We start from the raw sequence: 57,671 nt of genomic DNA on the forward strand, positions 1-57,671 counted from the left end.
AGTAACGATCCCAGTAATACTCCCGTGAATTTTTTTCTTATCTTGAATCGAAAAAATTAATGTAACTATATGTAAAACAAGCATGAAAATTAATGGGGTCCATGCTAAGCCAAGAATTAATGATCCTCCTAGTACGGGGATCCCCCAAAAAGCTTCCAAACCCCCTGTTATCCACTTAAATATGGTTGAAGTTCCCATTCTATTTTCCTCCTCTAGTTATTGATTTATTTCTTCTAGATCTTTTTGAATCTCTTGTATATTTTTTTGATAATTATTATTAATGTCTTTGATTAAATCAGAATAAGCTTCTTCTCCAATTTCTGTATAATTGTAGGTCCGTTTCGTCCGCTGAATAGCAAAGTAGCTATGCGATTCCTCGGTGATATATCCAGTACTTCTTAAATCATTAATAATGCCAAACACATTTCTTCTTTCACGTTGATTTACTTCTTTCCATTCATTATAAAAATCATCTGCAGCATTGCTTTGACTCGATTTGTGAAGTTCTATATCTTCTTTTGCCAACTGCTTCCATTGCTCCCATTGATGAATCATCTCTTCTGCACGGTCAAAAACTGCTTGCAAATCCTCTTCATTTACTGCAGAGGTATATTCACCTTGTCCCATTTCTGCTATTTCAAGTAATTTTTGTTGAGCGTCATCATCTACATTAAAGCCAATTACATTGATGAGAGGCTGAATTTCCGTATTCATTAATGATTTAGTAACAGAAACTGGATCGCCATCACATGTTTCAATCCCATCACTTACTACATAGATGATATTTGCATTGTTCTCCGCAGGAAAATTTTTGAAATCCTCACTAGCTCTTTGTAAGCTTCGCGCTTTAGGTGTCCAACCAGAAGGTTCATAGGGATCTAGAGCATCCTTAAATTCGTCTTTTTCAAATGGTTGTATATCATATACAAGCTCTGAACTAGAACAGGAAATTTCCTTATCTTTTTCCTTGCTACTTCCTTTATGTCCATATACACGTAAACCAACATTAGCAGAAGAAGGTAAATCAGCAGTGAATTCCAAAATAGAGTCTTTCGCAATATCTATCATTTTTCTATTGTTTATTTCATTACTCATACTACCACTTACATCCAGTAAAATAAGAACGTTAATCTGTTCTTGCATCCGATTTGTCCTATCATCTTCTAGTGCTGGATGATCAAATGGTTCTAATTCCTTTTCTTCAAAAATCCCTCTTGGATCTGGGTATTCCTCAGCTACTAAAGAGTAATATACTTTCCACCAGTCATCTAAATATGCTTCCTCGACATCTTCTTCTATCGGTGGAAGATGAGACTTAATAACCTCTTCCATCTCTTCCTAATCTTGTGCATAATCCTTACCAGCAAGCATTCCTTTTGGATATTCCATAATCTCTTCTATGTTTGATGGTGGTTCCATAGCGGTTTCTCTCATTTCCGTAAATTCTTCATAAACATCATCAGAGGAGCATGAAGAAACGATTAGTAATAGCAATAACAAATAAATATATACTGTACTTTTCATAATTGATTTCAAGTTATCGCATCCCCTGCTTTGAAGATTTAGATTTATCCCGCATATAACTGGCAGTAAGACCCCACTTAAGTAAAATTAAAGAGGTTAAGCGGGGGGTTAACTGCCAGTAATTGTTCGATTGGTTCATCTAACAATCCGTGTAGGATGAAGAAAACCCCACTGAATGAAAATCACTTTATCATAAATTAATTGTATACCCTGGTTCCCAGTTAATTAGGGAGATAAATTAGATTTGAATTCCTTCAGAACATTTTCAATATCATCCGTTAAATTTCCAATCACCCTTCACGCTTTTCGTACCCCTAAATACAAGTTGTTAAGAACTTAGTTTTCATCTACATTTTCACCTACATTTTCATCAAATTCCTGATTGATTTCCTCCATGATTTCTGAATAATTATTTTCTATTTCCTCTAACAAATATTCTTCTGATTCTTTTCCAAGCCCCCTTATAACATCCCAAAACTCTGATCTTTTGCTATCTAAACTTCGGAAATGTCCTCCTAAATATTCTTTATCTAAATCCAATAAAACACGGTTCATTATTGCATTTTCATCTCGATGATAATTGTTCCAATTTACTCTGAATTTACCAGCATCAAGTCTTTCAGCAATTCTTTGGTTTGTAGCTTCTCTTTTCGAATTAATTTTCCATGAGCGCCATTGTTTTAATAGTTCATTTGCTTGCTCAAAGGCTTCATTTAGTTGCTCTTCATTTCCAGCATCTGTATACAGTCCACCACCTGCTTCGGCAATTTCTCGCAAATGACTTTGACCATCCATATCGACATTAAATCCAATCACATTAATAATGGGTTGGATATCTGATTCCGTTAATTCTTCTGCTACACGTACAGGATCTCCACCGCAAGTCTCTGCCCCATCACTGACAACATAAACTAGATTCGTATTTTCATCGCCTGGAAATGCCTCAAAATCTTTTTTGGCTTCTTCTAAACTAAGGGCGATTGGCGTCCAGCCGGTTGGTTCAAATGGATCAATGATTTGACTGAATCTTGATGACTCTAACGGCTGTATATCGTACACTAATTCCGTCAATTCACAGGACTCTTCCTTTGTTTTCCCTGTCCGTTTTCCTTCATGTCCGTAAACCCGTAAGCCAACATTTGCTTCTTCTGGCAAAGTAGAAGTAAACTCTCGAATAGAATTTTTGGCGATGTCCATCATTGTACTTCCATCCATCATATTGGCCATGCTACCACTAACATCCAAAATGATGAGAACATTCATTTGATCTTTAAATTGAAAACGCTCATCCTCCATTTCAGGATGTCCGAACTGATTAAATTTAATGGAAGTAAGGATTTGATTAGGGTCCGGGTAACTCTCCGCAAATAAAAAACGATATGCTTTAAACCAATCATTGAGATAGGCTTCATCTGCATCTTCTGGAATAGGCGGGAGGGTTTCTTCAACGAATTCCACCATTTCATCAGTGGACATAATTGGTTCTTCCCCTTGTAACCTACCATTCCCCGCTAGCGGTCCAGTAGGATATTCTACAACCTCCTCCGCACTTGACGGCAGATCTGGTGCAGTTTCTATTAAATTAGCTAATGGGTCTTCAACAGGTTCTTCTTCAAGTTGTTCATCATTCAAGTGGGAATCATTACTATTTTCGTCATCTTTAACCTTCTCCATAACACTACTTTCATCATTCACTTCCTTGAGGTCTTCATTCTCAGGCAATTCATCATGTTCAATAAAGCTGCATCCAGACAAAGTAAAAATAATAATTATCCCTATTATTAAGGTAACTATCATTCCATGCTTCATTACTCAAACACTCCTAAAGTCATCTATTCCTTTGTGATAGCATAATAGTCTAACAAACATTAAGACATTACATTATGCTCATAAAACCTAATTAGATAACGATTAGATCAATATCCTCAATTAATTTATTGTAATCCTTTTTCACAGTTTCTAATAACTGGATATAAGACTCTTAATGATTTCTTCGCAAAATTTAAAACGCTCATTATTTTTTTACAAAAATACTCATAGACTCGAATAGATGTGTAACCATTTTTATTTGATTCGTTGTCAACAGAGGGATAATTAACTTATACAATAGCTTTAACTATATAATATATCATCCATTAAACACATATAATTGGTACACCAACTCATTAATAATGCCACACTCGTAATACCATCACCTTTCACGCTTTTCATAACCTCTAAATACAGGTTCTTAAGAAATTAGTTATCATCTACATTTTCATCAAATTCCTGATTGATTTCCTCCATGATTTCTGAATAATTATTTTCTATTTCCTCTAACAAGTATTCTTCTGATTCTTTTCCTAGGCCTTTTATAAGGTGCCATAGATCACTTCTTTTGTTATTCAAGTTATGGAAGTGTCCTCCTAGATATTTTTGATCTAACTCCAATAAAACTCGATGCATTATTATATCTTCATCACGAAGATAATTGTTCCAATTTACTCTGAATTTACCAGCATCAAGATTTTGAGCAATTCTTTGGTTTGTAGCTTCTCTTTTCGAATTAATTTTCCATGAGCGCCATTGTTTTAATAGTTCATTTGCTTGTTCAAACGCTTCATTAAGTTGATCCTCATTTCCAGCATCCGTATACAGTCCACCACCTGCTTCGGCAATTTCTCGCAAATGACTTTGACCATCCATATCGACATTAAATCCAATCACATTAATAATGGGTTGGATATCCGATTCCGTTAATTCTTCTGCTACACGTACAGGATCTCCACCGCAAGTCTCTGCCCCATCACTGACAACATAAACTAGATTTGTATTTTCAGCTCCTGGAAATGCCTCAAAATCTTTTTTGGCTTCTTCTAAACTAAGGGCGATTGGCGTCCAGCCGGTTGGTTCAAATGGATCAATGATTTGACTGAATCTTGAGGACTCTAACGGCTGTATATCGTACACTAATTCCGTCAATTCACAGGACTCTTCCTTTGTTTTCTCTGTCCGTTTTCCTTCATGTCCGTAAACCCGTAAGCCAACATTTGCTTCTTCTGGCAAAGTAGAAGTAAACTCTCGAATAGAATTTTTGGCGATGTCCATCATTGTACTTCCATCCATCATATTGGCCATGCTACCACTAACATCCAAAATGATGAGAACATTCATTTGATCTTTAAATTGAAAGCGCTCATCCTCCATTTCTGGATGTCCGTACTGATTAAATTTAATGGAAGTAAGGATTTGATTAGGATCTGGGTAACTCTCCGCAAATAAAAAACGATATGCTTTAAACCAATCATTGAGATAGGCTTCATCTGCATCTTCTGGAATGGGTGGGAGGGTCTCTTCAACGAATTCCACCATTTCATCAGTGGACATAATAGGTTCTTGCCCATTATGTCTTCCATTCCCCGCTAGTGGTCCGGTAGGATATTCTACAACTTCCTCAACATTTGTCGGCAGCTCTGGCGCAGTCTCTAGCAAATTAGCTAATAGGTCTTCAACTGGTTCCTCCTCAAATTCCTCTTCATTCAAGTAGGAATCATTACTATTTTCGTCATCTATAACCTTCTCTACAACACTACTTTCATCATCATTTACTTCCTTGAGGTCTTCATTCTCAGGTAATTCATCATGTTCAAAAAAGCTGCATCCAGACAAAGTAAAAATAATAATTATCCATGTCATTAAGGTAACTATCATTCCATGCTTCATTACTCAAACACTCCTAAAGTCATCTATTCCTTTTTGATAGTATAATAATATAACAAACTTAAGACATTACATTATCTTTAGCTGATCCGTAAATTACTTGTTGAGGCAATAAAGTTGAGGCAATAAAATTGAATACCCAGAACCTAATACTTGAAAATAATAAAAGAGGAGATAGGCAAAAGGCTCAAAATCATCGTACCATTTTCAACTATTATACATTTAACCTTGACTACTTATTTAGACCTTTATTCCCTAGTATTACTTTCAAATTCCTCATCAATTAATAACTGGATATAAGTTCCACCGCTGTTACCAGAACAAGAGTAATGCATTCACGTATTAGAATTGTTTGTATATTCAATCCTACATTCTTAATCTTTGAAAGTTAAATATTTAAATATATTATATTCGAAGACAATGAAAGGTTTTCAAAGCGGTTCCTATAGTACATTAATCAGTATTAATAGTACTAAATTTACATTAAAAAGATAAGTGATTAACCAAAAAATGGTAATTAATACCCAAGTAATATATTTTAATATAATTTCAAAGGATAACTGATTTAAAAGATAATTTCACGAACAATCTTTAAAATATAATTTAAAATGTTCGTTACTTTGAATTTTATATTATGTTTATTTGTTGGGTATTGTCGAATTAAGTAGTAATAGCATATTCATTTTCTGAATTCGTCCAGACATAGGATGATACCACTGAGAAATATATAGTATTTTTAACCCATTTGAATTAGTGGCTTTTCCACTGTAATTAAAATGTAAATTCCTCGCAGCCAACATGTAATGTAACAAGTCCGATTCAATTGTCCAATTACTTGTTCTGCACTTGAAATGATATCTAATCAATAGGTTATATGGTATAAAAAAACACGAGAATTTCTCGTGTTTTCAACTTCTTTATTCCTCTTGCTCCTCATTTAGTTCTGTTGGATCTGTAGGAGACTCTGTAGATTCATTTTGATTTCCAGATTTTATCTCCCCACAAATAATACGAGCTCCTGAATCACCACTAGGCTGGCTAACTCCATCATCCTGCCCTTCAGTTATAATTAGAGAAGTTCCTTCACCGGTTAAAATCGAATTCTTACCGTCTGTCAATGTTGCACCCGCCAGCATTAATTCCGCATCTACAAGACCACCTTCATCCGCCTCTACATTAGGCAGATCTCCTAGGTGTGCTCCTTCTGGATGCATTAAACCATGTTCATTGCCCTCAGGATCGAAATGGTTTCCTGCTGTCTTAAAATCAGGTGCATCACATTTTGGAAATTCATGCACATGTGCGCCATGATAACCTGGTTCTAGTCCCTCTAATTTAATTGTCACTTGAACTCCATCTGGTTGTTCTAATAATTTTGCTGTACCAACCATATCTCCATCCGTGTTATACATATCAATTGTTTTAGATGAAACTTCATCACTTTGACAGGATGCCAATAGAAACAAAAGGACGACTAATACATACCGCATGTTGATTACCCCTTTATCATAACTTCTGCCATTAGTATTCCTAAAAAAGTGAAGAGTAAACACGTAAAGTACAAATGCACAGCAACAAAGGTATGAAAATCACGCTCCTTTTACCAATTCAACCTTCTTACTAGCTCTTTAGATTCCCATTTCATCAGGAATAAAAAAAGAAGGCATCTCAAGTAGTATGCCCTCCATTTTGTTCCTATTCTTTATACTCATTTTTCAATTGTTTATACTCTTCTTCAAATCTGTTTTCTTCTTTTTTAGACTTCTTCGTTATCATATACATTGCAACCCCTGCAGCAGCAACAAAGACAATTAACGTAATGATTGCAGGAATGTATTCAGATTTATCTTCTGGAAAATATAAAAATTCCATCATTTGAACCACGTCCTTCTGCACCATAGTATAACAAATTGAGATGATTATAAATAGTAAAACCAATTGTTCGCTAATTTGTAATATATTTGGCAAAATAGAATGAAAGGAGTTGAATCATATTGGCAGATTTTTCAATTGGAGATTATGTACGTGCTACGTATAAATCTGGTGTTTACATTGGAGAGATTATGGAAGACCGAGGAGAAAATTTTCTAATCAAAGTACTGGCTGTTGAAAAGCACCCAATGCAAGGAGACTTACACCATCCAAAACAAGTAGAAGGAGTATTCTTTCATCAGCGAAAAGCACTTGCGAAAAACGAAAAAGCAAATGTATTAAAGAGTGCCGTATTTTCATTTGAAGCTGATGTACCACCATACAGAGAATCACTTCTCCAAGCAATAGATAAGCTCAAAGAACAGCTTCAGTCAAAAGAAACAGCTTTCAATAAAAAAGCACTAACTGTACTTGAAGCACTTGAAAATAATGATTACAAAAAAAGCTTTTACCAATAATGAAGGCTAGAGTATCAACCATACTCTAGCCTATCACAAAACCATTATTCACCCAAGTTTTCTTTAATTACTTCTGCTACACCAGCAATTGCTTCCTCTTCATCATTACCATTAGCAGAAACTTTAATTTCAGCACCCTTAGGAATACCTAAAGACATTACTCCCATAATGGATTTCAGATTAACTGTTTTATCATTATAAGAAAGCTCTACATCTGACTGAAATTGCCCTGCTTTATTTACTAGTAGTGTTGCTGGACGAGCATGTACGCCAGTGTCTGCAGTAATTGTAAATGTTTTTTCTTTCATGTTAATTCATCCTTCCAATCCTAATGTTTACTTGTACAAAACTTATTATGTACCATTTTTCGCAATTACCCTCAAATATCCATTCGTGAATAACTGAACTAACTCTATTATATACAATTTTTTTATACAAGGGAACCATTTTGATCTTTTTTGGTATCGTTTGTCTTTAAAATTACATTATGCTAATGTATTTTTGAAAGATAAATTAGGAGGAATAGAATATGAGTGTACATATAGGAGCAAAACAAGGTGAAATAGCCGATAAAATTCTATTACCAGGTGACCCCTTAAGAGCTAAGTTTATTGCCGATACATTTTTAGAAGATGTTACACAGTACAACCAAGTACGTGGAATGTATGGATATACAGGAACCTATAAAGGAGAGCGTGTTTCTGTACAAGGTACTGGAATGGGTGTGCCGTCAATTTCTATTTATGTAAATGAATTAATACAGAGCTACGACGTGAAGAAGCTAATCCGTGTTGGGACATGTGGTGCTATCCAAAAAGACGTTAAGGTCCGAGATGTTATATTAGCCCAAGGATCAACTACCGACTCTCAAGTAAACCGTATGGTCTTTAATGGTATTGACTACGCTCCATTAGCAGATTTTGAACTGTTAAAAAATGCTTATGATGTAGGTATTGAAAAAGGCATGAACCTTCGTGTTGGTAATGTATTCACGAGTGATACGTTCTACCGTGATAATGCAAAAGAGGTTAATGAATTATTAGCAAAATATAAAGTTCTTGCAGTTGAAATGGAAACGACGGCTTTATATACCTTGGCAGCAAAATTTGATCGCCAAGCATTATCCATCCTTACCGTCTCAGACCATATTTTAACTGGTGAAGAAACGTCAGCTGACGAACGCCAAACAACGTTTAATGAGATGATGGAAATCGCCTTAGACGCGGCAATTAAGTAAGAAAGAGAAACAGTTTTTCATTTTTGAAAAGCTGTTTTTTGTTAACTTATTGTCAACCAAAAATATTGAAGGTTGACAATAAGGTGATGCAGAGATATGATCAATAATAAGGGAAGGAGAGAGTTGAAATGAAACAATTACGAGCTATTGATTTAACGTATGGGGCAGTGTTTGTATGTCTAATGGCGATTGGAGCAAATATTACAGTCTGGTTTCCAATGCTAGCCATACCAATTGGTGGAGCATCCGTTCCATTATCTCTACAAACATTTTTCGCCATCCTAGCTGGATTAATGTTGGGGAAAAAACTAGGGAGTATCTCTATGATAACCTATATGCTAGTAGGGATGGCTGGAGTTCCAATCTTTGCAGGACTATCTGCAGGACCTATGGCAATCATTAGCCCTACAGGTGGATTTATTATTTCCTTTATCTTTGTCGCTTTTTTCGTCGGCTGGATTGCAGAAAAAGGAAATAAAAACTCTATTGTACTTTATACTTTTGCGGCGATTATAGGGCTTGTTTTTAACTATGGAATTGGTGTTACATACATGTACATTGCCATGAACACGTGGTTAGAACTAGAGATTTCCTATCTAGTGGCTTGGTCTGGTATGATTCCATTTTTAATTAAAGACGGTGCTTTAGCCTGTTTGGCAGCAATATTCATCATTAACCTTGCGAAGCGCGTAACTTTCAAGTGGCAAGCTACTTCTTAAGCTACACAATTATATTTCGGATTCGTATGCTTTTCTCTTTTCAGTATGATAAAATGACATCAATCATAACGAATTGATATAACAAATCATGAAAAGAAGGGAAGCATAAACAACATGGAATTATTTTTAAATTTCCCTTTATGGGCTGCTTTTTCGGGAATAATATTAGCTCAAGCAATTAAAGTGCCAATTACATTGATTGCTACAAAAGAATTCAAACCAAGCTTAGCATTTAGCACTGGAGGCATGCCTAGCAGTCATTCAGCTGCAGTAACAGCACTATCTACGGCTATTGGGATTACGGAAGGTGTCGCATCATCCATGTTTGCAATTTCGTGTATCTTTAGTGTAATTATTATGTTTGACGCATCCGGTGTACGGCGTCATGCAGGGGAACAAGCTGTTGTACTGAATAAACTACACAAAGACTTCCTGTATTTCGTAGAGGAAGCAAAAGATTGGAATAAAAAAGAAGAATACGAAAAACGCGAGGAATTAAAAGAACTATTAGGCCATCAACCAATCGAAGTATTCTTTGGGGGAATCTTTGGAATCATTATTGCTTTCTTACTTTATCCTTTATTTTCTTAGACCAACCAATTGGTCTAACAAAACGCATAATCTAATAAAACCGCATGAAATCCTATTTAGAGAAATTTGATTTCATGCGGTTCATTATTGTCAATTCAAACTAAAAGCTTATGTTCTTATATTACTTTAACTCTTGTTAATTTGTTCTCGAAATACTTGTAATGCTTCATTTTCATTTAACTCTGCTAACGTTTCTTCTGAAAGGGTTCCATCACCCATTTCAATAATATAGACGTCTACTTCTTTTTTACCCCATTCTGAATAAACATCTTCAACCGTCTCGTAATACAAGTCGATCTTATTCCCATTAATGGCTCCACCCTTGTCCGCTACAACGCCATAACCATAACCGGGAATAAACATAACAGTCCCTATAGGATATATGGACAAATCTGCAGCAATAGTAGAGTATAAGTCACGCTTTACCTTAACTCCTGAATAAGTAATTCCATAATGTGGGTGATCTGGCGTTTTTCCCGTAGACTCGACCCCAGCTGTGTAACCGGTAGCAACTACCGTAGCACTTGGGTATTGTTCATAGTCCACGGCCTCCTCAAGTGTCTGTGGCCCTTCAATTTCCTCACTAGATATATAAGTCTCTTGCTGTTTCAACTGATTTAATGATTTTTCCTGCAAGCCTACCTTTCTACCTTCAACAAATTGGTAATCTATGGTAGCGGATGCAGGTTGGGATACACCATACGTATTTGCTTCAAGCATGACTTGTACATCTGCAAAGCTAACATTTGATATACTAGATAGAGTAGTCAAAAATGCTGCAATAAACAGTATGCTCATACTTGTTCTTCGAATAATTTTACTGATTTTCAATAAAAACACCTCTCTGGATGTCATCATCTCCAATCTAGTTAAAATTTATTCATTATCAATTAAAAATAATGTATTTCAATAAAAGCTTCAGAGCATTAATAAAAGTTTATCTCTGCTTGCTAGGCCATCCAATCAGAGAACTAAAACATTTGATATCCATTTTTACGAAGATATTTAATAACAAAGCCAGATACAATCGTACCAATAAAACCAGCCGCTAAGATAACAATGTCAATCGCTGTTAAATTTACTACTCTTGTAAAAAGGGTCTGAAAGGCTTCACCAGTCTGAGTGAAATAATCGATTGTTGAAATATTATCCACAATAATTATAATGATAAATGGATAAATGAAAGTCATTACCCAAGTCCTTCGTAACAACATATTTAATATAAAAGCTAGACCAAAAAAGATCACAAAAAATAACAATATAGAAACGATAAGTTGTATCAACGTATATTCCCCTTTATTAGACGTAATTATTCATACAAAATCCATTCTATAAATAAATCATGAAAAAAGCAAAGACAATAAAGTTGCCTTTGCTTTTCTAACAATCCCATTTAAAGAAATGTTCATGAAGTTGTCAATTAATAGAAAAAGTTAAATTTCCCTTTTTTCAGCATTAGTCCGACTCCACCTAATTTTAGAAGATAACGATTATCACTCATTTTCTTCATAAAGGTAGCTTTCCAACCGAAAATTTTACGATCGTTCATAATCACACCTACAGCATCATTATGTCCTAGTGAAGCTAATGTACCAAGTGAATTGAACTCAAAGCTTTCTAAGTCAGTATGACCTTGTACTAATGCTTTTACATTATGTGCAACAGTAGCTGATTGTTGAATTGCAATTTGTGCAGTTGGTGGGAATGGACGTTCACCGTTCCAAATCAATGCGCAATCCCCGATAACAAAGACATCATCATACTCAGGTGCACGCATATCTTTACGTACTTCAACTTTACCTCGGTTATTTTCAAAGCCTGATTTTTCTACAATAGAGTTAGCACGAACACCAGCAGCCCATACAGTAGTCAAAGTAGGAATTTCAACCTGCTTTCCATCTTTCTCATATACAATGCTCTCAGGTTTCGCTTCTTTTAATAATGCACCCGTAATAAACTCTACACCACGTGCTTCCAAAGAATTCATTGCATACTCAACGAGTTCCGGATCAAAACCAGGTAATACAGTAGGTGCTCCTTCTACATTAATGATACGCACTTGTGCCTTATCAATATCATACTCCTCACATAACTCAGGAATACGATTTGCTAATTCACCAACAAATTCGATACCGGTAAATCCACCGCCACCTACTACGATATTCAATCGTGCAGGATTTTTCTCTTCTTCATTATGATACATTGCAAAATTATGTTCCAAATGCTCTCTTATTAGACGTGAACTATTAATATCATTGATCATAAATGCATTTTCTTCTAGTCCTGGTATTCCAAATGTTGCTGGTTCAAACCCTAGTCCTACAACTAAAATATCATAGTCTAGCTCACTGTTTTCTAGTTTAACCTTCTTCTCATCTGGTTTTATTTCAACCACTGTATCTTGTACAAAGTTCACTTTACTCATATTAACGACATCTTTAAGCGGAATACGTGTTTGATCATGATGTATTGTCCCGGCAGCTGTCTCATGCAACCAAGTTGTTTGATAATGATAGTCATTCTTGTTTACTAACGTAATATTAGCTTCGTTTACCCCAAGTGACTTCTGTAGTTTAACAGTAGTCATAAGTCCACCATAACCTGCACCTAAAATTACTACGTTTGGATTCTTCACTCTCAATCACTTCCAATTATAATATTTATAAATCTATAATGACATATTACGGATTATCTATATGTGACATATTTCACGTACGAAAATATAAATAGATTAATATCTTGTTATGTACTTGTCACAAAATCGTAATATTATATCCACTGATAATATTAGCTCTTTTAACTATATTTTTCAACCCATTACCGTTTATTTTTATTTTTCAGATTACATTTCTATCTCAATACAACATGGAAGAAATATCATTCAATATATGATACGATGTTAGGGATACAAGTTGATATAGAGAAGTGGAGGTAATAATCGTGTCAGACAAAGTATATGATGTTACGATTATCGGCGCAGGTCCTGTCGGATTATTCACAGCATTTTATGGTGGAATGCGTCAAGCAAGCGTTAAAATAATTGAAAGCTTACCACATACTGGAGGGCAATTGAGCGCGCTTTATCCAGAGAAATATATATATGATATTGCAGGTTTTCCAAAAGTACGTGCACAGGAATTAGTCGAAAACTTAGAAGAACAAGCAAATTTATTTAATCCAACGATCGTATTGGATCAGGCTGTTGAAACGGTAGAACGACTTGAGGATAATTCCTTCAAGATTACATCTAATAAAGAAGTTCATTATACCAAAACCATTATCATCACAGCCGGAAATGGTGCATTTCAACCACGCCGCCTAAACGTAGGAAATTCTGAACAGTACGAAGGAATTAACTTACATTATTACGTAAAGGACATGAATCAATATAAAGGGAAAAAAGTAGTCCTCTTAGGTGGCGGAGACTCTGCAGTTGACTGGGCGCTCATGCTAGAACCAATTGCTGAGAAGGTTACCCTAGTACATCGAAGAGATAAATTCCGGGCACATGAACACAGTGTAGAACAGTTAAAAAAATCAAATGTAGAGGTATTAACTCCGTATGTACCAACTGATATTATTGCGAATGACCAAATAGAAAAAATTGTCTTGGAAGAAGTGAAAGGCGATAAAACGCTCGAGTTAGATATCGATACGATTATCTGTAACTATGGTTTTGTTTCTACATTAGGCCCTATCAAGGATTGGGGATTAGAAATCGAGAAAAACAGTATTGTTGTTAATTCCAAAATGGAAACAAATATTCCAGGAATTTATGCTGCTGGAGATATTTGTACATATGATGGAAAAGTAAAATTAATAGCAACTGGTTTCGGTGAAGGCCCAACAGCTATCAATAACGCAAAAAACTATATTGACCCGAAAGCACGAATACAACCTAAGCATTCCACAAGCATGTTTTAAAAATAAAGATTTAAGCTTGATTTCGTCTATCGCGAAGCCAAGCTTTATTTTTGTGCTGAACGCATTTGATCCCAGCGTAATGAGGATTTTAGTACAAAAAAAGCTAGAACACTTCTATGTATTCTAGCTTTACCATTAACACTTTTCTGGTGTTCCTTCATAATCTTTGGCTTTGAATGAAGATCCACATCCACAAGACACAATGGCATTTGGATTATCAATACTAAATCCGCCACCCATCATATTTTGTTTAAAATCAATGGTCGTCCCCTCAATAATAGGAATATCTTGTTTGAAAATAACGACAGGAATGTCATTAATCTCATCAACCATATCTAGTTCATCATTTATATCATAGTCAAAACCTAATGAGTAAGACAATCCACTACATCCGCCACCTTTTATTCCAAAACGTAGACGAACATTATCCGTTTCCTCTTTCATCATGTCCTGAATCTGATGACGAGCATTATCTGTGATTGTAATCGGCATCTTATTACCTCCCTTTAAAAATCACATGTCGATACAATTACTAGTATACAAACTGAAGAGATGCGTTTCAACTATATCGTTTATATATGAAACTGATAAACACCAGTTGCGATAATATCTGCCCCACCTGTCATCCACACCTGATCATTCTCATCCCACTTTATTTGTAGGTCACCACCCAGCAAATGGACCGTAATTGTTTCATTCTTCCGAGCATTATTATTTAATATAGACGCTACAGCTGCTGCACATGCTCCCGTTCCACAAGCCTGGGTCACACCTGAACCACGTTCCCAAACACGAAAGTTCAATTCGTTTTCAGAAAGTACTTCAATGAACTCTACATTTACACCTTCAGGGAACCTTTCATCTTTTTCAATGATCGGGCCAAGATCATATAAAGGTGCCTGTTCAATATCATCTACGAAATAAACAGCATGGGGATTCCCCATCGATACAGCTGTAACATGTAAATCTCTATCACCAATAGCAAACCTTTCATTTATAACGTGTTTATCATCATCACCAAGCATTGGAATTGCCGATCGATTTAATATAGGAGAACCCATATTAACCGTAATATCATTCACTTTCCCTTCCTCTACTAAAATCTCTGCTTCCACAATCCCTGCTTTTGTTTCTATTTTGAAATTAGGACGATCCACAATTCCATACTCATATGCATATTTTGCTGTACAACGTAGACCATTCCCACAACTCATACCTTCTGAACCATCTTTGTTAAAAATACGCATTCCAACCTCAGCAACTTCACTCGGGTGAATCAAGATCAATCCGTCAGAACCAATTCCCGTATTTACATTCGAAACCTCTTGAGCCAATGTAGCCAACTGGTCTTCTTCTATTTCAAATTGAAACAAATCAAGGTAAATGTAGCTATTTCCTAAACCATGCATTTTAATATAAGGTATTTCCATCCTTCGCATCCTCCAATTATTCAGACCGTAATTCAATATTATGATTATCTAATGCTTGATAGATCGTTTTTAATCGCGGAATACCTTCTGCAACCATCTCATTATCTACAAACACGATTGGATAAAACAAGTCTTCCTCAATAATCTTCTCCACAAACTGTTTATGCTTTTCTATTTCAGGAGGTTCATCTATATCTACATATTCGTAAGTGATGGAGTCATCAACATACTTTCTACCAATTGCTGCCTGTAACCATTCGTACGTGTCCTTAGAGCCTGGAGCGCCAACACAACTAGCACAAATTTGTTCCGCCCCATATACAGTAATTAAAACATTACCCTTCCCCATGTGAAAACCTCCATTATATTCAAACTTAATCGATAAGATACTTTTATTTTACAAAATCTTTGTATAAAGATAAAATATTTAGTGAAACTTTCGTTACATGTCAACATTTAGTCATAAATAGAGTGTATTAAAAGATAGATTTTTTTTATGAAACGCTTTATAATAAGAATTAGGAAAGGAGAAGATGGATAATGCAAGAACAGGTTCAGGAAGTATTAAATAAGCTACGCCCATTTTTACTGCGCGATGGTGGAGATGTGGAGTTAGTAGATGTTGATGAAAATGGCATTGTACTTCTTCGTCTCATGGGAGCATGTGGTAATTGCCCAAGTTCTACAATCACGCTAAAAGCTGGGATTGAACGTGCATTACGTACAGAAGTTCCAGGTGTAAAAGAAATCGAACAAGTATTTTAATTTTAATTTTAATTACTACCATAAACTTAGAAGCAGACATTCATGATGTCTGCTTTTTTATATGATCAAACTGGTGTTTTCGGTCCTTTTCCGAAAAAATACCCTTCTAAATTTTCTATACATAATTGTAGCATTCGTGTTCTTGTTTCCACACTTGCTGAACCAATATGTGGCAAACAAACAACATTATCTAGCTTAACAAGCGAATGATCACGTCGAATTGGCTCCGTAGAAAAAACATCTAGTCCTGCTGCTTTAATCTCTTTAGTATGTAAAGCATGCAGTAATGCGTCTTCATCTACCACTTTTCCTCGGGATGCATTAATAAATATTGCGGATGACTTCATTTTCGCAAAAGCTTCTTTGTTAAATAACTGATCTGTTTCTAGCGTATGTGGAACTAATGACACAACAAAGTCTGCATTCCTTAGCAAACTTTCGAAATCAGTATATTCCGCCTGCAGTTCTACTTCTGCATTTCTGTTCCGATTACGATTGTGATAAAGAATAGACATATCAAAACCTTTGGCACGTTTCGCAACTGCATGACCAATTCTTCCCATTCCAACTATTCCAATTGTTTTTCGATGAATGTCAGAACCTGCAAGTAAATAAGGAGACCAATTTGTCCATTGATCGTTACGAATGTAATCACTCGCTTCGACTAATCTTCTAGCTGTTGCCATTAATAATGCAAATGTTAGATCAGCAGTTGTTTCTGTTAAAACATCTGGAGTATTTGTTACAACAATCCCTTTTTCACGAGCTGCTAAAACATCAATATTGTCATAACCAACTGCCATATTTGAAATGATTTTAAGTCGCTTTGCTTGATCTAGGATTTCCTTGTCAATTTGTTCGGAAATTAAACAGAGAATTCCATCTGCGTTTCTCACTTCTTGTAATAAAACATTTCTTGGAACAGGTTGATCCTCATATTCCCACATACGAACGTCAAAATTGCTTGTGATCTTTTTTACTATCTGATCTGGCACTTTCCGAGTGATATATAAGATTGGTTTCGTCATTCTTACACCTTCCTTACCTATTTTAACCAGTGTAACACAGGAATCTCCAAAGATTGATAGTCGACCTGGAGCATTTCAAAAATGGACGCTAGTTTTTGTTCATACTTCTCCTGTCGATGAATCATCTCCTTTAATTCCTCTTCCTGTTGAGCAAAGTCTCTACTTGAAAATCCCTTTTCTAAACAATCGAATAGATGAACTGGAAAAAGCAAACGAGCATAGACTAATCTCCAGCTAAAAATCGAAACTGGACGAACAGATTGATAATCATGTACAAAATTCGCTATTTCTTTATGATCATCTTCTTCATTCCATAACAATTGATTTCTTATAAACTCTGATATATCGCGTGCTGGATGATCGTATACTAAATCATACATCCATATAATTGGGTCATGGAGATTATTCCGATACCGTTGAAATGAAAATGTACCTTGATCATGTAAATGATACCTTGTTTCTGATTCTGTTTCTTGCATATACTGAATAGCATTTTCACTAATACCGATAATATATGGGAGGATATCCATTACTAAACGGTAATACGAACTTGAGTAACTTTTTGATTCTTCATTGACTTTATTTTCAAATGCCATTAGTTTATTGATCCATAAATCTTTCCATTGACCATAGCTAGAGATTTCCTGTGGTTCGTACTGATAATTTGAACTAAGCTGATGAAATTCTGCTAGTTTTTTTCCGTAAGATGTGCTTATCTGTCCTTGTAACTGTTGGATTCGAAGTACCATATAATTTGTATTATCAATCGGACGAAACCATTCACCGTTTATCGTCGGAACGGGAAGTGCCACATGGTTGTAACCATTTTCAACTAAATAATATGTCAGTGCTGCCTGCTCCATATATAATGTTTCCTTGTTCGTTGCTGGAATGATAAAATAAAGATATTGATCGTCTCTATAGCCCTCAATACCCTTGTAATGAATACTATCTCGAACATGGATCGCGTAGTCTGATCTTAGAATATCCTTCATAAAAGTTCTCCTCCTTAGTAAGATGTGTATGTTTAAAATAGCTAGATTTTAACCGACAAATAAAATTTAAGGATAGGTGATTTCGATGGATAACGTAACGAAACAGAGTGAATTAGAAAGAAATGCTAGAAAATGGTTAAATGAAAGAGGCGTAACAATAGAAGATATCGCAGAATTGGTTTATTACCTACAATCCAAATACCATCAAGATTTAAAAATGGAGGATTGCTACCACAATGTTGATCAAGTATTACGTAAACGCGAAGTACAAAATGCGATTTTAACTGGAATTCAATTAGATCGACTTGCAGAAGAGAAGAAATTAGATGAACCGTTACAAAAAACGATTGAAGTAGATGAAAGCCTTTATGGTGTCGATGAGGTCATTGCTTTTTCCATTGTGAATGTATATGGATCCATTGGCTTTACTAACTATGGCTATATCGACAAGCAAAAGCCAGGTATTCTTAAAAAATTAAATGATAAATCCTCAGGTGAATGTCATACCTTTTTAGACGATATTGTAGGAGCTATTGCCGCTGCTGCATCTAGTAGGTTAGCTCATGCAACCGCTGACGATGAAATAGATGATTAAAATGAAAAACAGTTCACTGATCGTAGTGAACTGTTTTTTTATTAGAGAATGGTAAATTCCGTTAACTTTTGCACATCATAAGTTGGTTTTACTTCAAGGTTTGGTAAATCTTCATATGGTGTTAAACCAGTAAATACCATTAATGTATCAATTCCTGCGTTAATACCTGCCTGAATATCCGTATGATAATTATCACCAACAACTAACGTTTCTTTAATATCGGTTCCTAAAACATTTAGTGCTTCCTCCACTATGATGGATTCAGGTTTACCAACAAAAATAGGTTTCTTCCCAGTACTTACTGTAATGACAGAAGTTAAAGCACCGTTTCCAGGTAGTAAGCCTCTTTCAGTAGGTATTGCTATGTCACTATTTGTAGATACAAATTGAGCTCCCTCCCGGATTGCAATACAAGCTTGAGCCAATTTTTCATACGTTATCTCTCGGTCCATTCCAGTGACAACGAAATCACAATGTTGATCGGTTATCTGTAATCCCTCTCTTTTCAAAGCATCATGAAGACCTACTTCTCCAATCACATAACAGCTTGCATCTTGTTTTTGTTGCTTTAGGTACTTGGCTGTTGCCATGCTTGACGTAAACACATGTTCCGGTGTTGAATGGATTCCCATTTGATTTAATTTATCCGAAACCGCTTCGGGTGTTTTGGAAGAATTATTTGTTAAAAATAAATAAGGAATATTCTTCTCCCGTAGTCTATTTACGAAATCTGGTGCTTCTTTAATTACTTCATTGCCACGATACATGGTTCCATCTAAATCAATTAAATATCCTTTATATGGCTTCATTTGGTAATACCTCTTCCTTTATATATTAGAACAATTGCTTATACCATTATAACTTTATAATGTAATTAAAAGCATGAATCTTATTACAGTAAGTGTTGTATAGTAGATGGATTATGCGACGCAACTAAAAAATTGGCATTCAAAATATTAAGTTGATAGGAAAATTAAACTTCATTGAGAGAGTGCAAGATCCATCCATCATTGCGGCCAAATAGTAGAAGAACACTCCTCAGCGAAAACGAGGTGGATCCTCATTCCGCTAAATGGCCGATATCATTCATTTTGAGCATGGTTATGGTTCCTCATTCCTTTATTCACCAATATTTAGTGAAATTTACACTGATTTATGGCTAATAGAGGAATGAGGATCCTCATACACCTAGTTTGGTCGGTATTTTTGTCATTTAACGGAACCACGATCCTCATCAATGACGAAGTGGATCCTCATTCCTTTATAGACTCAGGCAATCCCTGAAAGCGGAGTATTCTGTCGTAGCTTTTTTTCATACCGCTAATAAGTGAAAAATTAGTAATGACCAACATAAAGTTACGTCGCATTATATACATACTGCGCAATATTAAAATAGGAACAAAAAATAAAGATGAGCAGGGTGCTCATCCCTTTGTAGGTCTTTTAATTGTCCACTTGCAAAAATTATCCCCATCAGTAATACAAGAATGCGGAATTACCTCACTCTTTTCAAATATCTCGTCAAACACGATTCTTTCATTGTCACATACCTTTTTATAACAAGAAGCTAGATTTGCTATTGGGCAATTATAATTTTTCATCTCATAATGACCATCTGCTGTTTTCTTTATTTCTACCATATACCCTTTCTCATCTTGAATTCTTGCTACCTCGGCAACACGTTCATCGAAGTTATCGGACTTCATTTCCATCTCAAAGTAGGCTTTTTCTCTTTCCATTCGTCTTTGTAAAACACTTTCCACGGCTTTTTGCCCTTGAACATCCTCCAGATCTTTCAGGAGTTCAACTGGTAGCTTCTCATATTGATTTGGAAATGTACGATGTCCCTCTTTTGTCAGTACATACGTGTAATATGGCCTTCCAATCTTTTGTTTATTTGTATTCTTTTTAATTAAACCTTGGTTCTCTAGTTCATGGATATGTCGCCGTACTGCTACTTCAGAAATCGTAAAATATTTCATGATTCCATCAATCGTTAATTCATGATCCTTTTTTAAAACATTTAACAACTTCTGTCTCGTTGTCGCCCTCTTCACATTCATCACCTTCATTGGTTATTTGAAAATGCATTCGCTACTCCAAGTTCAGTTTCTAAATAGGATCGAATATGTGAGCTAAATTCTGCTAGCATTTCCTTATTATCCATCAATTTCTCTTCAATTGTATCAAGCTCGACATCAGTATAATTCGTTACAAGAGTTTTTCGCAATCCAATAACTTCTTTGTAGCTACTTATTTCCGAAGCTGGCAATACACGCTCATCTACTAATATATCGATAATGTCCTCATAGCTCCCAGGGTCACGCATGATAAATCCGTCAATCATCATATTACCAACATCAATAATCGATTCAATTAGAACTTGTGCCATGCGCTCTAGTGCTAATTTTTCTACAAACGAACGATTCGGTTGCTTTTTTAATTCATCTAATATTTTTTCCATATATAATAGGATTTGCTCTATTTTATTTCGATCTACAAAGTACATATCTGTTTCACTCCAATTATACGATTAAATCTCCCTTAATTTTACCATATAATGATGCAGGAATGAACCACACACAAACATATGCGAACTAAAATTCCTTAAACAGAATGAAAAATTCTACTAAAATAAAAAGACCTTTAAAAGGCCTTTTATTAACTAATCTTGTTTAATTTTGGATAGCAGTCTCTATGTAATCCATTATTTTTTGTCGTTTATTTACGACAAAGTGATGTACGTTTCCATTGTTCAAAGTTACAATTAAAACATTTGGTATCAAACCTAATGATTTTGACTTTTCAACATTAGAAATTTGCTCCAACGGAAATTCCAAAGGTTCTTTTTGAATATTAATTGCGTGTGGTTTAAAATAAACACGTCGATTTGTAATTGTTATTTTTCCACCTACAGCTTCTTTCCCTCTTTTCAAATTTGCTGCTGCAGTTAACTGAATACTTTCATTCTCTACTAAATCAACCATTTAATTGCTCTCCTTCTCTCTAATCGTATGTAAATGATTTCTTCTCATCACTGGTAAAGCGAATCCAATTACAACCGCTGTTAATGGAAAACTTCCATCTAGAGCTAGCCATTCAAACACAGTTACGGGAACAAAAATTCCATAGATCACAATCATTAGAATGAAATAAAACCTGTGCCACTTCTTTTCTTTACTTGAAATTTGTAAAACCTCCTATCAATACTGCTTACTCTTCATCCATAAATTCAACGTCATACTCATCGGCTAATTCTGCCAATCTGTCTTCGGCTTTTTGGCTTTTTTCCATCGCTTCTGTGTATTTAGCATCAGATTCTTCTACAAGTTTATTAATCTGTTCTTTAGAAGCCATATCAACTGTTTTTTCCAAAGCCTCATATTGTAACTCTACTGAGGATGCAAATGCTTCAATTTGTTCCATTCGTAAATCATGAAATTCCTTCACTGCCTCTGTCTCAACCTCTTGTGAATTCATAAAATCTTTAATTTCATTTACAAGTGGCATAACTTCATTTTTTTGAATTTCCAATGCTTCTTCAGGTGTCTCTACATTCATCGATTTAAATACTGCTTGATCCACAAGTTCAGCCTTTTCATTAATAACATCTATGTAATTATTGTGATACTCTACTAGTTCATCAGTCTCGGGTGAACTACAGGCAACTAATGTCATTAGTATAAACAGACATAAAACAAATAACTTTTTCATTTGAAAACCTCCCAAATTTCTAAAATCACTCATCTTCCAACTCTATCGGTGTATTTCTATTCCATATATAATTAATAAAACCAATTTCCGGTCCAGCCGACTCCTGATAAATCTTTTCTTGGATTCCCTCCAATATTCCATTGTAAGAAGTAGACTCCATTTCATTCGCTGACTTAATAAAAATCCGATTATCTTGAATATCTAATTTTGCTCCTTCAAGCTCACCATTATTCTGCTCGATGGTAGCAATTGCTGCTTGAATAACAGCATTATCGATGCTCCCAACTAACAGGTCTTCAAGCGCCTCCTGAACTGGTCCGCCACTAGTTAATGCATTTTCTAAAACTTGATCCAATGCCTCTAAATCCAACTCATTTAATGTCCAATCAGGGAGCGAACCAATTAACCCATCTCTTCGTTCTGCAACCTTATCATCAAACTGGTCAAAAAACTCATAAATTTCTAGTTCCTCTAAATACTCATCATAGAGTTCATCATACTCTTCCATAGCTTCTTCATATGCTTCCATTAATTCATCGTAATTTTCTGCATCCTCATCTGGTGGAGTAGGTTCTGTTGGTTCAACGGGTTCAGTATAGCTAGTTCCCTCAATCATATCTCTAACTTCTTCATAAAATACACTTGTAGCTGTAAGGCTAGCCTGTGAAGAAGTCATATCAGATTTCTCCTTTGTTGCTAAAACAGAACCTAAGTTAGCCACAACCAGAAACAAAACCATGATGATACTTAGCATACCTAATACAAATAAAGCAACATTCCCATTCTCGCTATGAATTACATCATCCCTCACCTGTTTCATTCGATCACCCTACTGTATGTAGTCGCATGATAATCAATACTTGGTGTCGTGCCTCCGAAGAGATTTACCGGTAGAACGACTAAATTTATATTGGCAGCAATTTCTATTGTAAATTCCTTATCACTGCTGGATGGCTCAGTTACATAAGAACTAAATGATAAATGATCTCCAGTAGTATCAAGTATTTTCTGAGCTGCAGCACGTGCTTCATCCTTATCTTTCGTAATGGAATAAACCGAAGCATATTCGTTTACAGCAGATTGTGTGACAACAACTCCATGAATTCCTAAAATAAATTGCCAAAGTACAACTAATAATAGTAAAGCGACAGGAATTATACCTAAAAATTCTATGGTAGCACTACCTTGCTCATCTTTAGTAACTTTATTTAGCAAATTCATTATGGAGCTCCTCCATTTTTTCAAACTCTAGCACCTCTAAACTTTCTCTCCATTTAATCATGTAGGAGGTGATTAGCATAATCACGAAAGGAAAGATTAATAGATTTAAGACAATCTGTGTAATGATCTGTGCTGCTAAGGAATTGGTAATATTAAGTAACTGAAATGTTACGAATAACCCAATAAATATTTCAATAAATCCAGTAATAAATAGAATGAAAATGATCTTAATTATTTTCTTTTTACCTAAACGCGTTCCTTCTTTTACGGATTTCCATACGGACTTCCCATCAAATGTACTAATATATGGTACTGGAAAGAATATGGCTAACAGGATTATCCCGGGTAGTAAAAAGAGCATGAAACCTATTGTTGTCAGAACAGAAAGAATACAAGCAAATAAAAATATAGAAAAACCGTTCGCGAAGAAAAAATAAACAGAATTTTTCAAGCTATGTTCATGACCTTCGTGTTCATTATGAACAAAACGAATATAAGGAACCTGAGCATATAAAAATAATAAAATAGTTAAAAGGCCATAATAAATATCTGCAGCTGAATGGTTCGGCAAATACCGTGGTGTAATTGCGTAAATATAATTAGTGGCAAATGAATGGATAAGTAACAACGGTAAAGTTGTCACCAACATCAAAAGAAAAACTTTTTCAAACCTACCTGTAAATATTTCCCACGTATATTTAAATGGCTTTTCCATAATACTCTCCTTTGGCTACGGAAATCGTAGCTTCCCTTTTACTTCGTCGATTAACTTCTCTAAATCTCCCGCGAAATTTTTCCAACTCTTCATCGATGAAGTAACCCCTTTTCGACGTTTCATTATGTAAATCCATAGCTTCATAATAAGAATTAACCAAATTTTCCTGTAAATCTATTACATTAGATACAACTTTAAGTGCTCGTTCATAAATGACTTGATGTTCCTGACTAAATACATTTGCACCTACAATATCCTCTAAATAATCCCTATACTCATAGAAAAAAGAAAATTTAATTTTAGCCCTTTCCCCTCCAGTGTATTTAATGTTATGAACCGTGACTGCATGTTGAACTAATGGAGAAAGTGCCATTTCATGTTCATATCTATCATCTGTATCTGGTGAAATAATGGCATGACCTTTAATGTTGTCACCACTTTTATTACTAAAATACGCCAGATAAAATACATGATCATTAAAAAGGTAAGCAACACGATTAATTGTATAGCTCTCTAAAAAATTCTTGTGTTTCTTTGCCAACTTAATTAATCTTTTCTCATCTACTACTACTTTTTTCAAACTTACCATCCTTTATTAAACATATTTAACTCCTGACTCCCCTCATAAAAGCTAAGGATATCTAAGTTTACTTTTGGAATCATGGATTAACTTTTCCAAGTTATTGGCAAATTTGGCCCTCACTGCTTCGTAATGTTTTTCCTTCGTGTAATTAGATTCGTCTAGATCAATTCCTTCCATTAGTGCTTGCAATCCTTTTTTGATATCTTTTTCTGAAGCTTCGGTTGTCAGTTCCCTTAATGTATTTTTATCCGTAAACTTTTCAAATTGCTTTACATTGGGATCATTTCTATTTTCATAGATTACATCAAAATCAGCTCGGTAATTGTATCTATCCTTCCCTTGCTCGTATTGAATTTGTTCTAATATCGGGATGTAGCTTTTTAACTTTTCCAATTCTTCATCGACGAAATAACCTCTTTTTAACGTTTCGTTATGTAAATCCATTGCCTCATAATAAAGCCTAACTAATTCATCTTGTAAGGTAATCATATTAGAGATAACCTTAAATGCCCTTTCATAGACTACTTGTAGGTCCTGACTTAAAATATTAGCTTGAACTACATTTTCTAAGTAATCTCTAACCTCATAAAAAATAGCATAATTAACCTTCGCTCGATCACCACCGTGATATTTAATATTATGAACTGTTGCAGCATGTTCCAGTAAAGGTGCATGGGCACTTTGATATTCCGAAATATCATCAGAATCTGGTGATATTACGGCATCACCTTTTATGTCCTGGCCACTTTTATCACTAAAATAAGCTAAATAAAATACATGGTCATTAAAGAGATAAGCAACTCGGTTAATCGAATAGCTTTCTAGAAATTTTTTATGTTTTTTAGCTAATTTAATTAGTTGCTTTTCATTTATTTCAATCTTCTTCAAACATATCATCCTTTTTGAATATAACTTAGAACTTCATTTATGATACTACATAATAGAATAGGTTATAAACCTATCCTATTATGAGAACCACCCTTTTACTGTGTTCCACCCTTTTTTAATAGCGTTACCAGCTTTCTTCGCTTTTGATTTAATGCCATCCCAGTTCTTGGCAACGATATTAACACCTTTAGAAACAACCCACACTCCTGCTCCTACAGCAACCATGCCCGCTCCAACTGCCTGACCACCTGGTATGAATGAGGCAACTGCCCCAGAGTTCATAAGAAATTCACCAAGGTTTTCACCAGATTTAGCTACAGCCGCAGTTTTTTCAGCACCAGATGCATCACTTTGTAGTGTTTTATAGGAATCTACAAAACTATCAACTGTTTTAAAGGATGATGTTACGGTACCGATCGCCGCAGTAGCAAGATTAAATTTTGAAAGAGCCCCCATCTTACCTGCTGCATTCGTAATTGTATCGCCATAGCTACGTAAATTTCCTGCAGTATTACTTAAACTCGACCAGTTTGTAGCTGCTTTAAAATCATTATAAGCACTTATTCCATCCAATGATTTTGTAGTAAGATCATAGGCATCAAAAAAGCCACTATCTCCATAACCGATTCGAAAGCTGTTGAAGAGCAAATCGGTAAAATATCTACCGGCACCATACCCTGGAGGATTTAACCCTTTATCGAGAGCGACAGAATAATTAATTCCATCGTTTAACCAGTTTACTGATCCGTTGACGACATCTTTTAGAACATATTCTGCTGTTTTAAATCCTGTTGAGTCATAAAAACGACTTGGGGCTTCGTATCCATTTGAACCAGCTGAAAATTCTGTGTTATTACCTTGAAAATATGGATTATTCCAGGCATTTCCTAGATAAGGATTTCCGTTAAAGCCTTGGTCCTGCCACGGATTACCTTGATAAGGGTTTCCAGCATATGGACTTCCTGAATAAGGGTTCCCATTCCAACCTTGATTCAGCCAGGGATTTCCTGCATATGGACTTCCATTCCAACCTTGATCTAACCATGGATTTCCTGCATATGGATTCCCATTCCAACCTTGATTTAACCACGGATTTCCTGCATATGGGTTCCCATTCCACCCTTGGTCTAACCACGGATTTCCTGTATACGGATCTCCATTCCAACCTTCTAAATACCATGGTTCACTAGTCCAACTATCACCTTCCGTCTCATTTCCAGACCAAGGATCACCTGACCATTCTAAATCACTACCATCCCAAGGGTCTCCCGTCCATGGATTGCCTGACCAAGGATCACCTGACCATGATTCCACAGCATAAACAGTTGGGGTCAACACTGGCATAAAGGTAATGATAAAAATTGCAATAACAGCAAATATTCTTTTGAAAAGTATGTTCATCTGTTCACCTCCGTTCTTCCCAAGACAAACCTTTAATTAGTGGTTTCATCTTTAAATCTATTATTGATAGATTCCTTCATTTCTTCTAAATTTTCTGCGCTAATATCCCTTAACTGCTCTTCCACATCTTTTTTTGCAGACCTTACAACGTCTATTACTTCGTCACGTTTCGTGTAAAATTTCTTTCTTTGTTGAAAAGAGATGATCCCTTCATCATCAAAAATTCTTGTTAATCGAGACAAATTATTGTACATTAATGTATCTTTTTGTCCCCATTCATTCGTAAATCTAGTAATATCAAAACTGTTTTGAACGCGTATATTATTTACGTCCTTTAATGCATCTTCTTTCCACTCTTCCCATGCTTCTAAAACTTCTTCTGCGCGTTTAAACTCATCTTCTAATTCATTTTGATTATTCGCTGCAGAAAAAATTCCTCCAGACACATCAGCCATTTCCTTTAATTGTGCATGTGCTTCATCATCTACATTAAAACCAATAATGTTCATTATAGGTTTTGCATTGGAGTCAGAAAGTGATTTTGCTACTTGTACTGGATCACCGTCACAAGTCTCCACCCCATCACTTACAACATAAATCAAATTTGTATGGTTTTCTGTGTCATACTCAGCTAACGCCTCTTCTGCTTTTTTTAAAGCTTCTGCTAATGGTGTCCAACCTGCTGGTTTTATTTGATCCAGTTCCTCTTGAAAGGAATCTTCCTCATAAGGTGCATATCCATATACCTGTTCTATTGCTTCACAAGAAAGCTCTTTATCATCACTTGAACTCGTTCCTTTATGACCATAAACTCGAAATGACACGTTTGCCTCTTCTGGTACTTGATCCATAAAATCTTGAATAGTTTCTTTTGCAATTTGCATCATGGTCTTATCTCCAATGTACGCTGCCATACTACCACTCGCATCTAACAACACTTCAATATTATAATTTTCCTTAAAGTGAAACCTTGTATCTGGTAAATCTGGGTCACCATAAGAACCAAATTCCCATTTTTTTATCGTATCTTGTGGGTCAGGGAAATCTTCTGCTACAAGTGAGTACAAATAGTTAAAATACGTATCTAACTCTTGGTCAGTAGCATCCTCAGATAAAGGTTCTAACTTTTGAACTTCGGTAATCACTTCATCAACAATACTTTCGTCTCTTATGTCAATAGATGTAAATTTCCCTTCCTTTTGGTGGATAACTTCTAATGTATTGCTAGGAATACTACTAACATCTTTCAATAATTCCACAGAAGAAGATTCTACATCTTGATCTTCTGCTTCCCCTTTATCAAGGGCGCTTTCATCGATATCATCTTCCTTTTTTTCTATTTCCTCTGTATCAGTTTGTTGTGAGTCATCACTACTAGTATCCTCATCTTCTTTACAACCTGCTAAGAATAGTACGACCGTAATTGAGAATAAAATGACAAAAAATCTACTTTTCATATACAATCTCCTATTTTTAAGATCTAAAATTAAATCAGATTAAAATAACTATTATTCTCCTGATCCAATATTTTCTATAAATTCATCAAATTTTTCTTTAATAGAAGTTCCGATCCCCTCGTCATTAAACGCTTGCGAAACAATTCCAACCAATATAACAATAACCGCTGCAATTCCCAACCATTCTAAGGTCTGAGATCCTCTTTCTTCCTTCTTCCACGCGGTTAATTGATTCATCATCTTGACATAAAAACCATTCATTAATTTCATTCTTTTTTCCTCCTAAATTTGTTTTAATTTAAAAAAGATTTAAAATACTATTATCACCCATCAACATGTTCATGATCATTAAGCCTGCAATCATTAATATGGAAACAGGTGCAATTAAAAACGTTGTCACTAGTGTCACCTTTGGAGAAGCCTTGGCCGCAAGTTCTTTTACCTGCTCCTCCCGCATTTGTCTCATATCCTCTGATTGAACTTTAAACGTTGTTGCAATTGGAACCCCTAAATTCATCCCTTGAATTAGTGCCTTGATGAGTGATTGGAACTCGGGATTGTCATTTCTATTCAACAAATCACGATACGCCTTTTCTCTCGGAACACCAAGATCTATCTCCTGATTAAATCGTGAGAACTCCTCCCGTATTGGTCCATCAAAGTGGCGAATCACCTCCCGTAATGCGTGATCTAAACTAACCCCCGCCTGTACGCTAGTACTGACTGTATCTAAAAAATCAGGTAGATCCTTTCGAATGTTATCCTGCCTTTTCTTTACCTCCCGCTTAATTAATATTATGGGAAGAAAATATCCTAACAAAGGACCGAAAGCTAAAAAGTACTGAGAAAAAGGAAAGCCAATAATCAGTGCTAACATAGCGATGAAAAAACCAAGAATAAATAGAAATATCTTTAAACCTTGAAATCGTTTAACGGTTAGTTTTAGTGGATTACCAGATTTTCGTAGCCAAGCATCTACATCATGATTTTCACTAAAGAAATTAATTCGCATTCCTAAATCAGAAAAATCATCTGCATATTTCGTGATTTGCTGAAATAACGCTGCACGCCTGTTCTTTTGCTTTTCTTTCTTCTCATACGGATCAATGTCCGTAACTTCAGAAATATGATATATTCGAACTCTTTTCGCTTGTAAAAAGCTCCAAAAATGTTTTAAACATATAACTGCACTAAACCAGAAAGCTATAATTGCTAAAATAATAAGAGCATCCATTTTACATTACACCTTTATATCCGTAATTTTTCGTATAATAAGGAAAGACAGTACAATTGTTGCTAAAAACAAAATCAACATGAAAATACCTATTCCAGACCATAATGGCTCAATGAAGCCATCAATTACATTGTTCATAATTAATAACAAAAAGATAGGCAATATTGGGACAATAAATGATATATATTTTTGCTCCGATGTCATTGTTTTAATTGATTGTGCTAATAGTTTTCGATCTTCAAATGTATTTGCCATGGTTTCGAATGTTAATGCTAAATTTCCACCCGTTTTTTTCTGAATTAATAAAGTAGCAATAAACAAGTTAAAGTCCCGTGATTTATTCCGTTTCTGAACAGCACGCAAGGTCGCCTCTAATGAAACACCTAACTTTAATTCATTTGAAATTCGTTTAAATTGCTCTCCAGCGGGAGCATTTACTTCTCTTGCGACTATATCAATCCCCTGATTAACCGTTAACCCTGACCGAGACGCATTAGCTAGTATTCTACAAACCTCTGACAATTGCTCATTAAAGCGCATCTCATAATTATTTTTACGGATATAGAATAAGAGGTAATGAGAAACAAATACGATAGCTAATGAAAGCAGAAAACTTATTCGAATCGGCATATTAAATATCGAAAAAAACAGAACGAATAATATTAAATAACCAACGAATATGACACCAATGTACTCAGAGGGCAGTAGTTTCAAATTTGCATTTTGTAGCTTATTTCTTAAATTAGAAGAACTTTTCTGTTCATCAAAACGTTCTCCTAATTTACTGATAAAACTTTTCCTTTCCTCTGCTGGATACCATTCTTTTACTTTATGTATCCATTCCTTTTTGTCATTTCGGTAGCCGAGATAAAAATAGATACTTGTTAACAGTGAAAGTACTGCAAGGCTATATAGAATGGCTACGGTGGAACTCATCTAGCATCTCTCCCTTTGGCTCAAAGAACAACGAATCAAATGTATGCCCAAATACTTGTAATTGATTTAAACACCTTGGTACTACACCTGTTGGAGTAAAATAACCCTGGATCTTACCGTTTGCATCTACACTTGTTCGTTTAAAACGAAAAATATCACGGATTTCAATCCTATTTTCCTCATTAACTGAAACCTCCGCTATATTTATGATTTTTCTCGTACCATCGGTTAACCGCTGCACTTGAACAATATAATCAAGTGCGCCAACAATATATTCACGAATAATGTGGGTAGGTAAATTCATTCCTGCCATTACAACCATACCTTCAACACGATTGATCGCGTCTGTTGGGGTATTTGCATGGACAGTAGTTAAAGATCCTTCGTGACCAGTGTTCATAGCTTGAAGCATATCAAAAGCTTCTGGACCACGCACCTCACCAACAATAATCCGGTCCGGCCGCATACGTAATGAATTTTTAACAAGCTGGCGAATAGAAATTTCCCCTTCCCCTTCTACATTTGGCGGACGTGCTTCCATCCCAACAACATTGTTACGTTCTAGTTTTAGTTCTGCCGAATCTTCTATTGTAATTAATCTTTCACCCAAGGGAATTTCTTTGGCAAGTGCATTTAATAATGTCGTTTTTCCACTTCCAGTTCCTCCAGAAATTAGGATGTTTAGCTTCGTATTAACTAAAGCTTGTAAAAACTTCTCCATTTTTTCTGTAAACGTGCCATACTGTCTCAAATCTTTCATTACAAATGGATCTTTTCTAAATTTACGAATAGATAATACTGTCCCACCCAAACTTACTGGTGATATAACAGCATTAACACGACTTCCGTCAGGTAATCTGGCATCGACCATAGGTGAACTTTCATCAATTCTTCTTCCTAATGGTGCTACTACTCGGTCTACAATATGTCGAACATGAGCCTCATCCTTGAACGAAATATCCACCTGCTCTAATTGACCATTTTTTTCGATATAGATTTCCTTTGGTCCATTCACCAGTATTTCTGTTATCGAATCATCATGAAGTAACGATTCTAATGGTCCAAATCCAACACTTTCATCAATTAACCTGGAGAGTAATGATTCTTTATCATGTCTAGGAATGACAACTTTTTCTTCACTCATAAATTGGTTAATGATTCTTTCAATTTTTAACCTTTTGTCTGATTCCGGGAGATTTGTTAATTGTTCTAAGTTGACTTCGGTTAATAATCTAGATTTATAATGCTCCACCAGATTATCAATGTAGGTGTTTGTTACAGAGAAGTCCGTTTGATAGGTCTCTTTCTTATCTTTATTACCCTTTTGGAACAGCGCCATCGATACACCACCCTTCAATAAATTACTCAGTTTACTTCAACATGGAGCGAACCCATTTTTGTATATCTTTAGCTACTGGTGGTAACTTTTTTTCCTTCAATTCTTTTCGTAATGGTTGACCTTGATTTAAAAATGATTGGACTCCTTTTAAATCTCTTCTAACTTTAGCTACTGTTGGGTAGGTTACAAATCGCTCTAAGTCCTTTTGATTCAATTCATTCTCTTTCCCGGAAAAATTGATAACTAATTCCATTCTTTCATCAAGGACCAGACCCAATTGTTTAAACAGGTTTTCAACATTCTTCAGCACTCGAATTGCGATCGTATCATAGCTCATTGTGTAATAAATTCGCTCTGATTCCTCTAAGGCTGTGAATACTCTTTCATCCATCCAGGATGGCAGATCGACCACAATAAAGTCATATGTTCGTTTGCTTGCCCGAATCATTCGTAGGATAAAATCATCATCAATTCGCTCTGCCATTTCTGTATCCCTTGGACTGACAAGAACTTCTAGCCCCGAGTATTCCTCTTTTTCAGCAATATTTCGAATATGGTGTTCACTTAACTCGTTAATAACTGGCAAAAGATCAATAATAGATCGATTACTATCTAGTGCTAAGAAAGTTTCAGATCCACCATATTGCAAATTTAAGTCAATATAGAGAACTTTTGCAGTTGATTCTAATTTTAATGTTTGTGCAAACGCAGTACTTATTAATGATTTGCCTGATCCACCTTTTCCACTATAGAAGGTAAATACTTTACCTCCACCCCGCTTAAACCCTTCGGCAGTTCCATGACCTTCATCTTGAACGAGTTTCGTTTCGGTTACTTCTTTAATTCGTTCAGATAATATCCACTCCTCATCTGGAAAGACAAGATAATCCATTATCCCTAGCCTGTTTAAATCCCTAAGCAAATCAAAATTTTGAACATCACTAATATAGACCAAATAGGCATTCGGATTTTCAGCTAATATATATTGCGCTAAATCAAGTACTGACTCATTTTCTGTTTTTAATATGAGTACGATTTTGACAACATACTTTTTCACATCTTCTGGTTGAATACGTTGTAACTGATAATGTTGATCAAGTTGTTGTTGAACAGATGAATACAACTCTTCATTGTTACCAATTACAAACAATTCCTGTACTTTTTTCATTTAGCTCCCCCATTAATCAACAATTACTCTTAGATAAGTTAACTTATTCATCAATTTCATCTGATTCATCTGCAGACTGATCATCTGTTGATTCCTCTTCACTCTCATTTGTTATTGCTGAGTTTCCTTCTCCTTGCGGCATTTGTCCTACATTCGAACGAATGATACGCATTGATTCTGCATAATTCTGCATATGAATTAAATCGGTAACCTTCTCAAATGGAACCTCTACCTGTACACCTGAGAATTCACTACCAGATCTAGCAATACGAGCAACTTTTACGTCTTCCATAAATACTTCCGTAACTTTCTCCCCGTTTTCATCCTTGGAAATAATAATATCAACTCGGTCTAAATCTGCTAACTCCTCATCAAAGAAGACCTTATCAGATTGCAATAGGGTAATTAAACGGTTCTCTACCTCTGTTACCGCAGATGCTTTCTTTAACATATTGTCTGTTATCATTTGCCCACTAGAAAGTGGAACAACAGAAACTGTGTTTTTAAACTCCTCTAATTCAGTGATATGTTCATCTCGTAAAAATTTTTTTGGAATTTCTTCAGTAGTAAGGTCTGCAGGGGTTATTAAAGCTCTAGAGTGAATGTCTTTACTTGCTACATATACATGAACCATTGTTCCTAAATCTGAATTTAACGTTTGAACTTTTTTCAATATTAAATAACCAGAAATAGCTGCTAAAATAATTGCAATAACAAAAAATATAATTGCCCTACGCTTTGACTCTAACAATTTCAAACCTCATTTCGTTGTTCATTTAATTATTTTTAATAATACTGTGATTTCTATATAAATCATTACATATTTTCTCTTTCTGTCAATTCCATTTCGTAACCTACTTTTAAAAAGTATAAGAATATATTCCCACTACTTTAATCACGTTATGAAGGTGATTCCAATGCGTTTTATGTAAAAACAGTACTTCAGCCTATTTTCCAAAATTATGAAAGAGTGAATTTTGTCACTTATTGTCGTACGTGGGTCTTTTGGTTTATTTTTTAATTTTTTTTGTGTTTTTTACAGTTTTTCATTCAAACCAGCAATTGGTAAATTACTTCGGAATGTTTTCGTTAAACCTAAAGGAAAGAAAGGAGGTCAAAGTTTTGGCTAAAAACGATGATAAGAAATTTTCCGATTTCTCTAATGTGAATAATCAAAAAAACAATTTAATACCTGAGGAGTTTCCTGAAGGAGCATTTGGTTCTTCCATTAACAAAGAAGAACCTGTTGTAGGAAAATCAACACCTTGGAAAGATGAACAACAACGTACAAGTGCCTTTGTATTTCCTTATAAAGAGCTTCATGAAGACCTTCCAAGACAAGCACCTGGTTCACATGTGATTCACGACGAACCAGATGATGTTCATCCAGAACAAGAAGAGCAATAGTTCCAAGTAGAACTATTGCTCCCATATTAGTTATTCTTTTTTAGTACAAAATAAGCACAACCAAAATTACAGTATTCATATATATAGTCATCAAGTGTACTGATCTTTGAATCGATCGATGCCTTCAAGTGGTCGTCACGGTAAAACCCTTTTAAGCGAAGCTGTTCATAGCCCCAATCGCCTACGATATAATCATATTTTTTTAAAATATCCGTATAGCGAGCTTCTAAGGCATTTTTATCGAATCCATCTTTTACATTTTCTATAAGTTCATAATTTTTTCCAAATAATTCAATCACAAAACTCACCCCTCATAGCTGAGTATAGTTTATCATACTTCTATAATTTCACCTAGAAAATATTACGTGTTGCTTGTATGATTTTCTATTTTATACACAAAACTAACCATACATCAGATAAATATCCCTATACATTCTTATCCAACTGTTAGATGAGGAGGAAAAACTGTTGAAAATCATACGAACACTAACCATATTATTCATTACAATGGCACTAACTGCTTGTGCAACGGATCAGTCACAAAGTGAACAAGAAAAAATAGCCGATCAATTAGATCCAACTCGAGATGAGGGTCCCGTCCGTGACCCGGAATATAATGATCCGAGAGAAACAAGCCGTCTTGGGTTTGTAAATTATACCAAAGATGAATTTGACCAAGATCCGGACAGAAATAGAGTCGTCACAATGGATCGAAATGAAATGGCAGATATCATAGCAAAAATGGTTTTACGACATGAAACATTTGATGAAGTAGCAACACTAGTGACCGATGAAGAGGTACTAATTGCTTATGACAAGAATGATGTATTGGAAAAAGAAGAAGCTGCTGATGTAGCGAAAAAATCTGCTGAATCTGTAATGCCTCGTTATTTTGATATTTACGTTTCTGACAACGACGTATTAATTCGGGATATTGAAAGCTTGCATAATTCAACTACAACAGACCCCGATTACGAAAACACGATTGAACGTATAATTTCTGAGATGAAAAAGTCGCCACAAGGAAAGGACGAGTAATCATTTGATTTAGAGAATAACATATATAGGACTGACTAAAGTTGGTCCTATTTTCAAGTATTTTATGAGGTGAGAACATTGCATGTGAAACGCTATTATTTTTCTTTTCTTTTCATCCTATGCTTATTTTCATTTACTCAAATCGTTAATGCAGAAGATGAAGATAATATTTATGATGAAAGGTTAGCGCTTTATAAAAAAACCGAAACATTAACACAAATACCTTGGTATTATATTGCAGCAATTGATCAATACGAAAGACAAGTCCAAAAAGATTTAGAGGATGATCAACTAATATCGATTAAGTTCCCTGAAGAATCCTGGTTCGGAGTTGGCAACTCCTCCAAGGTAAAGGATTCACGAATTATTACTATGTTTGATGGAAAAGGAAAAGATGGGAATGGTGATAACCTAGCTGACCCACAGGATCCCGAAGACGTACTATACTCGTTGGCATCTTTTATATTAGAGTATGGGAAAACAGAAGATGATATTAAGATAGCCTTGTGGAATCATTACCAAAGGGAGTTAGCCGTTCACACGATAAAGAATACTGCTAAGGTTTTTAAGAAGTATCAAGATATCAACTTAACAAAAAGAGACTTTCCAGTTGCAATTAATTATAACTACAGCTATCGAAGTACATGGGGGGATGGACGTGGATTTGGAGGTAGGCGAATCCATGAGGGAACGGATATTTTTGCAGATTACGGTACACCAGTTAAATCCACAACTTATGGAGTTGTAGAATTAAAGGGTTGGAATCTATACGGTGGGTGGCGAATTGGTATTAGAGACATCTATAATATCTATCACTATTATGCCCACCTTAGTGGATATGAGGACGATATAAAAGTGGGACAAATTGTAGAGCCTGGAGATGTACTGGGTAGTGTCGGTTCAACAGGATATGGACCACCTGGAACTTCGGGCAAATTTCCTCCACACTTGCACTACGGGATGTATAAGGATAATGGCTACAGTGAATGGTCATTTGATCCTTACCCATATTTAAAGAAATGGGAAAGAATGGCAAAAAACAACTAAGGAAAAACGGGACTGTCAGCATCGACAGTCCCGTTTCTTTAATTTGCCTCTTTACTTTTTTTAACAGCATGGGTGATACTTAACGCTAAGCCACCCCATATAATTACGATACCGATGATCGCTACAATAACTGCACCCATACTATTTTGCCTCCTTCGATAACGTTTCCTGCTCTTCTGCTGAAGAAGCTTTCCACTTCGTCATACTCATTAGAATACCAATTACTAATGCTCCAATAGCAACTGCCCATCCACCCCATAGGATAAATGCGTTGGAATAGTTCTCATAGTTACCAGTATCCGTTCCAAACTCTCTTAATAAGTTCTGTTTAAATAGACCAAACATCATGTATCCAAGAACAAGCGGTGTAATACCAGCTAAACTAATCGTCCACCAAGAACCTAAACGAATATCTGATAATCCATTTGCATGAGATTTTAGATCATTAACTTTGCGTAATACCCAAGCAATCAGTACTACCTCTACAAGTCCTACAAAAGCAACACCGAATTGATTAATAAAGTAATCAGCAGCATCTAGGAAGAATAGTCCACCTTGTGTTGCAAAAAGTAGGGAAATTAGTGCGGACAATCCACCACCTAAAGCAACTGCTTTTGTACGAGAAATTTTAAACTTATCAACTAGTCCTGCAATATACGTTTCACAAATAGAAATTAACGATGATAATCCGGCTAGTACAAGTGAAGCGAAGAATAAGAAACCAAACAATCCATTTAATCCTGGGAATTGATTAATGATTTCTGGGAATACAACAAATGCTAACCCTACTCCACCAGCAACTACTTCATCTACGCCGACTCCAACCTGGCCAGCCATGAATCCAAGTGCAGCAAATACTCCAATACCTGCTAGTAATTCAAAACTAGAATTACCAAATCCAACGATAAACGCGTTGTTTGTAATATCTGATTTTTTAGGTAAATAACTAGAATACGTAATCATAATCGCAAATGCAATAGACAAACTAAAGAATATTTGACCATATGCAGCCACCCATACGTCTGGTGATAGGATTTGACTAAAATCAGGTGCAAAGAATGCTTCCAATCCATCGATTGCTCCAGGTAAAGTTAATGCCCGAATTACGATAATAAGAAATACAATTACCAATGCTGGAATAAAAATTCGGTTTGCAACTTCAATACCTTTTTTAACTCCTTTAAATAGGACCCCTAACACTACAGCCCACACAAGAAGTAATGGGATAAGAACGCCTAATTCAAATCCACCAGTTTGCCCTGGTTCAACGGTTAAATTCAAATAATCATTAAATAAGAATGCCTCCGTATCCGATCCCCAGTTTAAATTGAAAGAAAATACAGAATAAGACATTGCCCAGGCAATAATTACGGAATAATATGTCGAAATTACGAAGGCTACTAAAACAGCCCACCACCCAATAAATTCCGTTTTCTTATTCATTTTCTTAAATGTTAACGGTGCGGAGCCACGATATTTATGACCCATGGTAAATTCCATGATCAAGATCGGAATCCCTGCCGTTAACAGTGCAAATAGGTAGGGAATAAAAAAGGCACCTCCACCATTTTCAAATGCTGTAGCAGGAAAGCGCCAAATATTTCCTAGACCTACTGCTGAACCGACTGCCGCTAATATGAAGCCAGCTCTTGTCCCCCATTGAGAACGAGTTTCCATGTTATAAACCTCCCCTTTTTTATACTTACTACAATATGTAATAAGTAATTTTCAAATGTTAACTTTTTTCAGAAATTAATCTTGTCTTGTATTATAACGGTACTTTTTGACTATGTCAAAGTAATTTTTAAATTTTCTATATTATTATTATAATACGAAATAAATAGAAAATTTATCCAAGATATAGTTGTAATAATATAAAAATGAGTTAGATCTAAATTACATTGCGTCTATGCTTTATGGAATTAATTCTCTACACTAAAAAAAGAAAAACCCGAATTAATTCGGACTTTTCCTTGATTTATGATATCTTTACAACTTATTTTTTCTGTAATAGGGTATGAATGACATATGCACACCCTAATATTAGAAGGAACGTTGAAACGAATCCAAATAGAGCCACATGTGTGATTCCAATAATCACATAACCAATAGCTGATGCTAATGCAGAAATAATTGCATATGGCAATTGGGTTACCACGTGATCAATATGATTTGAACCAGCGCCTGTTGAAGAAAGTATGGTTGTATCGGATATTGGTGTACAATGATCTCCAAACACTGATCCAGCTAAAACTGCAGCTAGTGCTGGCAGAAGCAGTGATACATCGGCTATTACAGTTACTTCTGCTGCAATTGGTAACATGATACCAAAAGTTCCCCAAGAGGTTCCTGTTGCAAGTGCCATAACTCCTGCGATTAAGAAAAAGATGACCGGTAAGAAGCTAGAACTAATATTTGCCTGCTCAACAATGTTTGCTAAATATTCTCCTGTCTCTAACTTTCCAATAATTGTACCAATCATCCAAGCTAGAAGTAAGATATAAATTGCTGGTAGCATTGTTTTTATTCCCTCGAAAACAAGTTGACTCGTTTGAGCTTTAGGCTTGTCCTGTTGAAGATGAAAAATTAGTGCAATAAGAACTGCAGTAGCCCCACCAATAAACAAGGACAAATTGACGTCTGTATTTTCAAAAATCGATAAAAGGGTTACGTTATCAGAAATTGCATAAATACCGGTAATAATCATCGAAGTAATTGTCGCAATTAATAACACAGCAATTGGTACTAATAAATGATAGATACTTCCTTTTTCGTGCGAAGAAAAGACATTTGATAAATCTCCGGGTACCTTCCCACTATCTGGGTCTAATACTTCCCCTTCCTGCAATGCACGTGTTTCATGTTTGCGCATTGGTCCGATATCCATTTTAAAGTACGCAACTAAAAACACCAACAACAGAGAGCCTAATGCATAAAGGTTAAAAGGAATCATTTTAATAAATGCCTCAAGTGGTTGATAATCAGTCACTTCATTAGCTGTCAGTAACCCACCTATAATTCCTATTAAGTACGCTCCCCAACTCGAGATAGGTGAAAGGACCGTTATCGGTGCTGAAGTTGAATCAATAAAATATGCTAGCTTCGCTCGAGAAATCTTATGCAAATCTGTTAGAGGTCTAGCAATCTGCCCAACTGCCAGCGCATTGAAATAATCATCAATAAAAATAATTAAGCCAAGTACTGGCGTCATTAATTGTGCTCCTGTTCGCGTTTTGATACGCTTTATCATCCATTCCCCAAATGCTCTACTTCCACCAGTAGCTTGTAAGAGTGCTGTCATCACTCCTAATAAAAGCAAGAACCCTATTAAAAGTAAATCTCCGGTATTCCATTCCCCTCCAGAAACAAATATACCGATAAAAATAGCTCCTATTTCCTTTAAAGCAGTAATAATTGAAAAATCATGAATGAGCAATGCCCCAATTACGATACCAGCTCCTAAAGATAACAAAACTTTACGAGTAAGCAATACAAGTATTAGCATGATTAGTGCTGGTATAATTGAAAAAATTGTTCCTTCCATATATGTAACCTCCGTTGTTTTGTTTAGTCTTGGTGTAAGTGCATGTGGAGATACGTTGTTTTGTACTAAAACAGCAAGAGTTCCATCACTAGCCTCTGACGCTGCATGTGAAACACCACGTCCTGTGGCAACATCGACTGTCCGCCCTAGCTGAGGTTATACTCCTTGCAAATAATTTATCCACAAGAATTAAATATTATTATTATCTAAGCAAAAACAAAAAAAGCAATGATAGAACATAACCTATCATTGCTTTCCAATATACGTTATCCTCCATTTCGATCAGTAGTTCCCCATGCATATGCAGCATGACAGTTTGCCTCTTCTTCAAAGACAACCCAGCAGTAATAGTATGACTTTTATTACGCTTCGGCATGTAACCCTTTCACCAATTTTCACCGTTTGTCAAACTCTAACTGATTACTCATTTTACATGCACCTCTACCTCACCGATCTGATAAGGTTAATTATTAAATTCAAAAATATATTATACTGGATTTTTAGTCATCCTGCAAGTCATTATCTACCACATCATCCTTAGGAACTGCAATGGACGGTCCTTCTTTATTACCCCCGTAAAATTCTGGAACCTCTCCCATGACGAGTTGCTTATCAATCAGGATTCGGGTACTAACTTCTTTTACGTCTGTAACAAAAGGGATGATAATTTGCACATCTGCCTCTACCTCTACATATAGAGATACAAAAACGCCATTAATCCCCATTTCCTCTCGCTCTTCAACAAGTTCTGTCCGAACTGCACCGACTAGCTCTAAATTCACTGGAATTCGGGGACCAAGATTTGCTAATATAGAGTTCCCCGTTGCCTGACCGATTGGGATTTCGATGACAGTTGGATCTCGATCAACGAGCTCATCAACCGTATCTCCATATGGATCTGGCTCCCCTAAAGGATCCTGATATTTAGGTGGCTCTCCTCGGTTCATACTATGAAAGAATTCTTCGACTCGATCTGTTGCAGCACGGTTAATTTTATTCACGATAGAGGGATCCCAATCAACACTCGTAATATACCCATTATTATTTTGTTGAGTAATAGTTACATCTTGAAATGTGTAATTTTCGGCAAATTTTACTGCGGAATTAATTCCCCTAGTGGCAAATTCCGTTGTCTTATCATCCGCAACTTCCATTAACGTAGGTGTTATTCCCTTATCAATTATAATAATACTGGCAATGGTACTTATAGTAAAAAGAATGAATGTCACCATTAAAATAGTACTTACTGGAGGTGGTGATCTTCTTCTCTTCATTCTCATTCGATGTCTCATCATAATAACCCCCCTAAAACAATCTATGCTTGTTTCAAGAGGGTTAGAATTTAAAAATTATACTGAAATTCTTTTATTCTACGTTACAATCCACTATCGTAATATCTAATGATTTAGAAAGGTCAAGCTCGTATGAAGAAATTGCGCTTTCATTTTTACCTTTTATCACTTTGATTATTGGACGATCACAAAGATGCTTATTTTGCCTAACTACTATTCCTACTGTACCATCACTTAATAAAACAGATAAACCATTTGGATAAACTGCAACACTTTGCTTAAAGGCTTCTACCAATTCTTTGTCGAATAAGCTTACTGCACCAGCATATAGTATTTCTAAGCCTTCATGTGGTAGCATGGCATCGCGGTAAATCCGATTACTCGTAACCGCATCAAACACATCTGCTACTCCAATAATTTTTGCATACTTATGAATTTCGTCCCCAAATAACCCGCGAGGATAACCAGTTCCATCTAAACGTTCATGATGTTGATATGCACACTGGGCTACTATGGAAGAAACAGCATTTTGCTTTCGTAGTAAATCAAACCCAATCGTCGTGTGTTCCTTCATGATAGAGAACTCTTCATCTGTTAATTTACCTGGCTTTTGTAGTATTTCTTGATCTATAAATGCTTTTCCAATATCATGCAGTATCGCACCGGTTCCTAGCTCGGACAGCTCCGAATCATTAAGCTTTAAAGCAGAACCAATTGCTAACGAATAAATAGTTACATTAAGCGAATGCTGAAAAATATAATCATCTGTTAGAAATACGTCCGCAAGTAATGAAATGGATTCATCTTGATGTTTAATTTCATTCATTAACTTTCCAACAACTGATGTTAAATTCTTTTCTTCTTTGTCTAAGATAAAAGAATTTTCTAATAGATCGTTACTTTTCGCTTCCGAGAATATAGTACGTACAGATTCAGTTGCCTCACGCTTTAATTCTTCCGATATAACTGGTTCTATTTGAATATCCTTCGTTGATTCATCTTCTATATAGACATACGTTATCCCTTGATTTTGTAATCGTTGAATCATGGTATCGCTCAAGCAAACACCCTTCTTCAATAAGATTAATCCATTATCTCTATGTATTGTTTGACCTAATATTTCGCCTGCTTTTAGTTTTCTTGTGCTAACTAATCTCATTCTGTTCTCCCTAATTGCATTATTAGAAAACTTAGCTTACACCAAGCCTCCCATGGTAGATGAGAATGTCTACTCATCTCTATAAAAAGTGTCATTTTTCGACAACCTACTTTAGAATATCAAAAACAAGTCTAAAAAGCTATTAGAATTCATTAACAATTTAATATATAGCAAACATTTGTGCTTGGTTTACAAAATAATCTTGAATTGGATCTGCGGATGAAAGACTTTAATACCGTACTCAATTAATTAATCGGAAATTATTATTAAAAAAATGCCTTCCTAATTGGAAGACATTTATGTTAATTTGAGCAACGCTTCTTTACCTGTCATCCCGACTTCCCATCCGTAATCCTTTTTTGAAGCATCGGTTATTTTTGCTAATGGAGCATGTAGAAGCTCCTCAATCGTTCGAACACCTTCTGCCCTGCCAGCAATGATATTACGATCTTGTAAATTTTCGTTAAAGAAATCTACATCAAGTGCTGCACACATAATATATCCAATTTCATTTGAAATAACTAATAAATTTGTTTTCGGAAGCTCTACGCGTGTTGCCGTGAAATACTTTCCTTCTACTTCAAGTGGATTAACCGTAATCATCGTAAAAATGCCTCCTTCTTCATGTACACTATATGTGTATGCATCTAAAAGGAGTTGTGACACAGTAATGTTTTTACAAATTACCTAGCGTGGAATAATGCTCCTTCAACGTAGCAGCAAGTAAATCACGCATAAATTCTGGGACGAAATATTTTTTTGTTTCCGATTTAGCTACTTCTGGTAATAAACGACCGAAAGTAAACGTGTCTGCTGTAGCTAATGAATATACCGTTTTCGGTTCTATTGCTTTACCATTCCGTGTAACTTCTTTCATATATTCTGATCCATCTTCATGAAAGCCAGTTGTAATATCTAATCCAGCATAACTCATCCTACCAAGCAATACGCCACGAAACCCAAAACCCTTTAATTTTAATTCGGTGAAATCCCTTGTTAAGGAGACACGTATTACTTCTAGTAATTCTGCTCCACTTAATTCAACTACACATGGATTAATTGGGTGGGGACATATACGATGAACGTCTCCCTTCGTCACTTTCCCTTTAGTAAAATCTCCTAATAAGAGTCCAGCATTTAACATAGCAATATCAGCATTTGTCCATTCTTTCAGTTTATTTGTAAGAAGTTGCATTATTTCTGTATGCTCAAACCATTTAATAGCAATGGGATTTTCAAGATAAGCTACTTGTTCATCTAAAATAACATCAGCACTTTGATTTAATTTCTCTATACTTTCTACAGTTGGTAAATCTTTAGGGAGATGCGTAATATCAGTGGCATAGGCTTCTTTATAAACGAGCTCTTTTCTTTTATGATCCCATGTTAAAGAAACCTCTCCAACAAATGTACAATGTTTCCCTGCAGCAGTTATCAATGTATTATTAATTATTTCCCCTGTACGGAGTAAATGGTGTGTATGTCCGCCAATAATTACATCGATGCTACTACATTTTCTAGCTATTTCTTGATCCTCGCTCAATCCCAAGTGAGAAAGCAATATAATAATGTCTACTTCCTGTTTTAATTTTTTAACATGCTTTTCTAGTGTCGCAAATGGATCAGATACATGCCAGTCAAGTAATTCATAGAAATCATTAAATGGAGCTGTTAAGCCGACTACACCAATTTTCACACCATGAACTGATTCTAAAAAAACCGATTCATGAAGCCAGCTTGGGTCTGACATTTCCCCCATCGTATTATGTAGGTTTGCACAGACTACTGGAAAATTAGCATCATCATACAAATGATATAGATCATGATGGGATAATGTTATACCTTCATTATTGCCTATAGTTACTGCATTGTAGCCAAGCTCATTTAATAAATGGACATTGGCTTTCCCCATAAATGCCTCAGCAATTGGATGGACTCGATCAACATGGTCCCCCACATCAAAAAGCCAGCTTCCATTATTAATCGATTTTGCTTCTTTCATAAAATGAGCTACTTTCGGCCATTGTTCAAAATTACTATGTAAATCATTCGTATAATAAAAATTCAGTCTCTCATGCATGGTTGATTTCTCCTTCAATAATACATTAATCTTCGAAGGTTCTTTCTCCGTCTACAGTAAACTATCTAATATCATTCGAATACCAATAATAATTAATAAGATGCGTAAGATCAGTTCTAACGTTTGCGCTCGTAACAATTGATTTGTTTTTGCACCTAATCTACCACCAATCCAAGCACCCGGGATAAAAAAGAATAAGTACTCCCAAGCGATATGACCTAGAAAAATATGTGAGCTTGCGCCTACGATACTTGTAAAGAAAATAATAAACATCGAGGTTGCTGTAGCAATATGTGCAGGTATACCGAATAGTAGGATCATGGCAGGAACCATAATAGAACCTCCGCCAATTCCAAACAAACCAGATAACGTTCCAACTATTAACGACAGTGCAACTGCCTGCCAAACAGAGATGGAATATTGATACGTTACTCCATCAAGAAGAAATTCTCTTTGGTGATTCTTTTCTTTGAACGAAACATTAGATGAAGGCTCCCGACGCTTTAATGAAAATAACGCAGTAATACAAATCATTAATATCCCAAAATAAAGTAAAAATGCATCCGTATCCACAAACTGGTTTAACCAAGAACCAATAACGCCACCTGGAATACTTCCAAACAAAAATAATAGACCTGTTCGATAATCAACACGGCCCCTTTTAAAATAAGTAAGAGTGGATGAAAGCGAAGTAAAAATCATTGCAAATAAGGAAATACTTACAATTGCTTGCGGAGTAGCCCATGCGAAAGAGTCGAAGGACTGACTCAATAATAATAAACTAGGAATTAAAATGACACCGCCACCTAATCCAACTAAACTGCCTACAAATGCTGTCAAAGCCCCAATAATAACACAAATGATGTAAACCAAACTATTTCTCCTCTATATGTAATAAATTTTATGACGACTCCTATTATACTATTGATTGACCCTGAATTGAATATATATGAATATGAATTGTCACTTATTGAAAATTCCCTTTCCCATTTTGCGACCTTATTATGAGCGGAACTCCCCTTTTATGAGTCAACCCAAACCCCCAAAAAAACCCGCAAACTGGCTTTGCCAATTTGCGGGGTTTCTAACATATTATCCAATAGAACCTTCCATTTCGAACTTGATTAAACGGTTCATTTCAACAGCATATTCCATTGGAAGCTCTTTTGTAAATGGCTCGATGAAGCCCATTACGATCATTTCTGTTGCTTCTTCTTCAGATAGTCCTCTACTCATTAAGTAGAATAACTGCTCCTCGGAAACTTTAGAAACTTTTGCTTCGTGTTCTAGTGAAATATTGTTGTTGTATACTTCATTGTATGGAATCGTATCAGATGTTGATTCATTATCCATAATCAACGTATCACACTCAATGTTTGAACGAGCTCCATCCGCTTTACGTCCAAAGTGAACGATACCACGATAAGATACTTTCCCACCTTGCTTGGAAATTGATTTTGATACAATTGTTGAAGATGTGTTTGGTGCTAGGTGATGCATTTTGGCACCAGCATCTTGCAATTGACCTTTACCAGCTAATGCAATAGATAACGTGTTACCACGTGCACCTTCCCCTTTAAGGATAACTGCTGGATATTTCATCGTTAATTTCGAACCAATATTTCCGTCAATCCATTCCATTGTTGCATTCGCATCACATGTAGCACGTTTGGTTACTAAGTTGTAAACATTGTTTGCCCAGTTTTGGATCGTTGTATAACGGCAATATCCATCTTTCTTAACAAAAATTTCAACTACCGCACTATGAAGTGAATTTGTTGTATAAACTGGTGCAGTACAACCTTCTACATAATGAACCGATGCACCTTCATCTACAATAATCAGCGTACGCTCAAACTGTCCCATATTCTCTGAATTAATACGGAAGTATGCTTGAAGTGGTGTTGTCGCTTCAACGCCTTTAGGAACATAAATAAAGGAACCACCAGACCATACAGCTGAGTTCAGTGCAGCAAATTTATTATCTGTATACGGAATAACTTTACCGAAATACTCCTTGAATAATTCTTCATTTTCTTTTAAGGCTGTATCTGTATCCTTAAATACAATACCTAGCTCTTCTAAATCTTCCTTCAAGCTATGGTATACAACCTCTGATTCATACTGTGCAGATACACCTGCAAGGTATTTTTGTTCTGCTTCTGGAATACCTAATTTATCAAATGTTTGTTTGATTTCATCAGGCACTTCATCCCACGATCTACCTTGTTTTTCAGATGGCTTTACATAATAAACTATTTCATCAAAATCTAATCCAGTAAGGTCTCCACCCCATTGTGGCATTGGACGCTCATAGAAATGTTCTAATGCTTTTAATCGATAATCAAGCATCCATTGAGGTTCCTCTTTCATCCTAGAGATTTCTTCCACGACATTACGAGTAAGACCACGTTCCGTACGGAAAATCGAAACATCTTTATCCGAAAAACCGTATTTATACTCTTCCATTTCCGGCATATTTTTCGCCATTTTATACCCTCCTTTAGGTGCTTAAAAACCAACCTTATTCTTCGTGTACACCTTTTTCCATTGCTTTCCATGCAAGGGTCGCACATTTAATTCGTGCAGGGAATTTGGAAACTCCTTGCAATGCTTGGATATCCCCTAAATCCAAATCCGTATCTATATCTTCTCCAAGCATCATATTCGAAAATAATTTTGACATATTTAATGCATCATCAATTTTTTTTCCTTTGATTGCTTGAGTCATCATTGAAGCAGAAGACATACTAATTGAACAACCTTCTCCTTCAAACTTAGCATCTTTTACAACACCATCTTCAACTTGCATTTGCAGTTGAATTCTGTCACCGCAGGTTGGGTTATTCATATCAACAGTTAAAGAATCCCCATCTACAACCCCTTTATTCCGAGGGTTTTTGTAGTGATCCATAATAACCTGTCTGTATAATGTGTCCAGGTTGTTAAAAGACATTACCAAAAAACTCCTTTGTTTTCAAGAGTCCATCAACTAACTGATCAACATCCTCTTCAGTATTGTACATATAAAAGCTTGCACGAGCTGTTGCTGCTACATCTAACCATTTCATCAATGGTTGACAGCAATGGTGACCCGCTCTAACTGCAATTCCAAAAGAATCAAGTGCAGTCGCAACATCATGTGGATGGACATCATCTAAATTGAATGTGACTAAGGATGCACGATTTTCAGGGCCATAAACATTAACCCCATCGATCGTACGTATTCTTTCCATCACATATTTAGATAATTTTTTCTCATGCTCATGAATATTATCCATACCAATTTCATTTAGGAAATCAATCGCTGCGCCTAGACCAACCGCACCAGCAATGATTGGTGTACCACCTTCAAATTTCCATGGTAGCTCTTTCCACGTAGAATCATAAAGATTTACAAAATCAATCATTTCGCCACCAAACTCAATTGGCTCCATATTTTCAAGAAGTTCTTTCTTTCCATATAGAACTCCAATTCCAGTTGGGGCACACATTTTATGACCAGAAAATGCATAAAAATCACAATCCATATCTTGGACATCAACCCGAATGTGTGGAGCGCCTTGCGCACCATCGACTAAAATGACGGCTCCATTTTCGTGGGCAATTTTAGCAAGTTCCTTAATAGGATGAATCGTACCTAACACATTAGATACATGTGCGATTGCTACAACCTTCGTATTGGACGTAATTGTCTCTTTTGCATCATCTAGTGTTATCGAACCATCGTCTTGTAATGGAATAAATTTCAACGTTGCACCAGTCGCCTTTGCAGCTTGCTGCCAAGGAATAATATTACTATGATGCTCCATTTGTGTAATTACAATTTCATCACCAGGTTTTAAGTTGGCACGTGCATAACTCGTTGCTACCGTATTGATAGCAGTCGTTGTACCTCGTGTAAAAATAACTTCTGCTGTACTAGAAGCATTAATAAATCGACGTACTTTTTCACGAGCCCCTTCATATTGATCCGTAGCGCGTGAACCTAAGGTGTGTACACCTCTGTGTACATTGGAATTATTTTTACGGTAATATTCATCCACTGCTTCTATTACTGGAATGGGCTTTTGTGAAGTAGCAGATGAATCAAGGTAAACTAAAGGATGTCCATTTACTTCCTGATCTAAAATCGGAAACATTTGCCGAATGGCTTTTGCATCCATTAGTTAACCTTCCTTTCAATTACTTGTGTTAATTGTTCTTTTACCGAATCAATTGGTAATTGATTTACAACAGGTGCTAAGAAACCATGAATAACCAATCGTTCTGCTTCGAGCTGAGTAATACCACGACTCATTAAGTAATAAAGCTGTAAAGGATCAACACGACCAACAGATGCAGCGTGACCTGCTGTTACATCATCTTCATCGATTAATAGAATTGGATTAGCATCGCCTCGAGCTTTTTCACTTAGCATTAGCACACGGGACTCCTGCTCAGCATTTGACTTGGATGCGCCATGCTCAATTTTACCAATACCGTTAAATACATTTGATGCACTATCTTTCATAACACCGTGCTGTAAAATATGTCCTTCTGAGTTTTTACCAAAGTGAACAATTTTAGCAGTCATATTCGTATTTTGCTTTCCACGACCAACTGTTACGGCTTTTGCATTTGATGTAGAATTATCACCAATTAGATGTGTAATATTTTCAAATACAGTATTTCCATCATTCATTTGTCCTAACGCCCAGTCAATGGTTGCATCACGATACGCAACTCCACGACGGTTTACATAAGAAGTTGTGCCTGCTGCAAAATTATCAACAGCACCAAATGAAATTTGAGCATTATTTTGAGCGATTACTTCCGTTACGATATTAGCAACCGTTTCTTCTTTTTCATTATTAGAAATGTAGTTTTCTACATAAGTTAATGAGCTATTTTCATCTGCTACAACAAGCACATGATTAAATAACGCTACATCTGGATCTTCTTGCCAGAAAACAACTTGTAACGGTTCGTCAACTTGAACATTCTTTGGAACATATACGAATATTCCACCGTTCATTAACGCAGCATGTAAAGCTGTTAATCGATGTTCATCGATTGAAACAGCATCCTTCATGTAGTAGCGTTTCACTAATTCTTCATGCTCCTGAAGGGCAGTGAAAATATCAGTAAAAATGACACCTTGATCTTGTAACTTTTTGCTTACAGATGCATATGCTACAGATTGATTACGCTGAATCAATAAGTTTTCTGGTAAATTTTCTTTATCAAAGAAATCTTGTATATCTGCTGGTAAATCTGTTAAAGATGAAATTTTATCGCCTGTTGCAGCATGCTTAAAACGAGTGAAGTTCCATTTACTGATATTTGTTTTATCAGGCTTTGGTAATTCTAATGTATCCACTTGTTCTAAAGCTTGAAGGCGTAAATCTTTCATCCAAGCTGGTTCATTTCGTTCTTGCGAGAACTGCTTAATATACGATTGATCATACGGTAGCTTTGTATCAACAGTCATATTATCCCTCCTTACGTTTATGCATTTTGCTCTACAGTTTCGTCTTCAATGCCTAACTCTTCTTTAATCCAGTCATAACCTTCTGCTTCTAGACGTTGAGCTAGTTCAGGTCCGCCAGACTTCACAACACGACCTTGCATCATTACGTGTACTTTATCAGGAGTAATGTAGTTTAATAAGCGTTGGTAGTGTGTAATAATTAAGCAGCCAAAGTTTTCATCACGTAATTTGTTGATCCCTTTTGATACTACTTTTAAAGCATCAATATCTAATCCTGAGTCAATTTCATCTAAAATTGCAATTTCAGGTTTCAATAACATTAATTGAAGGATTTCATTACGTTTTTTCTCTCCACCAGAGAAACCTTCATTTAAGTAACGTTGAGCCATATTTTTATCAATTTCTAAGTAATCTAATGCTTCATCCATTTCTTTAATGAATTTCATTAATGGAATTTCATCGCCTTCTTCACGACGAGCATTAATCGAGGAACGCAAGAAATCAGAAGTTGTAACACCACTAATTTCACTTGGGTACTGCATTGCTAAGAATAGGCCTGCACGTGCACGCTCATCTACTTCCATCTCTAGCACATCTTCCCCATCAAGAAGTACGCTTCCTTCTGTAATTTCATATTTCGGATGACCCATGATAGCTGATGCCAATGTGGACTTACCTGTACCATTTGGTCCCATTACTGCGTGGAACTCGCCACCATTGATTGTTAAGTCTACACCCTTTAATATCTCTTTATCTTCAATTGATACATGAAGATTCTTAATTTCTAGTGTTGATCCTGCCATATCGATACCTCCAAATACTATTTTATTATAAAATTTGAATAGAATTTACATCCATTCTCAATTTATTCTCATTACAATCTTAAATCATTTCGAATGTATAATCAACAAATTTAAGTCGTAAAAGCAATATTATTCCAAGTAAATCAGACAAAATTCTATCCCTTTTTTCTTCTATTGTATTAGTATCACTAATTAATGGTAAATTTAGTCACCTGAAGCAAAAAAACTGGCACTCGATTCGAGTACCAGTTATGTGTTTACGATCTATTATTTATGAATTTGATTATCAAGTTCAGCAACCATGTGTTTACATTTTTCGTATTCTTTATCACGCCGTTTTTCTACAATCATTCGCTTTTCTAATTTACGACTGTACTCTGCATAACAAATCTGATGCGATTGTTGCATCTGCTTCTCCATCTCAGGAGTGTAATTCATCTTAATCTCACTATTAATAGTGAATCATCCTTTCGTATTGTTTACGCTATAAATCGTAACACACGGACACGAAGTACTCCAAAGTGCATATAGCGCGCTACTTTCGGATGAAATTCTATATGGATCCATTTGGATTGAATAGCAAGAAATCTTCATAACATTTAGCGAATTACTTCCATATACTTACCATTTCTCAACATTTGAATTTTGAGACAGGATGAATTCAAAAAATGATTGTTATTCAAAAAAACTTAATGGTGAAATCCTTAATCCGGCAGTAAAAAAAGTTTCACCTAACCACAAATGGGTCCAAATAGCGGAATAAGGAACCTCATCCCCTAATGCATATATCGCAGACCAAAAACAGAAGAAAGCTAGTGAACTTTATAAATTCACTAGCTTTCTGGACAAATTAGTTATTGCCACCAACTGGTACTACCGCACCTTCGTATTTTTCTAGAATAAAGTTTTGAATCTCTTCTGATTGCAATACATCTACCAACGTTTGAAGCGCCTCATTCTCTGTATCTTCTGAACGTACGGCGATAACATTTACATACTCTGATTCAGACCCTTCAATAAATAAAGCATCTTCCAATGGATTTAGATCAGCTCCTAATGCATAGTTTGTATTAATTACGACCAAAGCATCTTCCTCTGATAGATAAATCTCTGGAAGGATCTCTGGAAGTACATCCGCCGAGAATTCCAATTCTTTCGGATTTTCCACAATATCCTCTAACGTTGCAGCAGACTTTTTCACGTCTTCATCTAAAGTTATCAAACCATTTTGTTCGAACAACGTTAAAATACGTCCATGTTCAGCTACGGAATTACTTAAGATAACTTCTGTACCTTCTGGGATTTCATCAATACTTGTAATACTTTGTGAGTATACTCCCATCGGTTCCACATGGATCCCATCAATATAATCTAAGTCATATCCAGTATCTTCTATCGTGTTTTCAAGGTATGGAATATGTTGAAAATAGTTCGCATCTAAGTCTCCACTTGCTAAATCATCATTTGGAAATACATAATCCTCATATGGTTCAATTTCAAGTATGATTCCTTCTTCTTCTAATAAAGGCTTGGCTTCCTCTAAAATTTCAGAATGAGGAACACTTGATGCCCCAACTACAATCGTTTCTTCTGTATTTTCACTGTTATTTTCAGATGTACCTTCATTGCTATCACCTGAATTACTTCCACCACCACAAGCAGCTAAAGCAAAAATAATTAATAAAGATAATAAACTAAAAATCCTTTTCATGTTATACACTCCTCTGTATTTTTTATATAAAATCGGCTCATTGCCGTTTCTACCTCAATTTGTTTAGCGTTTATCCAGTTTATTAGATATAATGTCTCCAATGAATTGGAAAATAAATACAATAATAACAATGACTACGGTACATACAAAGACAACATCAAAGTCTCGGCGCATAAATCCAAAATAATGTGCGTAGTTTCCAAGTCCACCAGCACCAATTACTCCAGCCATCGCGGTATAACCAATTAATGCAATTGCCGTTACAGTAAGACCGGAAATAAGTGCTGGCATCGATTCAGGTAATAACACTCTGAAAATGATTGTTCGTGTCTTAGCTCCCATTGCTTGAGCTGCTTCTATAACTCCTTTATCGATCTCCTTTAGTGCAATTTCCACTAGTCTTCCATAGAAAGGTGCTGCACCAATAATAAGAGCAGGTAGAGCAGCATTAGGACCTCGAATTGTACCTACAAGAAAGTCAGTAAATGGGAATAGTAGTAGGATTAAAATAATAAATGGAATAGCCCGAAATACATTAACAAACGATGCAACGATCCAATTAAGAACCCTATTTTCCCAAAGACCGCCTTTCATTGTTAAGTAAAGTAATAAACCTAGTAATATTCCTAAGATGAATGTTCCTGCCAATGCAATGATCGTCATATAAAATGTTTCGTATGTTGCTTCAATTAAATCTTCTACTTTAAGATTTGGAAATAAATTAGTTAGCACGTTGAATAACCTCCACTTCTACCGAGGTTTCTTCGGTAATAAATGCAACGGCATTATCCTTTTCCCTTTCATCTCCATTAATTTGGACAATCAAGTTACCGTATGCCCCCATCTGTGTTTGGGTGATTTTTCCCTGAAGAATGTTTATATCTACATTGAATTGTTTTGCTATTTTACTAATTAATGCTTGGTTTGCCGAATCACCAACAAAGTGTAAGCGGAAAATATCTTCCCCTTTGTAAGTTGACTGTAGTTGTTCTAAATCATCATCTTCCCCACTACCCATTACTTGTTCAACAAATTTCTTCGTTACAGATTGTTTTGGTTTAAGGAATACCTCTAAAACCTCACCTTGTTCTACAATCTTTCCATTTTCCATTACAGCTACCTGGTTACAAATTTTTCGGATAACATGCATTTCATGGGTAATAAGTATAATTGTTAAACCTAGTTTTTTATTAATATCTACCAATAAATCTAAAATGGCATTCGTCGTTTCTGGATCCAGGGCTGAAGTTGCTTCATCACATAGGAGGACTTTCGGATTGTTTGCCAAAGCTCTCGCAATACCAACTCGTTGCTTCTGCCCCCCACTTAATTGGGAAGGGTATGCATTTTCCCTACCAGCTAACCCAACGAGTTGAATTAACTCTAATACTCGCCTTTCACGTTCTTCTTTTGGAACGCCAGCTATTTCAAGCGGAAAAGCAATATTATCTTTCACTGTTCGCGACCATAACAAATTAAAATGTTGGAAGATCATACCGATCTCCTGTCTTGCTAATCGAAGATCCCTTTTATTTAATGCCGTTATTTCCCTATCACCTATCTTAATGCTTCCTTCCGATGGCTCCTCTAATCGGTTTAGCAATCGAACAAAGGTACTTTTTCCCGCACCACTATAACCAATTACACCGAAGATTTCCCCATCTTTTATATCTAGGTTTAAACGGTCTACGGCAGTAATATTATCTTCCTTTGCCTGAAAAACCTTTCGTAACCCTTTAATGGATATCACGGATATTCCTCCTAAACGAAAATCTATTTTTCGTATTGTTATTCTGTCCTTAGATAATTTACTTATCACTTCGAATTCTTCATATAAAAAGAAAAACGCCTTTCTGCATAAGAGAACAGAAAGACGTAATATATCTCACGTTCTCTCATCTTTCAAAGCATAATGCTTTGTAGGAATTGGCACCTTTCCAAACAAAAGTTTGATGGTTGCCGCGGGTTCATAGGGCCTTTCCCTCCACCGCTCTAGATAAGAGTTAGATCATATTCAATTAAAATTAATTTAGGACGTTAAATCGATAAATAGAATAATAGCATCGTTTTTTAAAACTGTCAACATATTTTCAAGATTTTTTCTCGAACAAATCTGCCCTGTACTTCATGATGTAGCTGTAAATGTTAGGAACCGATTGAAAGGCATAAATTTTTTCTTCAATCCTTCCATTTTGCTTAATAAATAAGCAAGGAACGCTTTCAATTTGGTTTTCCTGCATAAACGATGGATACAATGATGCATTCATGTCATAAAACAGATCGTCTTTATGGACAGCTTCTATTTGCCTTAAGATATTCCGAGCTACATGACAAGTTCCACAGAAAGGTGTGTGAATAAAAATCATTACCGAATCTTTTTCAAGTATTTTTTCATTGATATTTTGCAAATAATCACCCTATCTACACTTACATTAAAAAAATGGGATTTACCGCGATGTGCTTACTTACTAATGCTGTGGCTAAATAACTTTCTGGAGTAGTAGCAACTTCACGATATTCACTACTAACATAGATGTGTTCAGCATGGGGCAACTCATTAGATAATTGTTTACGAAGTTTTTGTCCGGACGGATCTTCATCTACTAATATAAACACATCTCGATGATCCAAATCATAGGTTTCTAATAGTTCATCAAACCTTTCCACAGCAAAAGTCCCATTTGTACAGATAATGGTCACAGCTTCATCGATAATTCTTTCGATTTGTTTTTTATCGGTAACCCCCTCCACAATAATAACTTTTTCTGCGTTTTCTGTCATCATGACATAACACTCCTAAAAGTTTAATGTAAATGTTAAGAAAAGCTGACTCATACCAAACAATGGTTGAGTCAGCCAATATGTATCTTTATTAATCTTCTTCAATAACTTCTTGATAACCCTCAGCAGATAATAAATCATCTAATTCTGATTCATCAGATGGTTCGACAACGATCATCCATGCCTTTTCATATGGAGATTCATTTACTAATTCTGGGCTATCTTCAAGCTCGTCATTAATTTCAACAATTTTTCCACTTATTGGAGCATATAATTCGGAAACAGTTTTAACGGATTCAACACTTCCGAACGGCTCGTCAGCCTCAATATCTTCTCCTACTTCAGGAAGCTCAACAAATACGATATCTCCTAGTTCATCTTGAGCAAAATCAGTAATACCAATGCGAACTTTGTCGCCTTCTTTTTTAACCCATTCATGTTCTTCTGAATATAATAAGTCTTTTGGTAAACTCACGTTAAATCCCTCCAATAATTCATTCAAATTTACTATACATCGTACAAGCCATTATTTCTAGTATTTCACCTTACATTATAACCAGTTTTCCTCATATTGGTCCTCTTTAAAACCGACCGTCACTTTTCCTCCATCAGTTGCAATGGGACGCTTAATTAGCATTCCATCTGAAGCTAATATTTCTGCCATTTCTTCGGTACTAGCATCTTGAAGCTTTTCTTTCAAATTCAACTCACGGTATTTTTTTCCACTTGTATTAAAAAACTTTTTTGCTGGTAACCCACTCTTCTCCATCAAGCCTAAAATTTCATCTTTCGAAGGCGTTTCTTCCACAATATGTATGCTGTTATACGCAACGTTATGCTCATCAAGCCACTTCTTTGCTTTCTTGCATGTACCACAATTTGGGTACCAATAAAAAGATAATGTCAAAATGTTCCCCTCCTTTTTTATAGATTCTATTTTACCACGATTAAATCTCTTTTATTAAGTCTATATCGAAAAAGAATTTTCCTATGAAAATTTATTACACCTAGTAAAGTTTTATCCATCGTTTAGACAGTTAAGTTCATGTATACTAATAGTACAACTTTTTTCCGACGGAAGGGGTCGATTATGCATTATATTAACGGTCTACCAATTCTATTAATTATCCTATCGCTAGTCGTTTATCTACCTTTGCGCTATTTAATTATCCAAAAAAAGAAGGAAACGCTTCGAATCTATCATGAAATAACTTACATTTTGATGATCATCTACATCGAAAGCCTACTTTACTTAACTGTATTTCCAACTCATCATCCAATTCCAAATGAAAGCGTATCGATTAATCTAATTCCATTTCAAACGATAGCTATGTATGTAGAGTTTGAAGGTAATGTGGATATACAAATAATAAATTTATTAGGAAACATAATCGTCTTTGTTCCAATTGGTATTTTTGCTGTTATCTTAAAGAAAAAAATCCTATTTAGAGAAGTACTTATTATTGGTTTTGCTAGCACATGCTTCATCGAAATTACCCAACTTATGTTTACATCGATTGGGATTATCTACCGTAGCTTTGACATTGATGACATAATCCTAAATACAATAGGGGTACTAATCGGCTATTTTATGGCAAGGTCGAGTCAGAAGTTCATTCCATTTCGAAAAAGTTAATTCATAACCTACTTTTTTAATTTTCTAAATAATGTATACTATAGTTAGGTAAATATATCTAGGAAGTGGGTTGGATTCATGAAAAAGAACACCATCTTGCTGTTTACGTTACTATTATTTATTGTTCTATTTAACGGATTAGCTGCC

69 protein-coding genes and 2 riboswitches (2 of these 71 cut by a window edge) are annotated in these 57,671 nt (G+C 35.6%); of the genes, 12 read left to right on the top strand and 57 right to left on the bottom strand.

Going from position 1 to position 57,671, the window contains the following annotated elements; all coding sequences use genetic code 11:
• The 7 genes from BMX40_RS10895 to BMX40_RS10925 form a co-directional block, all read right to left on the bottom strand.
• Window positions 1-198: the 5' portion of a hypothetical protein gene (locus tag BMX40_RS10895; RefSeq protein WP_090869777.1), read on the bottom strand. Its footprint begins 114 nt before the window's first position; only the first 198 of its 312 coding nucleotides appear in the window; its start codon is at window positions 196-198; its stop codon lies beyond the left edge, outside the window.
• A gap of 18 nt (window positions 199-216) precedes the next feature.
• On the bottom strand, window positions 217-1,332 hold the full coding sequence (locus tag BMX40_RS10900) for a vWA domain-containing protein (RefSeq protein WP_090869779.1): 1,116 nt from the start codon (window positions 1,330-1,332) through the stop codon (window positions 217-219).
• A gap of 6 nt (window positions 1,333-1,338) precedes the next feature.
• Window positions 1,339-1,524: a hypothetical protein gene (locus BMX40_RS10905; RefSeq protein ID WP_170840758.1), complete on the bottom strand. Its 186-nt coding sequence runs from the start codon at window positions 1,522-1,524 to the stop codon at window positions 1,339-1,341.
• Window positions 1,525-1,860: 336 nt separating this feature from the next.
• Window positions 1,861-3,333: a VWA domain-containing protein gene (locus BMX40_RS10910; RefSeq protein WP_090869783.1), complete on the bottom strand. Its 1,473-nt coding sequence runs from the start codon at window positions 3,331-3,333 to the stop codon at window positions 1,861-1,863.
• 429 nt (window positions 3,334-3,762) lie between these two features.
• Window positions 3,763-5,226 (bottom strand): VWA domain-containing protein, encoded by a 1,464-nt coding sequence (locus tag BMX40_RS10915; RefSeq protein WP_090869785.1) that lies wholly within the window; start codon window positions 5,224-5,226, stop codon window positions 3,763-3,765.
• Window positions 5,227-6,140: 914 nt separating this feature from the next.
• On the bottom strand, window positions 6,141-6,713 hold the full coding sequence (locus BMX40_RS10920; RefSeq protein ID WP_090869787.1) for a superoxide dismutase family protein: 573 nt from the start codon (window positions 6,711-6,713) through the stop codon (window positions 6,141-6,143).
• A gap of 205 nt (window positions 6,714-6,918) precedes the next feature.
• Complete coding sequence (locus tag BMX40_RS10925) at window positions 6,919-7,098, bottom strand: hypothetical protein (protein WP_090869789.1); 180 nt, start codon at window positions 7,096-7,098, stop codon at window positions 6,919-6,921.
• Between the two features lie 119 nt (window positions 7,099-7,217).
• Here BMX40_RS10925 and kapB point away from each other — a divergent pair, with 119 nt between their 5' ends.
• The gene (gene kapB / locus BMX40_RS10930) at window positions 7,218-7,613 is read left to right on the top strand and encodes a kinase-associated lipoprotein KapB (protein ID WP_090869791.1); all 396 of its coding nucleotides are present in this window, start codon (window positions 7,218-7,220) and stop codon (window positions 7,611-7,613) included.
• A 44-nt stretch (window positions 7,614-7,657) separates the two neighbouring features.
• Here the strand turns inward: kapB and BMX40_RS10935 are convergent, their stop codons facing one another.
• Window positions 7,658-7,921, bottom strand: coding sequence for a phosphocarrier protein HPr (locus BMX40_RS10935; protein ID WP_090869793.1), 264 nt, complete (start codon window positions 7,919-7,921; stop codon window positions 7,658-7,660).
• A 221-nt stretch (window positions 7,922-8,142) separates the two neighbouring features.
• Between BMX40_RS10935 and deoD the strand changes: the two genes are divergently transcribed.
• The 3 genes from deoD (at window position 8,143) to BMX40_RS10950 (ending at window position 10,160) form a co-directional block, all read left to right on the top strand.
• Complete coding sequence (deoD, locus tag BMX40_RS10940) at window positions 8,143-8,850, top strand: purine-nucleoside phosphorylase (protein ID WP_090869795.1); 708 nt, start codon at window positions 8,143-8,145, stop codon at window positions 8,848-8,850.
• A 128-nt stretch (window positions 8,851-8,978) separates the two neighbouring features.
• Window positions 8,979-9,569 carry a biotin transporter BioY gene (locus BMX40_RS10945; RefSeq protein ID WP_090869797.1) on the top strand — a complete coding sequence of 197 codons (591 nt, stop codon included), beginning with the start codon at window positions 8,979-8,981 and terminating at the stop codon, window positions 9,567-9,569.
• 114 nt (window positions 9,570-9,683) lie between these two features.
• Window positions 9,684-10,160 carry a divergent PAP2 family protein gene (locus BMX40_RS10950; protein WP_090869799.1) on the top strand — a complete coding sequence of 159 codons (477 nt, stop codon included), beginning with the start codon at window positions 9,684-9,686 and terminating at the stop codon, window positions 10,158-10,160.
• Between the two features lie 126 nt (window positions 10,161-10,286).
• Here the strand turns inward: BMX40_RS10950 and BMX40_RS10955 are convergent, their stop codons facing one another.
• The 3 genes from BMX40_RS10955 to BMX40_RS10965 all read right to left on the bottom strand — a co-directional run bounded on the left by BMX40_RS10955 (window position 10,287) and on the right by BMX40_RS10965 (window position 12,795).
• Window positions 10,287-10,991 (bottom strand): 3D domain-containing protein, encoded by a 705-nt coding sequence (locus BMX40_RS10955; protein ID WP_425287854.1) that lies wholly within the window; start codon window positions 10,989-10,991, stop codon window positions 10,287-10,289.
• A 140-nt stretch (window positions 10,992-11,131) separates the two neighbouring features.
• A complete protein-coding gene (locus BMX40_RS10960) occupies window positions 11,132-11,443 on the bottom strand; it encodes a YuiB family protein (RefSeq protein ID WP_090869801.1) in 312 nt (103 codons plus the stop codon).
• Window positions 11,444-11,580: 137 nt separating this feature from the next.
• The gene (locus BMX40_RS10965) at window positions 11,581-12,795 is read right to left on the bottom strand and encodes an NAD(P)/FAD-dependent oxidoreductase (protein WP_090869803.1); all 1,215 of its coding nucleotides are present in this window, start codon (window positions 12,793-12,795) and stop codon (window positions 11,581-11,583) included.
• Between the two features lie 305 nt (window positions 12,796-13,100).
• On the opposite strand from BMX40_RS10965, the gene BMX40_RS10970 reads away from it, so the two are divergent.
• Window positions 13,101-14,084: an NAD(P)/FAD-dependent oxidoreductase gene (locus BMX40_RS10970; RefSeq protein WP_090869805.1), complete on the top strand. Its 984-nt coding sequence runs from the start codon at window positions 13,101-13,103 to the stop codon at window positions 14,082-14,084.
• 135 nt (window positions 14,085-14,219) lie between these two features.
• Here the strand turns inward: BMX40_RS10970 and BMX40_RS10975 are convergent, their stop codons facing one another.
• The 3 genes from BMX40_RS10975 to BMX40_RS10985 form a co-directional block, all read right to left on the bottom strand.
• The gene (locus BMX40_RS10975) at window positions 14,220-14,576 is read right to left on the bottom strand and encodes a HesB/IscA family protein (protein WP_090869807.1); all 357 of its coding nucleotides are present in this window, start codon (window positions 14,574-14,576) and stop codon (window positions 14,220-14,222) included.
• A gap of 80 nt (window positions 14,577-14,656) precedes the next feature.
• Window positions 14,657-15,514, bottom strand: a complete 858-nt coding sequence (gene dapF, locus BMX40_RS10980; RefSeq protein WP_090869809.1) for a diaminopimelate epimerase — start codon at window positions 15,512-15,514, stop codon at window positions 14,657-14,659.
• 16 nt (window positions 15,515-15,530) lie between these two features.
• A complete protein-coding gene (locus BMX40_RS10985) occupies window positions 15,531-15,863 on the bottom strand; it encodes a YuzD family protein (RefSeq protein ID WP_090869810.1) in 333 nt (110 codons plus the stop codon).
• A gap of 191 nt (window positions 15,864-16,054) precedes the next feature.
• On the opposite strand from BMX40_RS10985, the gene BMX40_RS10990 reads away from it, so the two are divergent.
• A complete protein-coding gene (locus BMX40_RS10990; RefSeq protein ID WP_072891216.1) occupies window positions 16,055-16,279 on the top strand; it encodes a NifU family protein in 225 nt (74 codons plus the stop codon).
• Between the two features lie 65 nt (window positions 16,280-16,344).
• Here BMX40_RS10990 and BMX40_RS10995 read toward each other — a convergent pair whose 3' ends face one another.
• Together BMX40_RS10995 and BMX40_RS11000 are read right to left on the bottom strand one after the other, a co-directional pair.
• Window positions 16,345-17,307, bottom strand: coding sequence for a 2-hydroxyacid dehydrogenase (locus tag BMX40_RS10995; protein ID WP_090869812.1), 963 nt, complete (start codon window positions 17,305-17,307; stop codon window positions 16,345-16,347).
• A gap of 17 nt (window positions 17,308-17,324) precedes the next feature.
• Window positions 17,325-18,302 (bottom strand): protein kinase family protein, encoded by a 978-nt coding sequence (locus BMX40_RS11000; protein WP_090869814.1) that lies wholly within the window; start codon window positions 18,300-18,302, stop codon window positions 17,325-17,327.
• Window positions 18,303-18,387: 85 nt separating this feature from the next.
• On the opposite strand from BMX40_RS11000, the gene BMX40_RS11005 reads away from it, so the two are divergent.
• Window positions 18,388-18,897: a phosphatidylglycerophosphatase A family protein gene (locus tag BMX40_RS11005; RefSeq protein WP_090869816.1), complete on the top strand. Its 510-nt coding sequence runs from the start codon at window positions 18,388-18,390 to the stop codon at window positions 18,895-18,897.
• A gap of 41 nt (window positions 18,898-18,938) precedes the next feature.
• On the opposite strand, the gene BMX40_RS11010 is transcribed toward BMX40_RS11005, so the two are convergent.
• From BMX40_RS11010 to BMX40_RS11095, 19 genes are all read right to left on the bottom strand, one after another.
• Complete coding sequence (locus tag BMX40_RS11010) at window positions 18,939-19,706, bottom strand: TIGR01457 family HAD-type hydrolase (RefSeq protein ID WP_090869818.1); 768 nt, start codon at window positions 19,704-19,706, stop codon at window positions 18,939-18,941.
• A 615-nt stretch (window positions 19,707-20,321) separates the two neighbouring features.
• Window positions 20,322-20,960 (bottom strand): helix-turn-helix transcriptional regulator, encoded by a 639-nt coding sequence (locus BMX40_RS11015; RefSeq protein WP_170840759.1) that lies wholly within the window; start codon window positions 20,958-20,960, stop codon window positions 20,322-20,324.
• Window positions 20,961-20,965: 5 nt separating this feature from the next.
• Window positions 20,966-21,406, bottom strand: a complete 441-nt coding sequence (locus BMX40_RS11020) for a DUF86 domain-containing protein (RefSeq protein ID WP_090869821.1) — start codon at window positions 21,404-21,406, stop codon at window positions 20,966-20,968.
• Window positions 21,407-21,572: 166 nt separating this feature from the next.
• A complete protein-coding gene (locus BMX40_RS11025; protein ID WP_090869823.1) occupies window positions 21,573-21,884 on the bottom strand; it encodes a GRAM domain-containing protein in 312 nt (103 codons plus the stop codon).
• Window positions 21,885-22,040, bottom strand: coding sequence for a hypothetical protein (locus BMX40_RS20260; RefSeq protein WP_170840760.1), 156 nt, complete (start codon window positions 22,038-22,040; stop codon window positions 21,885-21,887). It lies immediately after the preceding gene.
• Between the two features lie 70 nt (window positions 22,041-22,110).
• Window positions 22,111-22,611, bottom strand: a complete 501-nt coding sequence (locus tag BMX40_RS11030; RefSeq protein WP_090869825.1) for a hypothetical protein — start codon at window positions 22,609-22,611, stop codon at window positions 22,111-22,113.
• Between the two features lie 25 nt (window positions 22,612-22,636).
• Complete coding sequence (locus BMX40_RS11035; protein ID WP_090869827.1) at window positions 22,637-23,431, bottom strand: hypothetical protein; 795 nt, start codon at window positions 23,429-23,431, stop codon at window positions 22,637-22,639.
• On the bottom strand, window positions 23,428-23,832 hold the full coding sequence (locus BMX40_RS11040; protein WP_090869829.1) for a hypothetical protein: 405 nt from the start codon (window positions 23,830-23,832) through the stop codon (window positions 23,428-23,430). Before BMX40_RS11040 ends, BMX40_RS11035 begins: the two co-directional genes overlap by 4 nt.
• Window positions 23,816-24,547: a hypothetical protein gene (locus BMX40_RS11045; RefSeq protein ID WP_090869830.1), complete on the bottom strand. Its 732-nt coding sequence runs from the start codon at window positions 24,545-24,547 to the stop codon at window positions 23,816-23,818. Before BMX40_RS11045 ends, BMX40_RS11040 begins: the two co-directional genes overlap by 17 nt.
• Complete coding sequence (locus BMX40_RS11050) at window positions 24,531-25,127, bottom strand: hypothetical protein (protein WP_090869832.1); 597 nt, start codon at window positions 25,125-25,127, stop codon at window positions 24,531-24,533. The genes BMX40_RS11045 and BMX40_RS11050 overlap by 17 nt, the downstream gene beginning before the upstream one ends.
• A 51-nt stretch (window positions 25,128-25,178) precedes the next feature.
• Window positions 25,179-26,018 carry a hypothetical protein gene (locus tag BMX40_RS11055; protein ID WP_090869834.1) on the bottom strand — a complete coding sequence of 280 codons (840 nt, stop codon included), beginning with the start codon at window positions 26,016-26,018 and terminating at the stop codon, window positions 25,179-25,181.
• Between the two features lie 78 nt (window positions 26,019-26,096).
• Complete coding sequence (locus BMX40_RS11060; protein WP_090869836.1) at window positions 26,097-27,419, bottom strand: hypothetical protein; 1,323 nt, start codon at window positions 27,417-27,419, stop codon at window positions 26,097-26,099.
• A gap of 32 nt (window positions 27,420-27,451) precedes the next feature.
• The gene (locus BMX40_RS11065) at window positions 27,452-28,876 is read right to left on the bottom strand and encodes a VWA domain-containing protein (protein ID WP_090869838.1); all 1,425 of its coding nucleotides are present in this window, start codon (window positions 28,874-28,876) and stop codon (window positions 27,452-27,454) included.
• Window positions 28,877-28,927: 51 nt separating this feature from the next.
• Complete coding sequence (locus BMX40_RS11070) at window positions 28,928-29,146, bottom strand: Flp family type IVb pilin (RefSeq protein ID WP_090869840.1); 219 nt, start codon at window positions 29,144-29,146, stop codon at window positions 28,928-28,930.
• Between the two features lie 28 nt (window positions 29,147-29,174).
• Window positions 29,175-30,110: a type II secretion system F family protein gene (locus BMX40_RS11075; RefSeq protein WP_090869841.1), complete on the bottom strand. Its 936-nt coding sequence runs from the start codon at window positions 30,108-30,110 to the stop codon at window positions 29,175-29,177.
• A 6-nt stretch (window positions 30,111-30,116) separates the two neighbouring features.
• Window positions 30,117-31,046, bottom strand: a complete 930-nt coding sequence (locus tag BMX40_RS11080; protein ID WP_090869843.1) for a type II secretion system F family protein — start codon at window positions 31,044-31,046, stop codon at window positions 30,117-30,119.
• The gene (locus BMX40_RS11085; RefSeq protein ID WP_090869845.1) at window positions 31,018-32,385 is read right to left on the bottom strand and encodes a TadA family conjugal transfer-associated ATPase; all 1,368 of its coding nucleotides are present in this window, start codon (window positions 32,383-32,385) and stop codon (window positions 31,018-31,020) included. Before BMX40_RS11085 ends, BMX40_RS11080 begins: the two co-directional genes overlap by 29 nt.
• Window positions 32,386-32,416: 31 nt before the next feature.
• On the bottom strand, window positions 32,417-33,553 hold the full coding sequence (locus tag BMX40_RS11090) for a CpaE/TadZ family protein (RefSeq protein WP_090869847.1): 1,137 nt from the start codon (window positions 33,551-33,553) through the stop codon (window positions 32,417-32,419).
• A gap of 43 nt (window positions 33,554-33,596) precedes the next feature.
• The gene (locus tag BMX40_RS11095; RefSeq protein WP_090869848.1) at window positions 33,597-34,304 is read right to left on the bottom strand and encodes a flagella basal body P-ring formation protein FlgA; all 708 of its coding nucleotides are present in this window, start codon (window positions 34,302-34,304) and stop codon (window positions 33,597-33,599) included.
• Window positions 34,305-34,675: 371 nt separating this feature from the next.
• Between BMX40_RS11095 and BMX40_RS11100 the strand changes: the two genes are divergently transcribed.
• Complete coding sequence (locus BMX40_RS11100; RefSeq protein WP_244513493.1) at window positions 34,676-34,960, top strand: hypothetical protein; 285 nt, start codon at window positions 34,676-34,678, stop codon at window positions 34,958-34,960.
• Between the two features lie 26 nt (window positions 34,961-34,986).
• Here the strand turns inward: BMX40_RS11100 and BMX40_RS11105 are convergent, their stop codons facing one another.
• Complete coding sequence (locus BMX40_RS11105; protein ID WP_090869850.1) at window positions 34,987-35,259, bottom strand: YutD family protein; 273 nt, start codon at window positions 35,257-35,259, stop codon at window positions 34,987-34,989.
• A gap of 169 nt (window positions 35,260-35,428) precedes the next feature.
• Here BMX40_RS11105 and BMX40_RS11110 point away from each other — a divergent pair, with 169 nt between their 5' ends.
• Together BMX40_RS11110 and BMX40_RS11115 are read left to right on the top strand one after the other, a co-directional pair.
• A complete protein-coding gene (locus BMX40_RS11110; RefSeq protein ID WP_244513494.1) occupies window positions 35,429-35,998 on the top strand; it encodes a YhcN/YlaJ family sporulation lipoprotein in 570 nt (189 codons plus the stop codon).
• Between the two features lie 84 nt (window positions 35,999-36,082).
• Window positions 36,083-37,045 (top strand): M23 family metallopeptidase, encoded by a 963-nt coding sequence (locus BMX40_RS11115; protein WP_090870011.1) that lies wholly within the window; start codon window positions 36,083-36,085, stop codon window positions 37,043-37,045.
• Window positions 37,046-37,083: 38 nt separating this feature from the next.
• Here BMX40_RS11115 and BMX40_RS19950 read toward each other — a convergent pair whose 3' ends face one another.
• The 21 genes from BMX40_RS19950 to BMX40_RS11210 form a co-directional block, all read right to left on the bottom strand.
• Complete coding sequence (locus tag BMX40_RS19950) at window positions 37,084-37,185, bottom strand: MetS family NSS transporter small subunit (RefSeq protein ID WP_139177935.1); 102 nt, start codon at window positions 37,183-37,185, stop codon at window positions 37,084-37,086.
• 1 nt (window position 37,186) lies between these two features.
• Window positions 37,187-38,722 (bottom strand): sodium-dependent transporter, encoded by a 1,536-nt coding sequence (locus BMX40_RS11120; protein WP_090869852.1) that lies wholly within the window; start codon window positions 38,720-38,722, stop codon window positions 37,187-37,189.
• Between the two features lie 319 nt (window positions 38,723-39,041).
• Window positions 39,042-40,589, bottom strand: coding sequence for a Na+/H+ antiporter NhaC family protein (locus BMX40_RS11125; protein ID WP_090869854.1), 1,548 nt, complete (start codon window positions 40,587-40,589; stop codon window positions 39,042-39,044).
• Window positions 40,590-40,867: 278 nt separating this feature from the next.
• A riboswitch (Lysine riboswitch) is annotated at window positions 40,868-41,041 on the bottom strand.
• Between the two features lie 48 nt (window positions 41,042-41,089).
• Window positions 41,090-41,881, bottom strand: coding sequence for a sporulation protein YunB (yunB, locus tag BMX40_RS11130; protein ID WP_244513496.1), 792 nt, complete (start codon window positions 41,879-41,881; stop codon window positions 41,090-41,092).
• 73 nt (window positions 41,882-41,954) lie between these two features.
• Window positions 41,955-43,040, bottom strand: coding sequence for an HD-GYP domain-containing protein (locus BMX40_RS11135; RefSeq protein ID WP_090869858.1), 1,086 nt, complete (start codon window positions 43,038-43,040; stop codon window positions 41,955-41,957).
• A gap of 297 nt (window positions 43,041-43,337) precedes the next feature.
• Window positions 43,338-43,643 (bottom strand): YunC family protein, encoded by a 306-nt coding sequence (locus tag BMX40_RS11140; protein WP_090869861.1) that lies wholly within the window; start codon window positions 43,641-43,643, stop codon window positions 43,338-43,340.
• A 73-nt stretch (window positions 43,644-43,716) separates the two neighbouring features.
• Window positions 43,717-45,120 carry a bifunctional metallophosphatase/5'-nucleotidase gene (locus tag BMX40_RS11145; RefSeq protein WP_090869863.1) on the bottom strand — a complete coding sequence of 468 codons (1,404 nt, stop codon included), beginning with the start codon at window positions 45,118-45,120 and terminating at the stop codon, window positions 43,717-43,719.
• A 51-nt stretch (window positions 45,121-45,171) separates the two neighbouring features.
• Complete coding sequence (locus BMX40_RS11150) at window positions 45,172-45,993, bottom strand: sulfite exporter TauE/SafE family protein (protein WP_090869865.1); 822 nt, start codon at window positions 45,991-45,993, stop codon at window positions 45,172-45,174.
• Between the two features lie 219 nt (window positions 45,994-46,212).
• Complete coding sequence (gene sufB / locus BMX40_RS11155; RefSeq protein WP_090869867.1) at window positions 46,213-47,610, bottom strand: Fe-S cluster assembly protein SufB; 1,398 nt, start codon at window positions 47,608-47,610, stop codon at window positions 46,213-46,215.
• 34 nt (window positions 47,611-47,644) lie between these two features.
• Window positions 47,645-48,076: a Fe-S cluster assembly sulfur transfer protein SufU gene (gene sufU, locus BMX40_RS11160; protein WP_090869869.1), complete on the bottom strand. Its 432-nt coding sequence runs from the start codon at window positions 48,074-48,076 to the stop codon at window positions 47,645-47,647.
• Window positions 48,066-49,286 carry a cysteine desulfurase gene (locus BMX40_RS11165; protein WP_090869871.1) on the bottom strand — a complete coding sequence of 407 codons (1,221 nt, stop codon included), beginning with the start codon at window positions 49,284-49,286 and terminating at the stop codon, window positions 48,066-48,068. Before BMX40_RS11165 ends, sufU begins: the two co-directional genes overlap by 11 nt.
• Window positions 49,286-50,593, bottom strand: coding sequence for a Fe-S cluster assembly protein SufD (sufD, locus tag BMX40_RS11170; protein ID WP_090869873.1), 1,308 nt, complete (start codon window positions 50,591-50,593; stop codon window positions 49,286-49,288). Before sufD ends, BMX40_RS11165 begins: the two co-directional genes overlap by 1 nt.
• A gap of 17 nt (window positions 50,594-50,610) precedes the next feature.
• Complete coding sequence (sufC, locus tag BMX40_RS11175; RefSeq protein WP_090869875.1) at window positions 50,611-51,396, bottom strand: Fe-S cluster assembly ATPase SufC; 786 nt, start codon at window positions 51,394-51,396, stop codon at window positions 50,611-50,613.
• A 267-nt stretch (window positions 51,397-51,663) separates the two neighbouring features.
• Window positions 51,664-51,816 carry a YuzK family famiily protein gene (locus BMX40_RS20270; protein WP_170840755.1) on the bottom strand — a complete coding sequence of 51 codons (153 nt, stop codon included), beginning with the start codon at window positions 51,814-51,816 and terminating at the stop codon, window positions 51,664-51,666.
• A gap of 430 nt (window positions 51,817-52,246) precedes the next feature.
• Complete coding sequence (locus tag BMX40_RS11180; RefSeq protein ID WP_090869877.1) at window positions 52,247-53,107, bottom strand: MetQ/NlpA family ABC transporter substrate-binding protein; 861 nt, start codon at window positions 53,105-53,107, stop codon at window positions 52,247-52,249.
• Window positions 53,108-53,170: 63 nt separating this feature from the next.
• A complete protein-coding gene (locus BMX40_RS11185; RefSeq protein WP_090869878.1) occupies window positions 53,171-53,839 on the bottom strand; it encodes a methionine ABC transporter permease in 669 nt (222 codons plus the stop codon).
• On the bottom strand, window positions 53,829-54,857 hold the full coding sequence (locus BMX40_RS11190) for a methionine ABC transporter ATP-binding protein (RefSeq protein WP_090869880.1): 1,029 nt from the start codon (window positions 54,855-54,857) through the stop codon (window positions 53,829-53,831). Before BMX40_RS11190 ends, BMX40_RS11185 begins: the two co-directional genes overlap by 11 nt.
• A gap of 142 nt (window positions 54,858-54,999) precedes the next feature.
• Window positions 55,000-55,110, bottom strand: a riboswitch (SAM riboswitch).
• Between the two features lie 87 nt (window positions 55,111-55,197).
• Window positions 55,198-55,515, bottom strand: a complete 318-nt coding sequence (locus BMX40_RS11195; protein ID WP_090869882.1) for a thioredoxin family protein — start codon at window positions 55,513-55,515, stop codon at window positions 55,198-55,200.
• A gap of 19 nt (window positions 55,516-55,534) precedes the next feature.
• A complete protein-coding gene (locus BMX40_RS11200) occupies window positions 55,535-55,888 on the bottom strand; it encodes a toprim domain-containing protein (protein WP_425287856.1) in 354 nt (117 codons plus the stop codon).
• 91 nt (window positions 55,889-55,979) lie between these two features.
• A complete protein-coding gene (gene gcvH, locus BMX40_RS11205) occupies window positions 55,980-56,363 on the bottom strand; it encodes a glycine cleavage system protein GcvH (RefSeq protein WP_090869885.1) in 384 nt (127 codons plus the stop codon).
• 75 nt (window positions 56,364-56,438) lie between these two features.
• On the bottom strand, window positions 56,439-56,795 hold the full coding sequence (locus BMX40_RS11210; RefSeq protein ID WP_090869887.1) for an arsenate reductase family protein: 357 nt from the start codon (window positions 56,793-56,795) through the stop codon (window positions 56,439-56,441).
• A gap of 183 nt (window positions 56,796-56,978) precedes the next feature.
• Here BMX40_RS11210 and BMX40_RS11215 point away from each other — a divergent pair, with 183 nt between their 5' ends.
• Window positions 56,979-57,524, top strand: coding sequence for a VanZ family protein (locus BMX40_RS11215; RefSeq protein WP_170840762.1), 546 nt, complete (start codon window positions 56,979-56,981; stop codon window positions 57,522-57,524).
• Window positions 57,525-57,602: 78 nt separating this feature from the next.
• On the top strand, window positions 57,603-57,671 hold the beginning of the coding sequence (locus BMX40_RS11220) for a hypothetical protein (protein WP_090869891.1). 294 nt of this gene lie beyond the right edge of the window; the window shows 69 of its 363 coding nt (coding positions 1-69); its start codon is at window positions 57,603-57,605; the stop codon falls past the right edge of the window.

It is taken from the genome of Oceanobacillus limi (assembly GCF_900111445.1).
In the GTDB taxonomy this organism is placed as follows: Bacteria; Bacillota; Bacilli; order Bacillales; family Amphibacillaceae; genus Ornithinibacillus; species Ornithinibacillus limi.

What these genes read in the sequence shown, in the direction of transcription:
- BMX40_RS10900 (WP_090869779.1), bottom strand. Translation starts at nt 1,332, where the DNA reads ATGGAAGAGGTTATTAAGTCTCATCTTCCACCGATAGAAGAAGATGTC.
- BMX40_RS10905 (WP_170840758.1), bottom strand. Translation starts at nt 1,524, where the DNA reads ATGAAAAGTACAGTATATATTTATTTGTTATTGCTATTACTAATCGTT.
- BMX40_RS10910 (WP_090869783.1), bottom strand. Translation starts at nt 3,333, where the DNA reads ATGAAGCATGGAATGATAGTTACCTTAATAATAGGGATAATTATTATT.
- BMX40_RS10915 (WP_090869785.1), bottom strand. Translation starts at nt 5,226, where the DNA reads ATGAAGCATGGAATGATAGTTACCTTAATGACATGGATAATTATTATT.
- BMX40_RS10920 (WP_090869787.1), bottom strand. Translation starts at nt 6,713, where the DNA reads ATGCGGTATGTATTAGTCGTCCTTTTGTTTCTATTGGCATCCTGTCAA.
- BMX40_RS10925 (WP_090869789.1), bottom strand. Translation starts at nt 7,098, where the DNA reads ATGATGGAATTTTTATATTTTCCAGAAGATAAATCTGAATACATTCCT.
- BMX40_RS10935 (WP_090869793.1), bottom strand. Translation starts at nt 7,921, where the DNA reads ATGAAAGAAAAAACATTTACAATTACTGCAGACACTGGCGTACATGCT.
- deoD (WP_090869795.1), top strand. Translation starts at nt 8,143, where the DNA reads ATGAGTGTACATATAGGAGCAAAACAAGGTGAAATAGCCGATAAAATT.
- BMX40_RS10945 (WP_090869797.1), top strand. Translation starts at nt 8,979, where the DNA reads ATGAAACAATTACGAGCTATTGATTTAACGTATGGGGCAGTGTTTGTA.
- BMX40_RS10950 (WP_090869799.1), top strand. Translation starts at nt 9,684, where the DNA reads ATGGAATTATTTTTAAATTTCCCTTTATGGGCTGCTTTTTCGGGAATA.
- BMX40_RS10975 (WP_090869807.1), bottom strand. Translation starts at nt 14,576, where the DNA reads ATGCCGATTACAATCACAGATAATGCTCGTCATCAGATTCAGGACATG.
- dapF (WP_090869809.1), bottom strand. Translation starts at nt 15,514, where the DNA reads ATGGAAATACCTTATATTAAAATGCATGGTTTAGGAAATAGCTACATT.
- BMX40_RS10985 (WP_090869810.1), bottom strand. Translation starts at nt 15,863, where the DNA reads ATGGGGAAGGGTAATGTTTTAATTACTGTATATGGGGCGGAACAAATT.
- BMX40_RS10990 (WP_072891216.1), top strand. Translation starts at nt 16,055, where the DNA reads ATGCAAGAACAGGTTCAGGAAGTATTAAATAAGCTACGCCCATTTTTA.
- BMX40_RS10995 (WP_090869812.1), bottom strand. Translation starts at nt 17,307, where the DNA reads ATGACGAAACCAATCTTATATATCACTCGGAAAGTGCCAGATCAGATA.
- BMX40_RS11000 (WP_090869814.1), bottom strand. Translation starts at nt 18,302, where the DNA reads ATGAAGGATATTCTAAGATCAGACTACGCGATCCATGTTCGAGATAGT.
- BMX40_RS11005 (WP_090869816.1), top strand. Translation starts at nt 18,388, where the DNA reads ATGGATAACGTAACGAAACAGAGTGAATTAGAAAGAAATGCTAGAAAA.
- BMX40_RS11010 (WP_090869818.1), bottom strand. Translation starts at nt 19,706, where the DNA reads ATGAAGCCATATAAAGGATATTTAATTGATTTAGATGGAACCATGTAT.
- BMX40_RS11015 (WP_170840759.1), bottom strand. Translation starts at nt 20,960, where the DNA reads ATGAATGTGAAGAGGGCGACAACGAGACAGAAGTTGTTAAATGTTTTA.
- BMX40_RS11020 (WP_090869821.1), bottom strand. Translation starts at nt 21,406, where the DNA reads ATGTACTTTGTAGATCGAAATAAAATAGAGCAAATCCTATTATATATG.
- BMX40_RS11025 (WP_090869823.1), bottom strand. Translation starts at nt 21,884, where the DNA reads ATGGTTGATTTAGTAGAGAATGAAAGTATTCAGTTAACTGCAGCAGCA.
- BMX40_RS20260 (WP_170840760.1), bottom strand. Translation starts at nt 22,040, where the DNA reads ATGATTGTGATCTATGGAATTTTTGTTCCCGTAACTGTGTTTGAATGG.
- BMX40_RS11030 (WP_090869825.1), bottom strand. Translation starts at nt 22,611, where the DNA reads ATGAAAAAGTTATTTGTTTTATGTCTGTTTATACTAATGACATTAGTT.
- BMX40_RS11035 (WP_090869827.1), bottom strand. Translation starts at nt 23,431, where the DNA reads ATGAAACAGGTGAGGGATGATGTAATTCATAGCGAGAATGGGAATGTT.
- BMX40_RS11040 (WP_090869829.1), bottom strand. Translation starts at nt 23,832, where the DNA reads ATGAATTTGCTAAATAAAGTTACTAAAGATGAGCAAGGTAGTGCTACC.
- BMX40_RS11045 (WP_090869830.1), bottom strand. Translation starts at nt 24,547, where the DNA reads ATGGAAAAGCCATTTAAATATACGTGGGAAATATTTACAGGTAGGTTT.
- BMX40_RS11060 (WP_090869836.1), bottom strand. Translation starts at nt 27,419, where the DNA reads ATGAACATACTTTTCAAAAGAATATTTGCTGTTATTGCAATTTTTATC.
- BMX40_RS11065 (WP_090869838.1), bottom strand. Translation starts at nt 28,876, where the DNA reads ATGAAAAGTAGATTTTTTGTCATTTTATTCTCAATTACGGTCGTACTA.
- BMX40_RS11070 (WP_090869840.1), bottom strand. Translation starts at nt 29,146, where the DNA reads ATGAAATTAATGAATGGTTTTTATGTCAAGATGATGAATCAATTAACC.
- BMX40_RS11075 (WP_090869841.1), bottom strand. Translation starts at nt 30,110, where the DNA reads ATGGATGCTCTTATTATTTTAGCAATTATAGCTTTCTGGTTTAGTGCA.
- BMX40_RS11080 (WP_090869843.1), bottom strand. Translation starts at nt 31,046, where the DNA reads ATGAGTTCCACCGTAGCCATTCTATATAGCCTTGCAGTACTTTCACTG.
- BMX40_RS11085 (WP_090869845.1), bottom strand. Translation starts at nt 32,385, where the DNA reads ATGGCGCTGTTCCAAAAGGGTAATAAAGATAAGAAAGAGACCTATCAA.
- BMX40_RS11090 (WP_090869847.1), bottom strand. Translation starts at nt 33,553, where the DNA reads ATGAAAAAAGTACAGGAATTGTTTGTAATTGGTAACAATGAAGAGTTG.
- BMX40_RS19950 (WP_139177935.1), bottom strand. Translation starts at nt 37,185, where the DNA reads ATGGGTGCAGTTATTGTAGCGATCATCGGTATCGTAATTATATGGGGT.
- BMX40_RS11120 (WP_090869852.1), bottom strand. Translation starts at nt 38,722, where the DNA reads ATGGAAACTCGTTCTCAATGGGGGACAAGAGCTGGCTTCATATTAGCG.
- BMX40_RS11125 (WP_090869854.1), bottom strand. Translation starts at nt 40,589, where the DNA reads ATGGAAGGAACAATTTTTTCAATTATACCAGCACTAATCATGCTAATA.
- yunB (WP_244513496.1), bottom strand. Translation starts at nt 41,881, where the DNA reads ATGAGACATCGAATGAGAATGAAGAGAAGAAGATCACCACCTCCAGTA.
- BMX40_RS11135 (WP_090869858.1), bottom strand. Translation starts at nt 43,040, where the DNA reads ATGAGATTAGTTAGCACAAGAAAACTAAAAGCAGGCGAAATATTAGGT.
- BMX40_RS11140 (WP_090869861.1), bottom strand. Translation starts at nt 43,643, where the DNA reads ATGATTACGGTTAATCCACTTGAAGTAGAAGGAAAGTATTTCACGGCA.
- BMX40_RS11145 (WP_090869863.1), bottom strand. Translation starts at nt 45,120, where the DNA reads ATGCATGAGAGACTGAATTTTTATTATACGAATGATTTACATAGTAAT.
- sufB (WP_090869867.1), bottom strand. Translation starts at nt 47,610, where the DNA reads ATGGCGAAAAATATGCCGGAAATGGAAGAGTATAAATACGGTTTTTCG.
- sufU (WP_090869869.1), bottom strand. Translation starts at nt 48,076, where the DNA reads ATGTCTTTTAACAACCTGGACACATTATACAGACAGGTTATTATGGAT.
- BMX40_RS11165 (WP_090869871.1), bottom strand. Translation starts at nt 49,286, where the DNA reads ATGGATGCAAAAGCCATTCGGCAAATGTTTCCGATTTTAGATCAGGAA.
- sufD (WP_090869873.1), bottom strand. Translation starts at nt 50,593, where the DNA reads ATGACTGTTGATACAAAGCTACCGTATGATCAATCGTATATTAAGCAG.
- sufC (WP_090869875.1), bottom strand. Translation starts at nt 51,396, where the DNA reads ATGGCAGGATCAACACTAGAAATTAAGAATCTTCATGTATCAATTGAA.
- BMX40_RS20270 (WP_170840755.1), bottom strand. Translation starts at nt 51,816, where the DNA reads ATGGAGAAGCAGATGCAACAATCGCATCAGATTTGTTATGCAGAGTAC.
- BMX40_RS11180 (WP_090869877.1), bottom strand. Translation starts at nt 53,107, where the DNA reads ATGAAAAGGATTTTTAGTTTATTATCTTTATTAATTATTTTTGCTTTA.
- BMX40_RS11200 (WP_425287856.1), bottom strand. Translation starts at nt 55,888, where the DNA reads ATGACAGAAAACGCAGAAAAAGTTATTATTGTGGAGGGGGTTACCGAT.
- BMX40_RS11215 (WP_170840762.1), top strand. Translation starts at nt 56,979, where the DNA reads ATGCATTATATTAACGGTCTACCAATTCTATTAATTATCCTATCGCTA.